The sequence below is a fragment of the Prauserella oleivorans genome, assembly GCF_042685745.1.
Classification (GTDB): Bacteria; Actinomycetota; Actinomycetes; order Mycobacteriales; family Pseudonocardiaceae; genus Prauserella_A; species Prauserella_A oleivorans.
Map to the genome: position 1 here is coordinate 2,928,412 of NZ_JBHUNT010000001.1, position 57,671 is coordinate 2,986,082.

Consider the following 57,671-nt stretch of genomic DNA (forward strand, 5'->3'; position numbering starts at 1 on the left):
GCGGGGTAGCCCGCTCTACTTGACATCGAGGAGAGATCACCGTGGATCTGACCGGCAAGGTCGTGATCGTCACCGGCAGCGGGCAGGGTCTTGGACTCGCCTACGCCGCCGAGCTCGCCCGGCGCGGTGCCGCCGTCGTGGTGAACGACATCGACGAGCAGGTTGCCGCCTCGGCGGTGAAGACCATCGTCGCCGGCGGTGGCAAGGCCGTCGCCGAGGTCGTGCCCGTGGGAACCAGGGAGGCCGCGGAGTCGCTCGTCGCTCGTGCCGTGAGCGAGTTCGGCAGGCTGGACGTGCTGGTCAACAACGCGGGCATCCTGCGCGACACGACATTGTGGAAGATGACGGACGAGGACTTCGACGCCGTGATCACCACGCACCTGCGCGGAACGTTCACCTGCACGCGTGCCGCCGCGATCCGCATGCGCGAGCAGGGGGACGGCGGCCGCATCATCTGCGTGGGTTCGCCCACCGGCCAGGTCGGCAACTTCGGGCAGACCAACTACGCCGCGGCCAAAGCCGGCATCGTCGGCATGGTCCGCACGTGGGCCATGGAACTGGCTCGTGCCGGAATCCAGGTCAACGCCATCGTTCCGGTCGCGGCCACCGCGATGACCGAGACGGTGCCCTTCCTCAAGAAGTACGTCGACGCGCTGAGGGCCGGTGAGCAGCTGCCGCGGTTCGCCCGGCAGCAGCTGGGCTTCGGCAGCCCCGAGGACGTCGCCGGGCTGGTGGCTTTCCTCGCCTCTGACGCCGCGGCCGGGATCAGCGGCCAGGCGATCGGCATCGGAGGGGACCGGCTCGCGCTCTGGACGCATCCGGCCGAGGCCGTCGTGGAGTTCGCGGACGGCACCGGCTGGTCGGCCGAGGCGATCGCGGAAGTCTGGCCGCAGAAGTTCGCGAGCCACCACCAGACCGTCGGTCAGCAGTTGCCCGAGGAGGCGAAGTGAGCGGGCTCGACCTCGAGACACTCGTCGCCATCGACGTGCACACGCACGTGCACGCCGACGACCACGGCCATTTCACGATGGACGACGAGCTGCTCGACGCCGCCGACAAGTACTTCAAGGGCACGGCGCCGCAGCCGACGGTGGCCGACATCGCCGAGCACTACCGGGCGCAGAACATGGCCGCGGTCGTGTTCACCGTCGACACCGAGATGGCCACCGGTCATCGTCCGGTGTCCAATGAGGAGATCGCCGAGGCGGCCGCACAGCATTCCGACGTGCTCATCCCGTTCGCCTCGATCGACCCGGCCCGTGGCCTGTCCGGTGTCCGCGCCGCCCGCCGGCTCGTGGAGGAGTATGGCGTACGCGGGTTCAAGTTCCATCCGTCTCTTCAGGCTTTCGAGCCCAACGACCGCAGGATCTATCCGCTCTACGAGGAGATCCAGAGCCTCGGCGTTCCCGCGTTGTTCCACACCGGCCAGACCGGCATCGGCGCGGGCCTGCCGGGCGGGCGTGGAATCAAGCTGCGCTACTCCGACCCGATGCTGGTCGACGACGTCGCCGCGGACTTCCCGGAGCTTACGATCATCCTGGCGCATCCGTCGGTGCCCTGGGCCGACTCGTCGATCTCCATCGCCACACACAAGGCGAACGTCTACGTCGACCTGTCCGGCTGGTCGCCGAAGTACTTCCCGCCGCAGCTGGTCCGGGCCGCCAACACGCTGCTGAAGCACAAGGTGCTCTTCGGATCCGACTATCCGCTGATCACGCCGGAGCGGTGGCTGCGCGACTTCGAGGCGCTCGAGATCCGCGATGAGGTTCGGCCGCTGATCATGAAGGAGAACGCGATCCGGGCGCTGGGGCTGCGCCGTGCGTAACGCGGGGCTGGGGTCGTGGCCCGAACGGAGACTGACGATCTCGCCGCACCGGGATGCGCTCTGGTTCGAGGGAAAGACGACCTCGTACGCCGGTTTCGCCGAGCGGGTGCGCCGGACGGCGTCGGCGCTGGCCGGTCTCGGCGTGGTCCCGGGCGACCGCGTGGCATGGGTCAGCGGAAACCATCCGTCGGCGCTGGAAACCCTCTACGCGTGCGGGCAGCTCGGCGCGATCTGGGTGCCGGTCAACGGTCGGCTGACGGCACCCGAGGCCGAGTACGTGCTGACCGACGCCGGCGCGTCGATCGTCGTGCACGGACGTGACCACGGTGAACTCGCGGACGCGTTGCGCGACAAGGTGCCGGCGGTGCGGGCGTGGGTGGCCGTGGAGCCGCCCACGGTCGGCGGAACCGAATCGCTGCTGTACGAGCACTTGCTCGCCGAGGCCGCGCCGGAGCCCCGCGACCTTCCGGTCACACTCGACGATCCCTGCCTGATCATGTACACCTCCGGCACGACCGGGAAGCCCAAGGGCGCCGTGCTGACTCACGGCAACATGACCTGGAACGCGGTCAATCAGTTTCTCGGCCTGGACTTCGGTCAGGAGGAACGCACGCTCGCGCTCGCACCGCTGTTCCATATCGGAGGCCTCAACGGAACGGTGAATCCCACGCTGTTGCGTGGCGGGTGCGCGGTCCTCGTGCGGCGTTTCGACCCGGGGGAGGCGCTGCGGGTCATCGAGGAACAGCGCGTCAACTCGTTGTTCGCCGTGGCCACGATGCTCGACGAGATGGCCCGCGATCCCGGCTTCCGCACCCGTGACCTGTCGGCCTTGCGTGCCGTCTGTGCCGCCGGTGCTCCCGTGCCCCTGCCGACGTTGCGCACCTGGCTCGACCGCGGGGTGACGATGCAGCAGGCCTACGGGATGACCGAGGCCGCACCCGGCTGTACGGTGCTCGACTCGGCCGACGCGGAACGCAAGGCTGGTTCCGCGGGAAAGCCGTTGTTCTTCACCGACGTCCGCGTGGTGCGTCCGGACGGCACCGACGTCGACGTCGACGAGGTCGGTGAGGTCATCGTCCGGGGCCCCAACGTCATGGCCGGCTACTGGAACGACGCCGAGCGCACCGCCACGGTGATGATCGACGGCTGGTACCACACCGGCGACGCGGGCTCACTGGACGACGAGGGTTACCTCTACATCCGGGACCGCTACAAGGACATGATCATCTCCGGTGGGGAGAACGTGTATCCCGCCGAGGTCGAGTCGGCGCTGCTGGAACTGCCGGGCGTCCTCGAAGCCGCTGTCATCGGCGTCCCGGACGAGAAGTGGGGCGAAGTCGGCCTCGCTCTCGTCGTCGCCGAGTCCGATGCGGACCTCGATGCGGACGGCGTGCGAGCCCGGCTACGGGAGAAGCTCGCCGGCTTCAAGGTTCCCCAGCACGTCGAGTTCGTGCCCGGCCTGCCCAAGACGGCTACCGGAAAGATCCGCAAGCCCGAGCTGCGGGCCAGATATCAGGAGGACAAGCGATGACCACCACGACCACCGTCGCCGAACTGCCGAAGTATGTGGGCAGGGAACTCGGCACCAGCGATTGGCTGGAGGTACCGCAGGAGCGGGTGGCCACCTTCGCCGACGCGACCGACGACCACCAGTGGATCCATGTCGATGTCGAACGCGCCACGAAGGAAAGCCCGTTCGGTGGCCCGATCGCACACGGGTATCTCACCCTGTCGCTGCTCATTCCGCTGTGGTCGCAGGTACTGACCGTCACCGACGCGACCATGGCCGTCAACTACGGCCTCAACAAGGTCCGCTTTCCCGCCCCGGTGCCCTCCGGGTCGAAGATCCGGCTCACCGCCTGCCTGGCAAATGTCGAGGAGATCAAGGGCGGTTACCAGCTGACCGTGAACGCCGTCATCGAGCGGGAGGGTGGCGACAAGCCGGTCTGCATCGCCGAACCCGTGTTCCGGTTCTACGCCTGAGCCGGCGGGTGACCCGGCCCGCCACGGGCCGGGTCACCCGCCGGCGGAGTCCCATCGACGCAGCACGGCCTCGAATCCCCCTCGAATCGTGTAGTGACGCGGTGGCGGCATATCGGGGTGTGCGTGCGGAGCCACCAGTTGCGCGCAACGAAGCTCGGCCAACGGGCCCAGCCGGTCGTAGAGCTCCGCGAAAAGCTCGTATGCGCGCGCACGCGGCCAGTCGGCGGGCAGGACCTCGTGTGGCAGACCGGGGTCATGGCGATACAGGCCCCGCCACTGATCGGTGAGGTGAGCGCGGAGGACGAAGGCGTCCGCCGGAGTGACCAGCCCCTTGCGCGCTTGCTCGAGCGCGGGACGGTAGGTCGTGATGAAGTCCTCGTACTCGTCCCGGACCTCACCGGTGGGCCAGGTCTTCACGACGTCGAGAATGCCGGCCGTCACGGGATGGACGACGGCACCGTGCACGACGACCGCTGACACATCCAGTTCGGACACAAGCTCGACAGCGGCCTGTTGTTGCGTCGATGGAGCGATCCAGACCGACTCGGCGAGCATGCCGAAACCGAGCGCGCGCAGCCGATGGCGCAGGGCTCTCCGCTGGACGGCCTGATCAGGCGGCGCGGTGATCGAGACCAGCACCCAACTGCCGTCCCACTCCTCCCCGGACTCGGCGGGCCCGCCGAAGCTCATCATCCTCGGCAAGCCACGTACGCCGCTGGCGACGACTGCCTCGGCCAGGTGGTAATGGCTTTCCCGGCCGCGCCGCACACGCACCAGAACACCTCGTTGTACCAGCCTGTTGATCGCCGCCCGCGCGCTGTGGACGGTGCTGCCGCACTCCTGCAGCAGGGCGACGAGGGCTGCCGAGGGAATCGGCTCCACCAGGCCTGTCCAGAAGTCGCCGAGCAAGCTGACGAGCAGGTGCTGTGGGTTGGGACCGGCTTGCCGGCGCGGCAGGTCCGGGGAGGGGCGGCGTTCCACGTCTGTGCTCACGGCGGCTCAGTGTGCCGGGGTGACCCGCAGCGGCACCGCCTGCGCGCCCACCTCCGGCATGCGGGTGGTCTCGATGGGGCCGTCGAGCTCCAGGTCGCTCGTCTGGGTGAGCAGTTGCTCCAGGCCGATACGCAGGCTCAGCCGGGCCAGCGACATGCCCACGCATCGGTGTCGCCCGCGGCCGAAACCGAGGTGGCGCATGATGTTGGGCCGATCGAGGATGAACCGGTCGGGCTCGGGGAAGACGCGCTCGTCGCGGTTGGCGGAGGCGTAGACCAGGGTGATCGGTTCGCCGGGGGCGATGGTGCGGCCGTGCAGCGTAACCGGTCGCGAGACCGTGCGCGCGAACCCGCGGTACGGCGTGTAGAGCCGCACGAACTCCTCGACCGCGGCAGGTAGGAGAGACAGGTCCTGCCGGAGTCGGTTCTGCAGTTCCCGGTCGCGCGCGAGGTGCACGCAGATGCCGCCGAAAAGGATCGGAGGTGCCACCATGCCCACGACCAGGGACTGGCGCAGCGCGCCGACGACGAGCTCGTCCCGAAGGGGTTTTCCTTCGAAGGTCTCGGCGAGCAGTGAGCTTGCCGGGTCCTCTTCCGGATCGCGCGGGTTCTGCCTGCGATCCGCGACCAGTGCCCGGGCCACGTCGTAGAGCCGTTCGCTTCTGGCCGTCACCACCTCGGCGTCCTGGCGTCGCCATGCGTCCACCCATTCCGATGCGTGCTCGGCGAGCACCGGCACCTGATCCGGGTCGAGATTGAGCCACTCCGCCGCGGTGTAGGCGGGATAGACGGTGCCGAACGTACGGCAGATGTCGCCGCCCTGCCGCACATAACCCACCATCTCGCGCCGGGCATGCTCGGTCAGCGCCGGTTCGAGCCGCCGCAGGCGTTCCCGGTGCAACGTGCGGTCCAGGGCGCGGCGAAACGGCGCGTGGTGCGGGGCGTCGAAGTTCAGCGGAGGGCGGCGGATGCCCCGCGGATCGCTGGGCACCACGGCCTTGACCGACGAGATGTACAGCTCGGCGTTCTTGGCGGCTTGCTCGACGTCGTCGAAGCGAGTCAGCGCCCAGAATCCGCCGTACTCGCTGGAGCGGGCGACCGGGCACTCCGCGCGGAGCCGTCGATAGGTCTCGTGCGGGCTGTCGAAGGTCTCGGGCGCCCGTGCGTCGAAGTCGTCGGTGCCGGTGTCTCCGGTCTGGTTCTCCTGTGCCATGGCGATCACCATACCGCGACATTTTCATGAACGAACCGTCCAATTTCTGTCGTATGGACGCCTCGAGCGCGGTACCTGGAGAGGCTTGGTCTTCACCATAGGCAACGTTGTGCTTGACGGGCGTCATACGCATGGTGTTATCGTCGGCCGCAACCGACGGCAGAGTGGCCGGGAGATGGGACACCACGTATGTGGAAACGCAGACATCGCGCCCTGACTGTGGTCGCGCTTGCGCTGGCGCTGGGAGCAACCGCGTGTGCCGGCGCCGAGGGCGAGACGGCGTCCGACCGGGAGGCCCGGATCGTGCTCGGCGTGGACGCCGTTCGGGGGCTCGATCCGGCTCGCCTGTTCAACCTGACCCCCTCCGGCGATGCGAACCGGATGGCGGCGATCTACGGCCTGTTGTTCTGGATGGACTCCGCGACTGGTGAGGTGAGGCCTCAGCTCGGGGCGTCACTGCGGCACAACGGTGTCGGCGACGAGTGGGTGATGAGGCTACGGCCGGACGTGCGGTTCACCGATGGCACGCCGTTGAACGCCGAGGCGGTGAAGTTCAACTACGAGCGCATCAAGGACCCGGCCACGGCCTCGCCCCTCGCGGACCTGCTCGACGGCGTCACCGTGCGCACCACCGGTGAGTACGAACTCACTCTCGAACTGGCGGAGCCGAACCTCGCGTTCGACAAGATCCTCGCCACGAACCTGACCTTCATCGCATCCCCGACCGCGATCCGCACCGATCCCGACTTCGCGCACAACCCGGTCGGTGCAGGGCCGTTCAAACTCGCGGAGTGGGTGGAGGACTACCGAATGACCCTGGTGCGCAACGACGACTATTTCCGCCAGGGCGAGCCTGCGCTGGACAAGATCACCTTCTTGACGCTGAAGGACCCGGTGCAGCGCATCAACATGGTCGCCACCGGCCAGGCCGACGCCGCGGTGCCCGGCTCGGAACTCTCGTTCATCGAGGCCGCACGCTCCGACGGACTGGACATCACCGCAGCGGACGCCGGCGGGGGCGTGATGTTGATGTTCAACACCACGCGTGCGCCTTTCGACGACGTCCGTGCGCGGCGCGCGGTGCAGCTCGCGCTCGATCTCGACGACATGGCCTCGGTGATCGATCCCGGCGCCCGCGCGAGTTCGAGCCTCTACGGGCCCGCGTCGCCGTACCACAGTGAGGACGGTCTGCCCGCAAGCGATGCCGAGCGGGCGCAGATGTTGTTCGACGAGCTGGCGGGCGAGGGTAAGCCGGTCGAGTTCACGGTGTCACTCGGGTCCAGTGGGTTCTTCGTACGGACCGGCGAGTACCTGCAGAGCAGATTGCAACAGTTCTCCGGTGTACGGGTCGAGATCGAAACCCTCGACAACGCGATGATCGACCAGAAGGTCTTCTCCCAGCGAGATTTCCAGTTGTCGGTGCAGATCGTGCATGTCAGCGACCCCGAGCCGAATCTGTCCAAACTGCTCTCCAGCGGAGGACAGACGAACTACCCCGGTTACTCCAACCCGGACTTGGATCGTGCGTTGCAGGCAGGCCGTACCGCGACGTCGGCCGAGGCGCGCAAGGAGGCCTACGCCACCGTGGAGCGGATCGTGGCCGAGGAGGTGCCGGTGCTGCTGGTGCGCAACCAGAAGCCCTACACCGTCCACTCCCCGAGTCTGCAGGGACTGACCCTGCAGGGCGACGGTTCGCTGCTCTATGACCGGCTGCGGGTGACGCGATGAGCCGCGTGCTGACCTCGTTGTCCCGCCGTGCCGCGCACCTGCTGGCGGTGCTGTTGCTGGTCACCATGGCCGGTACGGTCCTGGTCAACTTGATGCCAGGGGACCCGGCGATCACCATCCTCGGACCCACCGCCACGCCCGAGCAGATCGCGGCGTTCAATGCCGCGCACGGCTATGACCAGTCGCTTCCCGTGCAGTACCTGCAGTGGCTGGGCGGGGCGCTGACCGGCGATCTTGGCACCTCCGTGCACAGCGACAAGCCTGTTGTGGACGCGTTGCTGGAACGTCTGCCCGTGACGCTCGAGCTGACCGTGCTCGCGCTGTTGTTGTCGCTGGCTGCGGCTGTGCCGATGGCCGTGGTAGCGGCCTCCCGGGAGAACAGCGTGTTCGACCGGGTGTTGTCCAAGGCGGCGTCGGGGCTGCTCTCGATTCCCACCTTCGTGCTCGGGGTCGTGCTGGTGTACGTCCTGGGCGTCGCCTCAGGCCTGCTCCCGGTGGCCGGATGGGCACCGTTGTCGGCCGGGCTGGGGGAGAACCTCCGTTACGTCGTGCTGCCCGTGCTCGCGCTGGCGCTGGCCGAGTTCCCCTCCTTCTACCGCCTGGTACGCAGTGACGTCGTCAGCACGTTGCAGACCGACTTCGTCCGCACCGCGACGGTGCGGGGGCTGCCTCGCTGGTACATCCTCGTGCGGCATGTGCTGCGGCCCTCGTCGTTGTCGCTGGTGACCGTGGGCGCGGTGACCTTCGGCAGGTTGCTGGCCGGTTCCATCGTGGTGGAGAGCCTGTTCGGCCTTCCCGGCCTGGGCAACCTCGCACTGCAGTCGGTGCCGGGCAAGGACATTCCGATGATCCAAGGCATCGTCGTGCTCGTCGCATTGGCCTACGTGCTGATCAACGCCGTGGTCGACACGTCCTACGCCATTCTCGACCCAAGGATGCGGACATGACAGCTATCGCCGAGGCTCCCGCCGCCGCCGAGTCCGGGCTGGACCGGGCCACGCGGGCCGCCCGTCGCGGCCGGATCGCCTACCTCCTGTCCGTCGGCTGGATCGGCCTGCTGCTGCTCCTGGCCGCCGCGGCCGACGTCGTCAGCCCGGCCGACCCCGGTGCACCCGCCGGACCACCCCGCCTACCTGCGTTCGCCGACCTCGGCCACCTGCTGGGCACCGACAGCATCGGTCGCGACGTGCTCTCGCGGCTGGTCCACGGGATCCGCATCTCGCTGGTGGTCGGGCTGGGTGCCACGGCCATCGCGGTGGTGCTCGGTGTGCTGTGCGGGTTGCTCGCGGCCTACTTCCGCGGCTGGGTCGAGACTGTGGTCAACCTGCTGACCGACACGATGCTCTCCTTCCCCCCGCTGCTCGTCCTGCTCGCACTGGCGGCGGTGCTCACCCCAGGTGTGCCGACCCTGCTCCTGAGCCTGGGGCTGCTGTTCACGCCGACGTTCGCGCGACTGACCCGTGCCGCGGCGATGGCACAGATGCAGCGGGATTACATCGCAGCCGCGCGGTCGCTGGGGGCAAGCCGGAGCCGGATCATCTTCCGGGAGCTGCTGCCCAACAGCCTTCGGCCCGTGATCTCCTATTCGGTGGTCGTGGTCGCACTGGTGATCGTCATCGAAGGCTCCTTGAGTTTCCTCGGGGTCGGCGTCCCGCCACCGGCGCCGAGCTGGGGAGCGATGATCGCGTCGGCCAAGGATCAGCTCCACCTCGCGCCCTATCTGATGGCCCCACCGGCGCTGATGATCGTCTGCACTGTTCTGGCCTTCAACACGATCGGCGACCACCTGCGCCGGCGGATTTCCGGGGGTTCCGCATGAGCGACCGCTCCACACCTGTGCTCGAGGTCCGCGACGCGCGGTGTGCCATTCCCACGTCGCGCGGCGATGTCATCGCACTCGGCGGAGTCGACCTCTCGCTCGCCCGCGGCGAGGTGCTCGGGCTTGTCGGAGAGTCCGGTTCGGGCAAGTCGACGCTGGCGAAGTTCGTCATCGGAGCCACACCTGCAAGCGCACGAACCTCGGGCGAGGTCTTGCTGAACGGCACCGAGCTCACCGCACTTCCTCCCGAACGCGCTCGGAAGCTGCGCGGGCGCTATATCGGCACCGTGTTCCAGGACCCGATGATGGCCCTCAACCCCGTGGTGCCGATCGGCCGGCAGATCAGCGAGGCCCCACGGTTCGTCCTCGGGCTCTCCGCCCGCGAACGCCGGGACCTGGCCGTCGAGCTGCTGGAGCAGGTCGGCATCCCGGAGCCGGCGAGCAGACTCAAGCACTATCCGCATCAGTTCTCCGGCGGCATGCGCCAGCGCATCACCATTGCCATGGCACTTGCCTGCTCCCCGGACGTGCTGATTGCCGACGAGGCCACCACGGCCCTCGATGTGACCGTGCAGCGGCAGATCCTCGATCTGCTGGACAAGCTGGTCGAGGAACGCTCGCTCGCGACCATCCTCGTGAGCCACGACCTGGCGGTGATCGCGGGGCGGACGCACACCACCGCGGTGATGTACGCCGGGCGGATCGTGGAGTACGGGCCGACAGCGGAGGTATTCGAGTCGCCGCGGCACCCCTATACGCGGTCGCTGCTCGCCGCCGTGCCGAGGACGGATGCCCCGCCGCACACGCGCCTGCGCACCATTCCTGGAGCCGCCGCCGACCTCACCGCCCTCGGGGCGGGCTGCTCGTTCGCGCCTCGCTGCGAGCTCGCCACCCCGGTGTGTCGTCAGGACTTTCCGCAACCGCGTGGAGACGCGCATTGGGCACGCTGTATCCACTCCGGCGAACGGGCGGCATGATGACACTTCTCGAGGTCGACAGGCTGGTCAAGCGCTACAAGGTTCCGGGCGGCGTGGTCAATGCCGTCAGCGACGTCTCCTTCACCCTGGACGAGGGCGCGACGCTGTCACTGGTCGGCGAGTCCGGCTGTGGCAAATCCACCACCGGGCGCGCGCTCCTGGGCATTCCCGGCCCCGACGGTGGTTCGATCCGCCTCGACGGTGTCGACCTTGCGCGTGCCCGCCCCAGCGAGGTCGCCGAAGCACGCCGGAAGATCCAGATGATCTTCCAGGACGCGCGCGCGTCACTCAATCCCCGGCGCCGCGTCAAGGACCTGGTCGCCGAGGGCCTGGTGATCGCGGGCATGGCGCGGGAGGAGATCCACCGTCGGGTCGACGAGGTGCTCGTCGCGGTGGGGCTGGACCCGGATCAGGTCGGGGACCGCCGGGCCGACGAGTTCTCCGGCGGACAGTGTCAGCGCGTCGCGATCGCCCGCGCCATGGTCATGCGGCCGAAGATCCTGGTCTGCGACGAGCCCGTGGCGTCCCTGGACGTCTCGGTGCAGGCACAGGTCGTGAACCTGCTCGAGGACATGAAGCAGGAATACGGGCTGTCGCTGCTGTTCATCTCGCACGACCTCGCAGTGGTGCGGTCCATCAGCGATCACGTCGCCGTGATGTACCTGGGCCGGATCGTCGAGATCGGCGACGCGGAACGGGTCTACACCCGGCCCTTGCACCCGTACACCCGGGCACTGCTGGATTCCGTCCCGGTACCGGATCCGCAGCGTCCCTCCCGGGGCAAGGCTCTGGGGGGTGAACTGCCGTCGCCGATGAACCCGCCCACCGGGTGTCCATTCAGGACCCGATGCCCACTCGCGCACGAGCGCTGCGCGAGCGAGACACCGCGGCTGCGGCAGGTGGCGGACGGTCAGCGCGTCGCCTGCCACGTCGCCGCCGACGGGACGGCCGCGTGACAGGTACCACGAGGGAGCTCGCGGAGTGGGTGTCGGCGACGTGTTTCGACGAGCTACCCGACGACGTGCTCGCCCGCACCCGGACCCACCTGCTCGACACACTTGCCGCCGTCGTGGTGGGGCACAGCCGGCCCTGGACCCGTCGGGTGCTCGCCTACGCCGAGGAGCAGTCGCCGCCGGGCAACAGCATGGTGCTGCCCGCCGGGCCACGACTTCGCCCCGAATGGGCCGCCCTTGTCAACGGCACGGCGGCGCACGGGTTCGAGATCGACGACTACGCGTTACCCGGACTGTCACACCCCGGTTGCGCCGTGGTCCCGGCAGCGCTCGCGGTGGCCCAGGACCTGCACGCCGTAGGCCGCCGCCTGCTGACGGCCCTGGCGATCGGCTACGAGATCACGGTCCGGTTCGGACGCGCCACCACGCCATCGTTGACGTCCGACCGCGGGTTCCACGTCACCAGCGTGCTCGGCGTTCTCGGCGCCACGGCAGCCGCGGCCAGTCTGTCCGGCCTGGACGCCGCAACCACCCAGTCGGCTCTCGGGCTGGCCGCTTCCATGGCCGGCGGCACGACCGAGTTCACCCGAACGGGCGGAGACGTCAAGCGCCTGCACGGCGGGTTCGCCGCCGCGGCGGGGGTGCGAGCGGCCGCGCTCGCCGGCGCGGGACTCACCGGGCCGAGGGCGGCCATCGAGGGAGAGCGCGGTTTTCTGGCCGGCTTCGTCGAGCACGCAGCTCCCGAGGAGCTCACCCGCGGGCTGGGGCGCCAATGGATGTTGCACGATCTCGGCATCAAACGCTGGTGCGTGTGCGCCGGGCTGCAGGCACCACTTGCCGTGCTGGGCGAGCTGATCGAGCGGCACCGCTTCGGCCCGGCCGACATCGACGAGATCCGGGTCGGCCTGGACGGGCCGACCCTGGCACACGTCGGGCGGCTCGGTCCCCGGCCCGCCGACCTGACCGAGGCGCAGCTCAGCCTGCACCATGCACTGGCGACGAAGCTGGTGCTCGGTGGCAACGATCCGGTGCACTACGCCGCCTTCGAGCGTGGCCGGGAACCGGAGGCGGTGGCGGAGGTCGGTCAACGGGTGACCGGCTACCTGGACGCGGGCGCCGACGCCGTCTTTCCGCGGCGCGTGCTGGCGACCGTGACGGTTCACCTGTCGGACGGCAGGGAGCTCACGGCCACCGGCGAGGCCCCGGGATCACCGCGAAAGCCGATGAGCGCGGCCCAGGTCAGGGCCAAATTCGACCGGCTGACCCGCCCGGTCCTCGGTGAGCGCGCGGACGCCCTGCTCGACCTCGTTCCCGTGGACAACGACCTGAAGGAAGTGCCAGGACAATGATCACTTTCGCCGCCGTGGGGGACGTCGGTCCGGAACGCGAGGACGCCGACTCGCTGTTCGCGAACGTGGCCGAGGAGATCGGCACGGCCGACCTCGCCTTCCTGCAGCTGGAGATGACGCTGACCGAACGCGGGCAACGGGTCCCGCAGACCCGGCACACGTCGAAGACGAGCCCGAAGGCTGCGCACGCATTCCGCAGGGCGGGGTTCCACCTGGCGTCCTGGGCGAGCAATCACGCGCTCGATTGGGGCTTCGAGGGGTTCCGCGACACGATCAAGGCTCTCGAGTCGGCCGGGCTTACCCCGCTCGGCGTCGGGGAGAACCTGGCGGAAGCCCGCCGACCGCGCATCACGGAGGTCGATGACGTGCGGGTGGCGGTGCTGGCCTACTGCAGCATCCTGCCCGCCGACTATTGGGCGACCGGTAACCGTCCAGGCGTCGTTCCGCTGCGCGCGTTCACGGTGTTCGAACCGATGGAGCCGGACCAGCCCGGTACCCCGCACCACATGCGGACCTTCCCACATCCCGACGACCTGGCGGGATTGCTCGACGACATCCGTGCGGCGCGTGAGGAAGCGGACGTGGTGCTGGTGTCGGCGCACTGGGGCATTCATTTCACGCACGCGCAGATCGCCGACTACCAACGCGCGGTCGCCCATGCCGCCATCGACGCGGGCGCCGACCTGGTGTTCGGCCACCACGCGCACATCCTCAAGGGCATCGAGGTGTACCGGGGCAAGGCTATCTTCTACAGCCTCGGCAACTTCGCGATCGAGCTGCCGATGGACGCCGAGCATGCAAGCCGCCCGACGTTCCGCCACCTGCTGTCCCTGCATCCCGGCTGGGAACCGGACATCGGCGGCATGTACAACTTTCCACCCGACTCCCGCAAGTCGATGGTGCTGCGGTGCGAGCTCGATCGCTCGGGTGTGCGTCGGGTGGGCTTCCGTCCCGTCCACATCGACCGCATGGCGGTGCCGGAAATGCTGGAGCCGGACGATCCGCGCTTCGCCGAGGTGGTCGAGTACGTCACGCGCATCAGTGCCGAAGAAGGGCTTTCCGTGCGACTCACGGTGGAGGACAATCTCGTGACCGTCGCCTGACCGTGGCGTCGTGGAGCGCTCGCATATCGTGGTCGGCATGCCCGCGCACACCACGACGCAGACTCAGCGCCTGCTGCGCACCCTGTTCGGGGACTACTGGCTGGCCGAGAACGCGTGCGCGCCGGCGGGCGCGGTGGCGGAGATGCTCGGCGAGTACGGGGTGTCCGTCGCGGCTGCGCGTGCCGCGCTGCGGCGGTCCGCGCAGAAGGGCATGCTGACCGCGAGCAAGTCGGGCAGGTCGACCCGGTACGGCCTCACCGAGCACGGCCGGTCCACGCTCGTAGAGGTGTGGGAGCGGATCGTGGGATTCGGGGCTACCGGTGAGGCGTGGGAGGGGCGGTGGACCTGTGTCGCCTTCTCGGTGCCGGAACAGCAGCGGGACCTGCGTCATCGCTTGCGCAGCCGGTTGCGGTGGCTCGGCTTCGCGCCGCTCTACGACGGCGTCTGGGTGTGCCCCGGTGTGCGGGACCAGCAGGCTCGGTCGGTGCTCGCGGAAACCCGGATCGGTGCGGCGACGGTGTTCGTCGGGCAGGAGGCCGGCAGCGGCGTCGACTTCGGTCGTGCCCTCGACGCGTGGGATCTGGACGCGGTACGTGTCGAGTGCGAGCGGTTCGTGGAGGAGACCGCGGAGCTCGATCGCCGGGTGCGGGCCGGTCTGGTCGCGCCGGTGGAGGCGCTGCGGTCGCGCACACAGCTGATGGTTCGGTGGGTCAGCCTGGTCAACGACGTGCCCGATCTTCCGCCCGAGTTGCTACCCGGTGACTGGCCGGCGTGGGAGGCCAGGCGCCTCTGGGCTGCGGTGTACGACGGCTTGCGGGTACCGGCGCTCTACCGGGTCCGCCAGATCGTCGCCGAGTACGCGCCCGAGCTCGTGGATCAGGTGGAGGCTCGCTCGGTCGAGGGGCCCGCCTAGGTGTACTCGATACCTGTTCGGTCACGGGTGAGCGCACCGAGTGCGACATGGTGCGACCGTTCGGCGACCGAGCTCCATCCGCCGACGTCCCGGGTGTTGCTAGGTCTCTCGATCAAGACGTTCCGGCACTCGATTTGAGCCCGAGTGTCGCTTTCGCGACGCCGCGCGCCGAAGGTCTGCCAGAGTGAACAGCTCGCCTTGTTGTGCGTCGGCTTGGGTATGCGGCAGCCCATCGGTACAGCGGCGGCAGGTCACCTCGTCGTCGGTGGGTTCCAGTACGCGGTGATCCCACCCGCCGATCGGGGCGCCGCACGCCGGCAGCCACTGTTCGGTGACCAGATGAACCGTCCCGCTGGGCGCGCGGCCATGCGCACCGGGATGCGCCGCCGCCCATGCTTCCGGTGGCACCACCGAGCGTCGTGCCCTGGGCGAGGCGTGGTGTACCTGCCGCTGCAGCGCTCGCGGTTCACCCCGAGAACGCGCGGATCGCGGAGGCAGAGCGAACAGTCCTGCGGGCGCAGAGTCGTCGACATCCACAACTCCCAGAGTGCCGCGCGCCGAGCCGTACGCGTGGCGCGGCACGGCCACTACCACGCGACCGGAGCAGACAGCTCACCCGGTTGGAGCCACGTGTGCGCTCGCCAGAGCCCGGGTATCCCAGCGAGCTGGCTGCTGGCGTTCGCGGACGCGGCCGGATCGCGAGATGTGATTGTCGAGCTTGAGCCGGTGCCACCGAGCATCCACCGGCGGTGGACGCGCTATGCGGCATGAAGCACCGGGTCGTTTGCCGGGTGCCGGCGGAACAGCTGCGCAGGCCGTGCCGCCGGTGACCAGAACACTCAGCGTTCGGGCGTTCGGGGGATTCAGCTGCTTGCTCCTGCCACGTTGCTGTGCCGCCGACGTCCAAGCCAGTGGTCTGGCCCGGCCCGCTGCTGGATTTCTCCTGAGCCTGCTGTCCGAGGCAGGCCCGCCGGAAGGACTCCTCCCGAACTACGGTCGACAACCGCACGTCGCTGCCCGCTCCGCTCCGGGAACGGGTTGCGACGGAACGTTGGGGTTACTGCTTGCGCCATTCGCCGCAGCTGTGGGTGGTGAAGTCCTGGCCATCGGACAGGGTGACCGTTGGATTTCCGCCGCCGGGCAGGTCGTTCTCGACGATGTCGTATCCGTTCGACCCTGAGGCGGTGATCTCCCAATAGCACATGTCGGATACGCCCTGCGCCCGATACGTGCCCGGGTCGATGTCGACACCGACCGTCCACACGCCATCGGTGATGATGTTCGCGGCGATGATCTGTTCCTGCTCTGTGACCGCCGTTTCGCGCTCGACGAGCGAGGCTTCCCGGTTGTCGAGTTCGGCTTCGCGGCCGTTCAGTTCCGCTTCGCGGTCCTGATTGGCCAATACCCCGGCTTCGTAGGCGTCCAAATCTTCCTGTGGGATCTTTCCCGGAACTTCCCGGGTGACGATCTCGGGTTCGACCATCCACTCGTGGGCCGTGTATCCCATCGCTGCCCCACCGGCGAGGCAGGCGATCGCGATGATCGATGGCAGCCACGATCCGCGGCGGCGCGACTCGCGAGTGGTGTCGTTGTTGTCGACCGGCGAGAGGTCGTCGCTGGTCCAGGTGTCTGTCATGGTGGTTCCTCCCCGTTGCAGGGCTCTTCGTGTTGATTTGGGAACCCGTAACGGGGCGGGACGGAGTGATGCGGTGTCGTGATCTGCGGGAGGTGGGACACTCGCGGTCCTTCACGTCGTCGGCGACGGGGATCGGCGAGCAACCGCGCCAGTCGGTACATGGCTGACGGCGTCATCGAGGCGCCGGGGGGAGAACCGGGCTACCGCAACTCGGGGTGGACCGTCGAGGGCATCGAGTTCGACGAGGCCGCCTACGAGATCAAGGGTCGCGAGCAGGAGGAGGCCTCGGCCATGCTGCTGGGCCGCGTCAGCTACGAGGCGTTCTCGCGGGTGTGGCCGGACATGACCGACGAGTTCCCCGGCTACAACGTGATGCCCAAGTACGTCGTGTCCACCACGCTGCGGGACGACGACCTGGTGTCCAACTGGGGCCAGACGACGATCCTGCGGTCCCTCGACGACGTCGCCGCGCTCAAGGACACCGAGGGCGGGCCGATCATCATCCACGGCAGCGCGAGGTTGAACCGCAACCTGTCCGACGCGGGCCTGATCGACCGCTACCACCTGCTGCTGTTCCCAGTGCTGCTCGGCGCGGGCAAGCGGCTGTTCAGCGACACCGACAAGGACAAGCAGAAGCTCAAGCTGGTGGAGAGCGAGTCCTACGCCAACGGAATCCAGAAGCTCGTCCACGACGTCGTCCACTGGTGAGGTCTGACGTTGTGACCCGGGTCGACAGAACCCACGCTGCTCGGTGCCGGGGATGAGATCAGGCCGGTCAGGTGGATCGCCGGAAGATGTCCGCGAGAGCATTCCGGTCGACCGGACGTGGCGTGACGGCGAGTTGCCGGGTCTGCTTCAGTGTTCCGTCCACGAGCACCTCGGTGTCGTCCTCGGCGTAGCCGAAGGCGTGCAACCCGCTCGGCATCCCGATGTCGCTCATCAATTCGCTGAGGATGTTCGGCAGCGCCTCCGGACCGTCGGTGGTGGTGAACGTGCGGCCGGACAGCAGTTCCGCGGCGCGGAGGTGGCGTGCCGGATCCGCGGGATAGGTCCAGCGGAACACCGCGGGCGCCGTGACCGACACCGCCTGTCCGTGGGGCACCATCGGCATCGCGGGGTACCCCGCCGCGCGGTACTCCCTGACAGCGCCCGCGACCGGATAGGACGCGGCGTGCGGGAGGTGGGTGCCGGCGTTGCCGAAGCCGGTGCCCGCATATGTCGAGGCCAGGGCCATGGCGGTGCGGGCGCGGAGGTCGCGTCCGTTGAAAACGGCGGCGCGGAGGTTGGCGCCGACGAGCCGGAGCGCGGTTTCGCACCAGATGTCGCTGATCGGGTTCGCGCCGCAGAACGCGGGCCGGCGCTGCGGGTCGTCCGGTGCACGCTTGGCGTCGAACGGTACGGAGGTGTAACTCTCGAGCGCGTGGCACAACACGTCCATCCCGCTGGCCGCAGTGACTTCCGGGGGCAGGCTCAGGGTCGTGCGCGGGTCGATGACGGCGAGCGAGGGGCGCAGGCGGGGATGGCTCACCCCGGCCTTGAGCCGTAACCCCAGCAGGTCCACGACGCAGATCGTCGTGGACTCCGATCCCGTGCCCGCGGTCGTCGGTACTGCGATCAGAGGTTTGAGCGGGAGCCACGGCGCTTTGCCCGCGCCGATCGGCGGCGTCACGAAGTCGAGCAGTTCGCCCGGGTGCGTCGTCAGCAGGTTGACTGCTTTGGCGGTGTCAATCGTGGAACCGCCACCGACCGCGACGAAGCAGTCCCAGGCTCGGCTGCGCCCGGCCTCGGCGGCGGTGGCGATACTCCGGTCGGTCGGCTCGATCGCGACACCGTCGAACACCTCTGCCTTGATGCCGGCCTTCAGCAGGAGGTCGTGAACGAGGTCCGGGACGCCGTGTTCCCGGACGCCCGGGTCGGTGATGACAAGACACGAGGACACACCCATCGCAGCCGCGTCCGTGCCGATCTCGTTCAGTGCTCCCGTTCCGAACTTCAGCGGGGGAGCGGCCCAGGTGAACACGCTCTCGTTGGCCTGGAATGCGGGCATGGTCGGTGGCGTCATTGCTCGGTACCTCCGTCTTCCAGCGGTTATTCCAGATATTGACATGTTCTTCCAACGTAGCTAGCTTGGGTGACCAACGCCACAGCCGAGCGTCATCGAGGTCCGGTAACGCCGTGGAGGTCTCGTGCAACTGACTGCAGAAGAAGAAGCCCTGGCGGCCGGTTCGGTTGGCCCCGCAGTCAAATGGGCGATGGACTATCAGCTCGCCGTCGGACGTTTCTTCGGTGCGCAGCGGTTCGTGCAGGTACGCAGCGCGCACGCCCACTGTGACGGCGAGGCGCTCGGCGAACCAGGTGTCCGCTTTCTCGAGGACCTTGCCGATCAGGGCGCCCGCACCCGGATCCCACTCACGCTGGACCCGCGCTCCACCGACTTCTCCTGTGCGCTCGAGATCGGCCAAGACGAATCTATTGTGGACATCGAGCGACGGATTCTGGCGGCGATGGTACGAATGGGCGCGATGCCGACGAACACGTGCATCAACTACCAGACGGTCGACGTTCCGCACGGTGGCGAGCACCTAGCGTGGGGTGACACCGGAACGGTCATTTACGCCAACGCTGTCGCCGGATCCCGGAGCAACTTCGAGGGAGGGCCGGCCGCGGTCGCCGCCGCGCTGACCGGACGAGTGCCCGAGTACGGCTTCCACCTCGACGAGTGCAGGAGGGGCACCGTGCTCGTTGAGCTGGCCGAGGAACCGCGGAACGCCTCCGACTGGGGCGCGCTGGGCTGCCTGGTGGGGCGCCGGTTCCCCGGTTACTGGGAGGTTCCGGTGATCGACGGCGGGCAGCGCAATCCTGGACCGGACGAGGTCAAGCAGCTGGGTGCGGCACTGGCCAGCTACGGCTCCCACGCGATGTTCCATCTGGTCGGCGTGACCCCGGAGGCGCGCACGAGGGCAGACGCGTTCGGGGGCAACGAGCCGTGGGCATCCATGCGGATCGACCGCGCCGCGCTGGAGAGCGCGTATCTCAGTTTTCCCGCAGGTGGTGCGGCACCGGATATCGTCGTGTTCGGGACGCCCCAGCTGTCCACGTTCGAACTCGCGGAGCTGGCGGCTCTGTTCGAAGGACGCACCGCCCGCTGCCCGGTGTTCGCGACCACGAGCGCGGCGGTGCTGCGCTCCGCCGAGGAGTACGGCTACGCCGAGACGCTGCGGGCCGCCGGCGTCCGGCTCCTCAGCGGCGTGTGCTTCTACCTGATGACAGCGCGGGATCTGGCGCGGCGCAACAACCTGCGCACGATCGTCACCAACTCCGCCAAGCTCGCCAACATCGTCGGCGGATACGGCTACACACCCGTGTTCCGGACGACCGAGGCGTGTGTGGACGCTGCTGTCAACGCCCGGATCGTGGGGTGAGAACCGTGCAACAACTCGTCGGGCCGATCGGATTCGGAGAGGTGGTCGAAGCGCGTGCCTTGGTGTCCACCGACGCGTTCAGCGCCCGCTACGACCTCGATCACACCACCGGCGTGATCAGTAGAAGATCGCACGATTTGTTCGGCGAGTCGGTCGCGGGCAGAGTGCTCGTGGTGCCGACCGCGAAAGGGGGCACTGCCACGGGCTGGCGGCTGCTCGACCTCCGTAGCCGCGGCTTGGCGCCGGCCGCGTTGCTGCTGCGGACGACGAACCCGGTCCTGGTGCAGGGAGCCGTGTTCGCCGGAATACCGATCATGCACCGGCTCGATGTGGACCCGGTGAGGACCATCCGCACCGGGCAGCTGGTGCGCGTGGTGCCGTACGAGGGCCGGGTGGAGGCCCTCGACGATTGACCGAAGCCCGCCCGGACCACGGCGGGACGACGCTGACTAGTCAATGAGGACGGAGTCGCGCGACCATGAACGTGCAGATCCTCGCGTTGCTGATTCTCGTATCCATGTTTGTCCTGGCTTCATTCCTGTCGATCAACCTGGGGATCCTCGCACTCGTGGCCGCCTTCGTCGTAGGCGTCGGCTTCGGCGGCCTGGACGCGGATGCCGTCATCGGCAACTTCCCGGGAGACCTGTTCGTCCTGATCGTCGGTGTGACCTATCTCTTCGCGCTCGCGCAGGAGAACGGAACACTGCAGCGCATCATCGACGTGTCGATGCGGATGGTCGGACACCGGGTCGCGGCAATACCGTGGCTGATGTTCTTCCTCGCCGCGTTCGTCGCGGCCGCTGGTGCCCTGAGTGCCGCGGCGGTGGCCATCGTCGCCCCGGTCGCCCTGCGCTTCGCCGCGCAGCACAAGGTGAACCCGCTGCTCATGGGCTTGATGGTGGTGCAGGGCGCGACGGCTGGTTCCTTCTCGCCGCTGAGCCCCTTCGGCGCCATCACGAACGGTCTGTTGGAAGGCCGTGATCTGCCGAGCGATCCGATGGGTCTGTTCGTCAACAGTCTGCTGTTCAACGTCGTCGCGGCCTGCGTGGTGTTCGCCGTGTTCGGTGGCGTGTCCTTGGTGCGGCGCCGGCAGCGGGAGCAGGTGACCGCGCCGACCGGGGAGCCGGCGTTGATGGGGCCCGGCCGGGGGCCCGGTGCCATGGCGCGGCCGCCGGCCGATCTCGTCGGCACGGACGACGACAGCGACGCCGGCGCGCCCGAGGAGGCCTGCGGTGACGATCGGCCGAGGTCGCGGACGAGCGACGCGGTGCATCAGGTCGCCACTCTCGTCGCCATCGTCGGCCTTGTCCTCAGCACGATGCTGTTCGGCTTGGACGTCGGGTTCGTCGCGCTCACCCTTGCGGTCGCGCTCACGCTGCTGTCCCCGAACCGCTACGGCGAGTGCGTCAAGCTCATCCCTTGGTCGGCCGTGCTTCTCGTGTGCGGCGTGCTGACCTATGTCGGTGTGCTCTCGGAGATCGGCACGATCGACTACCTCAGCGAGTTGTTGACGTCCACCGGCAGCCCGCTGCTGACCGCACTGGCCGCGTGCTACATCGGCGGGGTCATCTCCGCCTTTGCCTCGACGGCCGGCGTGCTCGGTGCCTCGATTCCGCTCGCTGTGCCCGTGCTGGAGGACGGCATGCTGCCGATGCTCGGAACCATCAGCGCGATCGGTGTCGCGTCCAGCGTGGTCGACGTCAGCCCGCTGTCCACCAACGGCGCACTGCTCGTCGCTAACCAGAAGAGCATGGAGCCGCGACTGTTCTTCCGCCGCCTGCTGCTGTGGTCGGTGGTCGTGATCGCGCTGGCACCGCTGCTCAGCTGGCTGCTGTTCGTCGTCCTGCTGTGACGATCGGCCCGTCCCAGTGACGAGTGGAGGAGGCGTCCGTGGCCGAACTGGCCTTCGCGGAGGTCGGCGAGATCCTTCAGCCCGCGCACCGTATCGAGAGTTGTGAGGTGACCGTCGAGTGGAATGGCCCGCGCATCAACCTCCGGCGCGGCACGCCACCGGACGCGCCTCCCGAGGCGCCGGCCGGACGTGGCCTCCCACTGGGTCTGCGTGCGGGCGCCGATGGTCGGCACGTTCTACGGCTCGGGGGCAAGCCGGGCGAGCCGCCGAGCCGCCGTTCGTCGAGGTGGCGGCATCGTGAACATGTTCGTCCCCTCCGCGGGCCGATCGTCACCGAGGCGGCTGAGCGGATCGGGGCTGATCCCGCGGCAACGGCCATGGGGGTCGCGTGGGGTGACGCCTGGACACACATGGTGCAGCCGCTCCAGGCGATTCCGATGCTCGCGATCGCCGGCCTCGGTGTCCGGCAGATCATGGGGTACACGGCAGTGGCGCTGGTGGTGAGCGGTGTCGTGATCGGGGCCGGGCTGCTGGTGCTGTAGCCGGGTCGCACCGACCACGCAGCCACGTTCGAAGGCTGTGCGAGCTTGCCGAGGGGCATGTCGGCGATTAGCTCGGCAAGCCGTTGCGGAGGCACGTTGCGGCCCATGGCCGTGTCCACCAACGCGGGACACCCGGATACGTCGGCAGGCAGCTCGCGGGTCAGCTGGCGCGTCATGGCCACCGCGCAACCCTTGGCCGCCGCGTAGGCGACGCTCGACGTACGGCTGTTCGAGCGCCGGCGGTCGACGCCATGTTCACCACGGCCGCGTCGGGGGAAGCGGCCAGCTACGGTAGGGCCGCGTGCGTGCAGTGGAACACGCCGTCGAGGTCGACCGTCATCGTGTGCCGCCAGCGTTCGGCAGTCACCTCCGCAAACCGCGTGGCCGCCGCGATATCCGCGTTGTTCACGAGGACGTCCATTCCCCGAGTTCGCCGGCGAGCTTCCTGATCGCGGCAGCGGCCGGCGAGATCGGGGAGCGTTCCGGGCGGCGGGTTGACGAGGTCACCGCCAGTCGGGGGTGCCTTCGTGCACGGCCTGGTCGCCACGGACCGCGTGCCCGGCGGTCGGCATGATGTCCCGGCGGTAGGTTTCCGGCAGGAACGAGGCGCACACCAGGCTGATGACGGCGACGACGACGAGGTAGGCGACGAAGTACCACGGGCTGCCCCCGCCCGCGGCGATGAGCACGCTGCCGATGAGCGGCGTCAGACCGCTCGCGACGATCCCCGAGAACTGGTACACGGAGCCCACGCCCGTGTAGCGAACGCGTGTGTCGAACAATTCGGACCAGAACGCGGCGAGCGGAGCGTAGACCGCCGTGTAGACCACCCCCAGAGAGAGTACGATCCCCAGCCATACCAGCGCCGTATCTTCGGTCCGCACCAGCAGGAAGGTAGGTCCGGCGAGCAGCGCGGTCAGCACCACTCCGGCCGTGTAAACGGGTTTCCGCCCCCACCGGTCGGACAGACCGCCGTAGATCGGGATGAAGATGATCCCCACGGCCGAGGCGAGTGCCACGCCGGTGAGACCGACCGACTGCGGCAGCCCGAGATCGTTGGCGACGTACGAGACGATGAGCACGCCGAACGCGTTGAACGCGAGCCCTTCGATCCAGCGCGTTCCCATGCCCAGGAGGAACTCCTTCGGCTGGGTCCTGAGCATCGTGGCGAACGGTACCTTCACCGCTTCCTGGCGTTCCCGGACGGTGGCGAACGCCGGGGTTTCCAGCACCTGCAGGCGGATGTAGAGCCCGACGGCAACCAGCGCGAGGCTCGCGACGAAGGCGATCCGCCAACCCCAGGTCAGGAAGGCCTCTTCCGGCAGGAGGGACAGCAGCGCGAAGGCGCCCGACGCCATCAGCAGGCCTGCGGGAACGCCGGCCTGCGGCCAGCTGCCGAAGAATCCGCGGCGGTCCCGTGGTGCGTACTCCACCGCCATCAGCACCGCGCCACCGTATTCGCCGCCGACGCCGATGCCCTGGACGAGCCGCATCAGCACCAACAGCACCGGAGCGGCCACGCCGATCGTGTCGTAGGTCGGGAGCAACCCGATCGCTGTCGTGCCCACACCCATGATGATCAGCGTGGCGATCAGCATCTTCTTCCGGCCGACGCGGTCGCCGAAATGCCCGAACACCACGCTGCCCAGCGGCCTGGCCAGGAAACCGGCCGCGAAGGTGGCGAACGAGACGATGGTTCCCGTTGTGGGGTCGAGGTTGGTGAAGAAGAGCTTGTTGAACACCAGCCCCGCCGCGGTGCCGTAGAGAAAGAAGTCGTACCACTCGATGGCCGCGCCGATCGACGAGGCCAGGGCGACCTTGCCAACCGAAGGCCGATCGTCCACAGTGCTCGGTGAGTCAGCCACGGCTTCTACCTCCACTACGTTGTGGGGCCACGCTCCGATGTGGAATCGAGAGACTGTACTCCGCTGATGAGAGCCATGACCTCGATGTCGTGACTGCTGCATCCGCGGGACAGGTCGTTTAACGGGGCCCGAAGGCCCTGCAGGATCGGGCCGAGCGCGGTTGCGCCGCCCAGGCGTTCCGCGATCTTGTAGCCGATATTGCCCGCGTCGAGGTTCGGGAACACCAGCACGTTGGCGCGCCCGGCGACGGCCGAATCGGGCGCCTTCGTCCGCGCCACCGCGGCCACCAGGGCGGCGTCCAGTTGCAGCTCACCGTCCACGGGTACGCCTGGGAGGCGCTCGCGCACGAGGGCCGTCGCCGTGCGCACCTTGTCGACCGACGGATGCCGCGCACTGCCTTGCGTACTGAAGGAAAGCATGGCGACGACGGGGTGCCGGGAGGTGAGTGTGCGGTAGTTCTCCGCTGCCGCCACCGCGACGTCGGCGAGCTGCTCGGCATCCGGGTCCGGGAGAACCGCACAGTCGGCGAACGCCAGTACCCGGCCGTCGGTGAGGGCCATGAGGAAGACGCTGCTGATGTGCCGGACTCCGGGTGCGGGCCCGATCAACCTGAGCGCGGCGCGCAGCACGTCGGCCGTGGGGCGCGCGGCCCCCGCGACACAGGCGTCGAACAGGTCGGCCCGCACGGCGGCCGCCGCGCTGTAGAGAGGGTCGCAGCGGGCGGCTCGGTAACATGACGCCGGCCGGTGCGCGAACGCCGCCCGCATTCTCCGCGCCACCGCGGCCTCCCTGGCGAGCTGACGCGGATCCACGACGAGCGACGGCGGAATGGGACCGCCGCTCGCCGTGTGGACGCGTTCCGGCCTGCCGAGGAGCCGGACCTCGGGGCCACCCTGCTCGTGCAGCCGGGTTGCCGCGCCGATCGCGCGCGGATCCTCCCCGTCGGCGAGTAGGACCCGGGCCGGCCGCCGGGTGAGCCGTTCCCGCCAGTGGGCGACGAGCTCGGCGGTGGGCGGCCCGCCGGCCGGCCACGCGGGGGCGGGTACCGGCCCCACCGCCGTGTCGCTCATCGTGCCTCCTTCCCGGGCGAGTCCGGTCAGGCGTTCGCGGAGAGGTGCGCGTACTTGTCCAGGTGGCGCTGTGGGTAGCGCATGGCGTCCCGGCGGAAGGGGTCGCCCAGCTCGAGGGGGTCGGCGTGGACCTGGACCACCGTGGGGCGGCCTGAGTCGAGGGCTTCCTTGATCGCGGGCTGGATGTCGTCCTCGGTGCTCGCGGTGATCCCGTTGGCGCCCATCGCACGCGCGATCTCGGCGAAGTCGGGATTGTCCAAGTTGGATCCGACATACCGGTCGCCGAACCAGATCACCTGGTTCTTCTTCTCCGCGCCCCATTGCTTGTTGTTCCACACCACGGAGACGACGGGGATGTCCTCGCGGACCGCGGTCATCACCTCGGCCAGACTCATTCCCCACGCACCGTCACCGACATAGGACAGCACGGGCCGGTCGGGTGCCGCCAACTTGGCGCCCAGCGCGGTCGGGTAGGCGTAGCCGCAGTTGCCGAAGGTCATCGCGGCGAGGAAGCTGCGGGGCGTCTCGAAATGCAGGTACGAGTTGGAGACCGAGCAGATGTTGCCGATGTCGGTCGACACGATTGCATCCTGCGGCAGGACGTCGCGGATCAACGACAGCGCCCGGCGAGGGCTGATCGGCTCCCCGCTGCGGGAGCTCCAGGTCTCGAGCTCGTCGGCCCAGGCCGCCTTCTCGTCGGCGATCCGCGCGAGCCGGTGCGAGTCCGGGCGCCGATCGGCCTGCTCGGCTTTGAGCAGCCGGATGAGCTCCGCGGCCGAGGATTTCGCGTCCCCGCAGATGCCCAGCTCGATCTTCTTGGTCAGCCCGAGCCTGCGGTGGTCGGCGTCGATCTGGATGATCTTCGCGTCGGAGGGCCAGTAGTCGAGGCCGTGCTGGGGGAGCGTGCCGAACGGGTTCAGGCGGCAGCCGAGGGCCAGCACCACATCGGCTTCGGAGATCAGGCGCATGGCCGCTTTGGAGCCCTGGTAGCCCAGTGGACCGACGGCTAGCCGGTGGCTGTACGGGAACGAATCGTTGTGCAGGTAGGAGTTCGCCACAGGCGCGGTGAGGTACTCGGCGAGGGCGGCGACCTCCTCGACTCCGTCCGCGGCGACGACGCCGCCGCCCGCGATGATCACCGGCTTGCGGGCGTTGGCCAGCAGCGCGGCGGCCGCTCGGAGCCGCTCGGCGTCACCGGGCCCGCGCCGTAGCTCCGCCGACGGGTAGATGTCGTACTCGGCCGTGCCGTAGAAGTAGTCGCGGGGGATGTCGACCTGCACGGGCCCGTTCTCCGCCTTCGCGACGTAGAACGCCCTGCGCAGCAACTCCGACATCCGATCGGGGCGGTTCACCTGTACTTGCCATTTGGTGATCTTCGAGAAGATCGGGAGCTGGTCGGTCTCCTGGAACCCACCGAGGCCGACGCCCGCGGAGCCGGCCGAGGGTGTGATCACGACCATCGGCGTGTGCGCCCAGTACGCGGCGGTGACGGCCGTGACGAAGTTGGTGATGCCCGGCCCGTTCTGGGCGACAACGGCCGTCGGCCTGCCGGTGACGCGGGCGTACCCGTCCGCCATATGGGCGGCGTTCTGCTCGTGCGCAACCGGCAGGAACCGGATGCCGGCGTCCGGGAAGAGGTCCAGCGCGTCCATATAGGCCGAGCCCACGATGCCCGGCACCAGGGTGACGCCTTCGGCCACCAGCTGCTCGACGAACGCTTCGCTCGCCGACATCGTCGTCGGGCCGCTGTACTCAGGCACCATTGCCTCCCAGGGTATTCCAATATATGACACGATATTCCACACACGACGCTAGAGGAGTGGAAAACGGGTGTCAACGATCCGGGGTAAGCTTCTTCCAATATGTGATAGGAGGTGCCATGTCGGCTGAGGGCAATGGGGGGCCGCGCAACGCCGGGCCCATCGTCGGCGCGCAGACGATTTCGCGTGCTTTCGCCGTACTGAGGCTGTTCCAGCAGCGCCGCGGCGACCTCGGGGTCGGCACGATCGCCAAGGAGCTCGGCCTCAACCTCAGTACGACGCACCGCATCGTGCGAGCGCTGGTCAGTGAGGGCTACCTCGCCCAGAACGAGGACAACGAGCGCTATTACCTGGGTACCGGGGCGCTGCTGCTCGGCCAGGCCGCGCACCGTAACTTCGGGTTGGACGTCGTATACCCGGTGCTGCAGCAGGTGTCGGCCAACACGGGAGAGTCGGTCAATCTCGGTGTGCTGTCCGGGGATGCCGCCGTCGTGGTCGAACGGATCGAATCGCCCGCGCCGCTGCGGTTCACCCAGCCGCCGGGCACGCGCGTTCCCCTGCACGCCTCCGCGATGGGCAAGGTGCTGCTGGCGTTCAATCCCGAGGCAGAGCAGCTGGCGTTGCGAGGCGTCAAGAAGCTGGAACGGTTCACGCCCAACACCATCGTCTCGCCGAAGGATCTCCGCGCGGAACTCGAGCGGATCCGGGTCCGCGGGTGGAGCATCGACAACGAGGACTCGAACCTCGGGGTGCGCTGCGTCGGTGCGCCGATCTGCGACGGGAGCGGAATCGCCAGGGCGGCCATCGCTATCCAAGCGCCCGCCGTCCGGGTTCCCGACGAGCGGCTCGAGGATCTCGGCCCCGAGGCAGTCCGGGCTGCCAAGGAGATCTCGACCCTCCTGCCGCCGGGGCACAGCTTCTGAGGGCCCGTTTCCCTCTATGGAGTGACTCAGCACACAATTCCGCCGGTGGTCAGGGGCGTTGACGCGCCCGGGCGGGCCTCGTAGGTTGTGGGATTACCTACCACATTGTGAAATACCGTGGGAGGTCGACGCCGGGTTGCCGGCCAGGTGTGTGCTCAGCCAGTCGCAGCGTCGCGACGACGCGCGGCCACGTCAGAAGGGACGCGGGCCATGGATACACAGGACACCTCCGCCGCAGAGACCGTCGCCGCACTCGTGGCCAGGGCCAGAGCGGCGCAGGCGGTGTTCGAGGACTTCGACCAGCAACGGGTGGACGACGTGGTGGCGGGCGCCGCGTGGGCCATCTACCGGCCGGACCGCGCGCGTGAGCTCGCGGAGATCGCCGTCCGCGACACCGGACTTGGCAACGCCGAGGACAAGGTCGCGAAGAACCAGCGCAAGACCCTCGGCACACTGCGGGACCTCACCGGAGTCAAATCGGTCGGGGTGATCCGGGAGGATCCTGCGACGGGAATCACCGAGTACGCCAAGCCGGTCGGCGTGGTGGCTGCAGTGTGCCCCTCGACGAACCCCGCCGCCACCCCGGCCAACAAGACCATGATGGCGCTCAAGGGTCGCAACGCCGTCATCCTCTCGCCGTCCCCGAAAGGGGCGTCCACATGCCGGCTGCTCGTCGAGTACATCCATGCCGAGCTCGACAAGGTCGGCGCGCCGCGCGACCTGGTGCAGTATGTGGCCGAGCCGAGCAAGGCATTGACCAACGAACTGATGAGTCAGGCCGACCTCGTCGTCGTCACGGGATCGCAGCGCAACGTCCGGCAGGCTTACCGCAGTGGTACTCCGGCGATCGGGGTGGGTGCGGGAAACGCCCCGGTGATCGTCGACGCCGACGCCGACATCGCCGACGCGGCCGAGAAGATCCGGCGGAGCAAGACGTTCGACTACGCCACGAGCTGCTCGTCGGAGAACTCCGTACACATCCACGACACCGTCTACGACGCCACGCTCCGGGCGCTCGAGGACCAGGGCGGGTACCTGCTGACCAGTGAGGAGAAGGAGCGCCTGGCCGGCGTGATGTGGCCGAACGGCAAGCTCAGCCCGGCCGTGACCGCACAGCCGCCCGGCAAGCTCGCGGCACTCGCCGGTCTGGACTCGCCGGCCGCCCGGTCGGCGAGCTTCTTCATGGTGCAGGAGGAGGGGGTCGGTCCCGAGTACCCGTTCAGTGGCGAGAAGCTGTCGGTGGTGCTCACCGTCTACCGGTTCGGGCGGCTCGACGACGCGCTCCAGCGGATCCAGCAGCTGCTCGACTACCAGGGCGCGGGACATTCCTGCGGGATCCACACCCGCAGCGAGGAGCACGCCCGGATGGTCGCCGAGCGGCTGCGGGTGGCGCGCGTGCTGGTCAACCAGGCCCACTGCTTCGGTACCGGCGGAGGCTTCGACAACGGTCTCGGCTTCACCCTCACGATGGGCGCCGGGACCTGGGCGGGCAACAGCATCAGCGACAACCTGTCCTACCGGCATTTCCTCAACATCACGCGGCTGGCCCGCGTCATCCCGCCCCGCATTCCCACCGAGGAACAACTGTGGGGCCGCTACCTCGAAACCTACGGGCGGTGACGGATGAAGCTACTGGAACACCAGGGCAAGCAGTTCCTCGCGCAGGCCGGTCTGCCCGTGCCGCGCGGACGTGTCGTCACGACACCCGACGGCGCACGGCAGGCCGCCGCGGCGCTGGCTACCCGCGTCGCGCTGAAGGCGCAGATTCCGGCGGGGAAGCGGGGCAAGTCCGGCGGGATCCGCTTCGCGGACACGCCAGAGCAGGCGCAGGCGGCCGCGGCGGACCTGCTGGGCCACGAGCTGGCCGGCACGGTCGTCGACACCCTGCTCGTCGAGGAGTGCGCCGACATCCGCACCGAGCTCTACGCGGCGGTGCTCAACGACCCCGCGAGCAAGGGCCCGCTGGTGCTGTTCTCGGCCGAGGGCGGGATGGACATCGAAGAGGTCGGCGCCCGCGACCCCGAGGCCATCCGCAGGCGAGCCGTGGACATCCGGTCCGGTCTCACCGAGGCCGCCGCACGCGGGCTCGTAGGCGGGTTGCCCCAGGACGTCCAGGACACGGTGACCGCCGCGCTGCTGGCGATGTACCGGCTGTATCGCGACATCGACGCCGAACTGGTCGAGATCAACCCCCTCGTGGTGACGTCGGCGGGCGAGGTCGTGGCGCTGGACAGCAAGATCACGATCGACCCTGGTGCGGTGAGCAGGCACGAGGAACTGCTCTCCGAGGTGCTCGCCCACGAGGACGAGGGCGGTACCGTGCTCGAACGCCGCGGGCGTGCGCTGGGCCTGCAGTTCCTCGAACTCGACGGCGAGATCGGGGTGCTGGCCAACGGCGCCGGGCTGACCATGACCACGCTCGACGCCATCAACCACTACGGTGGCAGGCCCGCGAACTTCCTGGAGATCGGCGGCGACGCCTACACGAAAGCGACGCCGGCGTTGCAGCTCGTCCTGGACAACCCGCGGGTGCGCAGCCTGGTGGTGAACTTCTGCGGTGCCTTCGCCCGCACCGACGTGATGACCGGCGGGGTGCTCTCGGCCATCGAGGAACTCTGCCCGGACGTGCCGATCTTCTTCTCGATCCACGGAACGGGCGAGGACAAGGCCATCCGCCTGGTGCGGGAACAGCTGGGCGTCGAACCCTACGACACGATGGACGACGCCGTGCGCGCGGCAATCGACGCGGCCGGTGCCGACGACACCCCGGCGCGGGGGAAGGTGGCGGGCTGATGCTGGTCTCCGAACACGACAACGTGATCGTGCAGGGCCTCACCGGACGACAGGGTTCGTTCTGGGCCGAGCGCATGGCCGAGTGCGGAACCCGGATCGTCGCCGGGGCGAGCCCGGGCAAGGGCGGCCGGACGGTCGGCGGTGTACCGGTGTACGACTCGGTCGCCGAGGCCGCGCGCAGCCACCGGCTCGACGTGTCGGTGCTGTTCGTCCCGCCGCTCGCCGTGCGCAAGGCCGCGAGCGACGCCGTGGCCGCCGGGGTGCGGAAGATCGTGCTGCTGACCGAGCACGTGCCCTATCAGGACGTCATGCACGTGCTGGCCGACGCCCGCGACGCGGGGGCGCAGGTGCTCGGGCCGAACACCGCGGGCCTGGTCGTACCCGGCGTCGCGTCGGTGGGCATCATGCCGGGCTTCGCGACCAACATCTTTCAGCCCGGCTCGATCGGGGTCATCTCGCGCAGTGGCAGTCTGGGCACGCTCGTGGCCCTCAATCTCGTGGCTGCCGGATACGGGCAGTCGGCGTTCATCGGCATCGGCGGAGACCCGATACTCGGCACCACGACGCTGGACGCGGTGCGGGAGCTCGATGCCGACGACCGTACCGATGCGGTCGTGCTCGTCGGCGAGATCGGCGGTTCGATGGAGGAGGACGCCGCCGCCTACGTCGCCACGATGAACAAGCCCGTGGTCGCGTTCATCGCGGGCCGCTCCGCCCCGCCGGACCGACGGATGGGGCACGCCGGCGCGATCGTAAGCGCGGGCAAAGGCAGTGGAGCGTCGAAGGTGGACGCGCTGACGGCCGCGGGGGCGACCGTTGTCGACCTGCCGAGCGGCATCGGAGCCGCGCTGCGGGCCGCCGGGGTGTCGCCGGGCCGCACAGCTGCCGCCTGAGGGGTGCCCGTTCCCGGACCGGCCCGCGTCATTCCAGCGGGCTGGTCCGGGGCGTGAGGATCAGGTCGGTCAGCCGACGCGACTGCGGTGGGATGCCCCGCACGTCGACGTCGAGGTCCGCGTCGCGGGCCCGGTCCACCGCTGAGCGTAGAGCCAGCGCTCCGGTGGTGTCGATCCGGCCGAGACGGGTCAGGTCGAGCACCAGCCGTGCTGCGTCAGGATGTTTGGCCAGCACGTCGAGGAGCAGGTCGTCGAGTCGCTGAGCCGTCCCGAACCACAGCACGCCGCGCGGCGCGATCGTGACGACACCCTGCCGCACCGCGATGTCGACATCGAGTTGCAGCAAGCGCCACAGGAACACGAGGATCGACAGCCCGATCCCGAGCAGCACGGCCAGATCGAGCCGTGGCGCCAGCACCAGCGTGGCGAGGAACGTCGCCCACGCGATGGCCGCCTGCGGCGGCGAGATCCGCCACAGCCGCACCAGCGGCCGGAAGCGCAGCAGACCGGTGACGGCCAGGATGACGATCGCTCCCAGCACGGCGAGAGGAAGTGGCTCGAGCACCGCGGCGAACGGAAGGAACGCCAGCACGGTCGCACCGGTGATCGCGCCCGACGATCGCGTCCTCGCCCCGGACATCCGGTTCACCGAACTGCGGGAGAACGATCCGCCGCAGGGCATGCCACCGACCGCGGCCGCGGCGAGGTTGGCCACACCCTGGCTGAGGAACTCTCGGTTCGAGTCCCAGTGGGTCCCGTCCTCGGCCGCGAATCGCCGCGCGATCGATGCCGCCTCGCTGAACCCGACGAGCGCGATGATCGCGCCGGGCAAGAGCAGTTCGGGCAGCCGGTGCCAGGGGATGCCGTCGAGGGTGAAGGGCGGGAGACCGGCGGGGATGTGGTCGACGACGGCGCCGGGGTAGCCGCCGAGCATCGTGAGTCCGATGCCCGCCACCGCGGCCAGGAGCACCCCCGGAACGAGCGGGTGGATCCGGCGCGCGCCGACGATCACCAGCGCGGTGGCGGCCGCGACGGCGAGCGCGGGCAGGCTCCACTGGCCGGGGTGCAGCAGTGTCCACCCCGCCGCGACGATCTCGTTGCCCGCGCCGGGCGGTGCCGCGCCCAGCGCTTTCGGTAGCTGGGAGGCCGCGATGAGCACGGCCGCGGCGGGTACGAAACCGAGCAGCATGGGCTGCGACATCAGGTACGCCAGCCAGCCGCCTCGCAGCAGGCCGAGGCCGACGCGGACCACGCCGACGACGAGGGCGAGTGCGAGGCCGAGCCCGACATACTCGGGGCTTCCTGGGGTGGCGAGCGAACCGAGCGCTCCCGCCGTCAAGAGCGCGGTGATCGCGACCGGGCCGGTCTGCAGGTACGGCGACGACGCGAACAGCGCCGCCAGCACGGGCGGCAGGGCGCCCGCGTAGAGCCCCGCGACGGGCGGCATCCCGGCCAGCTCGGCGTAGGCCAACGACTGGGGAATGCCGACCATGGCCACGCTCACTCCGGCGACCGCGTCGTACATCAGCGTCCGCGCCGTAGCGCGCCGCGTTCCGCCCACGGGCGTCACCGCCTCAACCGACGACCGACAGCGGCAGCGCGACCCCCGCGAGGCTGCGCCGCACCGCCGGCAGCCGGGTGGCGAGAGCCGACAGCGCCAGCGCGGACGGAGTCTGCGGCGCGCCTGCGACAACGGGGACACCGTCGTCACAAGCCTGTCGCAGCGCCGGGTCGAGTGGGATGCCGGAGAGCAGTTCGGTGCCGAGTTCATCGGCCAGGCGCCTGCCGCCACCTGTTCCGAACAGCGCGCTCGGCGTGCCACAGTCACCGCACACGACGGTGGACATGTTCTCGACGATGCCGGCCACGGGCATTCCCATGTCCCGCGCCATCCGTCCTACCCGGGACGCGACGGTTTGCGCCGTCGGCTGTGGCGTCGTGACGGCGAGCAGGGCGGCGCGGGGCACGAGTTCCAGCAGCGACAGCGTCACATCGCCGGTGCCGGGCGGCAGGTCCAGCAGGAGTACGTCGAGCTCCCCCCAGTGCACATCGGACAGAAACTGCTCGAGCGCCTTGTGCAGCATGGGACCACGCCAGACCACGGGCTCGCCGTCACCGACGAGGAAACCCACCGACATCAGCCGGACCCCGTAGGCCTCGATCGGCAGCATGAGGCCCTTCACTGCGACGGGACTGCGCCGGACTCCGAACAGCTGGGGTACCGAATAGCCCCACACGTCCGCGTCGAGCAGGCCGACCCGCTTGCCCTGGCGGGCGAGGGCGACCGCGAGGTTCGCCGCGACGGAGGACTTGCCGACGCCGCCCTTGCCGCTGGCCACGGCGTAGACGAGGGTGCCGGAGTCCAGGGGCCCAGGCTGCGCTCGGCGCAGGCGCTGGGCCAGAGCGAGGCGGTCGTGCTCGGACAGCGTCGTGAACGTCACCTCGACGCCGGTGACGCCGTCGACCGCTGCCGCGCTCGCGGTCACATCGGCCCGCAGGCGATCCCGGAGCGGACACGCGGGTGTTGTGAGTGCCACCTCGATGTGTGCCGTCCCCTTGCGGTCGGTGCTGACCGAGCGCAGCATGCCGAGCTCTGCGATGCTCCGGCGGATCTCGGGGTCTTCGACGGCGGCGACGGCTGCCCGGAGCGTGGATTCGTCGATCGCCGCACGGGCACGCCGGGTCAGCATTCCCGCACCCGGTATGCGCGCCGGGTCGGGGCGAGCGGCCGCATCATGAACTCGGGCCGGCGCTGGCCGCCGGGTCCCACGTCGGCACGGGCCTTCGCCAGCCACTCCCGGTACACCTCCGCGGACCGCCGGGTGTCGACGTAGACGTCGCCGTAACGGTCGTCGGGGTGCGCGTGCTCGAGCCGGACCTTCTGCAACCAGCAGTGCATCCCGGAATCCGGGTCGGGGTGCACGGGGAACGCGAGGTTCTGATGTACGCCGGGGTCGGTCCAGTCGATGCGACCCGAGTCCGGGTCGGCCGAGTCGAACGGCCCGATGCCCCCGCGGTGACGCAGCAGCCACGTGTGTTCACCGTCCGGGTGCGAGAGCTCGACCATGCCCGTGGTCCACCGGCTGCCTTCCCCGGGATGCAACCGCCAGCGGCCCATGTGGTGGGACAGCGCGCATACGCCGGGCCGGATGCCCTCGGTGACCCACACCCGTGCGACGAAGTAGCCGATCTCGGTGTTCACGCGCACGAGGTCGTCGGTGACGACACCGTGCCGTGCGGCGTCGAGCGAGTTGAGCCACAGCGGGTGCGAGTTCGAGATCTCGTTGAGGTACTTGGCATTGCCGGAGCGGGTGTGGATGAGCGTGGGCAGCCGGAACGTCGGCACGAGGACGACCTCTCCGGCATCGAGATCGACCTCGCCACGTGCGACATGTGACCGGATGTAGCCGGGGGTGGCGTGCTCGCGCCTGCCCCAATCGCGCATCGCGGTGGAATAGACCTCCAGCTTTCGCGAGGGGGTCGGCCAGCCCACGGTCGCCGTCCCGTCCTCGTGGAGCACCCCGACGGCGCCCGCCTCGCCGACCACCGGGGGCACCGCGTCGAGTGTGACCGGAGTGCGCAGGACGCCGTCCGGCCCTGCGGTCGCGTTCTCCAGCTGTTCCTGAGCAGGAGGGCGTTCGTCGACGCGGTACACCTCGTCATCGAGGGAGGCCACGCCGTAGCGCCGCATGTACTCCAGGGGCTCCATGCCTTCGTCGGCCGCCTTCTTCGGCAGCCCCGGCACCCGGTTCTCGAAGATCCACCGGTAGTACTCGTCGACCGTTATCTTCTCGCCCGGGCGGTACGGGGACTCGAAATATTGCTGGATGCCCAGTTCGCCGTCCGGGTCGATCCGCCACGACAGCTCGAACCAGAACTCGTTCTCCTCCCAGACCTCGCCGGGATTGACGTCGCGCGTGTCGGTGTAAGGCAGTCCGAGGCGGTCCATCGCCACGCGTCGGACCGGCTGGCGGAAACCCAGCCAGCGCCCTGCGTGGGTTTCGTAGGAATGCGTGTCGTGCCGCTCGCTTGCGTGCCCCATCGGCAGGACGTAGTCGGCGAACTCCGCGGTCTCTGACCACGTCGGCGTGAGCGCTACATGAAGACCGATCTTGTCCTCGTCCGTCATGGCCTGGATCCAGGTGAACCCGTCGGGGTTGGTCCACACCGGGTTGTAGACCCGGGAGAAGTAGACCTCCAGCCGTCCGCGACCCTCGGCGAGGAAGTGGGGGAGCAGGAAGGACATCTCGTTGGTGGACAAGGGATACTCACGCGGCCAGATGAGCTCGTTCCAGCGCTCGTGGGGCTGCGGCATGTTCGGCCCGTGCGGGATGAACTTGTGCCATCCGTTCGGGCTGGTGCCGCCTCGGCGACCGATGCTGCCCGTCAGCGCCAGGACGAACCACAACGCCCGGGCCACCTGCCAGCCGCCGAGGTTGCCCGCGCACGCCGCACGCCAGACGTGCGCCGACAGCCTGCCGTCGCAGTCGGCGACCAGCTCGGCGAGCTCGGCGATGCGGTCCGCCGGAATCTGCGCTTCCTCCGCCGCGAAGGCGAACGTGTAGCCGGCGTAGTCCTCGGTGATGCGGTCGAGGAAGGTCTCGAAGTCGGACGGCGCGCCGGGATGGCACTCGGCCAGGTAGGTCTGCCAGTTGAACCACCTGCGGACGTACTCCTTGTCGATGCGCCGGGTGCGCAGCAGGTACGACGCCACCGCCAGCAGGATCGCCGCCTCACTGCCGGGCCACGGCGTCAGCCACAGGTCGGCGTGCGAGGCGGTGTTGGACATGCGCGGATCCAGCACCGCCAGCTTGGCGCCGGACTGTTTGCCCTCCATGATCCGCTGGGCGTGCGGATTGAAGTAGTGCCCGGTCTCCAGGTGGCTCGACAGTAAGAGGATGACCTTGGCGTTCGCGTGGTCGGCCGAGGGCCGGTCGTACCCCGTCCACAGTGACATTCCGAAGCGGGCGCCCGAGGAGCAGATGTTGGTGTGCGTGTTGTGCCCGTCGACGCCCCACGCGGTGAGGAACCGTTCGGCGAAACCGTCCTCGCCCGGCCGGCCGACGTGGTACATGATCTCGTTGTGCCGGTCGTCGGCGATGGCCTTGCGGATGCGGGCCGCGATGTCGTCGAGTGCGGTGTCCCAGCTAACCTGTTCCCAGCCTCCGCCGCCCCGTTCCCCGGTGCGCCGCAGTGGGTACAGGATCCGTTCGGGGTCGTTGATCTGGTTGATCGTCGCGGGCCCCTTGGCGCAGTTGCGGCCGCGCGAGCCCGGGTGGGCCGGGTTGCCTTCGAGCTTCTTGACGGACAGATCGTCCTTGTCCACATAGGCCAGAAGCCCGCACGCGCTCTCACAGTTGAAGCACGTCGTCGGCACGAGGAGGTAGGTGTGGGGAACCTTGCGCGGGTGCGCCTTCGCGTCGTACTCCACGTGGTTGTCCCAGTCGGAAACCGGGGGGAAGTTGCACAGGTGCTCGTGACTGCGTGCTCCTGGCAGTGCCGGGTCGATCCCGCCCATGGTGTGGCTCCTTTCGGGCAAGGCTCTTCAGGACAACGGAACGTCCTGTCCTGCGCGGACGAATACGCTTTCGTAGGCGAGCAGGGCGGCCTGGACGAGCACACCGCCGAATGCGGCGATCACCAGCGGACCACCTGCCCAGGACACCGTCCCCAGAGCCCCTCCGAGGACCGCGAGCCCGAGGCCTCCGGCCCAGAACAGCCGCGCATAGCGGCCGGCGGTCGCCATGTGTGCCGCGGCGGCGGCGTGGGCGCTGCTGTGCCGGCCGAGGTACTCGAAGAGCACCATCACCACGTGCGTGGCAGTGCCGAGCACCAGGGCGGCCAGTATGGCGCTGCGGGCCTCCGCGCCGGCTCCCGCCGCCATGGCCGCGAGGGACAGCACGCCGCCGCCCACCATGAACGCCTGCGCGACGAGCTGCCAGAACAGCAGCGGCGACTGCCACAGGTCCCGACCCTCGGCCTGCCCGAACAGGAACGCCGTATAGCCGGCCGTCATGGCCGCGGCCGGCAGTGCCGGCACGGCGAGACCGGTCAGCACGGCGTCCGCCGTCGGCCCGTCCAGGACACCGGACGTGGCCAGCACGCCGACGGCAAGCCAGGCCGTGAACAATGTCGCGCCCGCGGCGAGCACGATCGCGCCCCAGAACATCCAGGAGCGTGGGTTGGGCTTGAGCAGGATGTACAGGAAACGCTCGGGCCGTTTGAGGTCCCACACCAGTAGTGCTCCGGTGATAGCGACACCGGCGACGCCCAGCGCCGGGGCCACGACGTCGCCGGTCACGCCGAGATCGATGCCGAGCAGGTGGGCGAGTGCCGCGATCAGCATCGCGCCGGCGGCGAACGCCTTGGTCCACAGATAGGTCGTGACGCGCCAGCCCCACGGGCGTGGGTGAGCGGTGTTGAGGGTCGTCCGCGCCTTGGTCACCGGATCGGTACGCAGGTCCCGGGAGGCGCTGCGGCGGTGCTCGTCGGGGCGGGCCCACAGGTAGGTGTCGCCCGTCGGTGCCGCCAGCGGGTCGAGCACCGCCCGGTCGGCGCCGAGGTAGAACACGTTGGGCCTGGTGTTCTGCTCTGGTGCTCGCACCTGTACCGGGTTCTCGTTGACGAGTTTCGCGATGCCGCTGTCGGGATCGTCGAGGTCACCGACCCAGATCGAATGGGTCGGGCAAACCACGACACACGCCGGCTCCAGGTCCTCGTCGATGCGGTGGGCGCAGAAATTGCACTTGGCGGCCGTGTGCGTGTCCTCATCGATGTAGATGGCGTCGTAGGGGCACCCCTGCATGCACGCCTTGCACCCGATGCACCGCTCGTTGTCGAAGTCGACGATGCCGTCGTCGCGCTTGAACAGCGCCTGCGTGGGGCAGATCGTGACGCACGGCGCGTCGCTGCAGTGGTTGCAGCGCATGACGCCGAAATCTCGAGTGGTCGCGGGAAATTCGCCGGACTCGACGTACTTGACCCAGGTCCGGAACTGTCCAACCGGGACTTCGTGCTCGGTCTTGCACGCTACTGTGCAGGCATGGCAGCCGATGCACGTGCGCTGGTCGATCGCGAAGCCGTAGCGCATGGCACCTCCGATTAACGACGCACCGTGACGCTAACCCCGTCCGCGCCACGCGGGTACCGGCGTCGAATCTGGGTACCCCCAAGTCTCGTTTTGGACTACGGTGAGGTGGTGCCGCTACCACCGAGGGTGCCGGAGATCGGTGCGCTGGACCTGTTGCTCAGCGTCGCGCGCCTCGGCAGCCTGGGCAAAGCCGCCCGCGAGCACGGTATTACGCAGCCGGCGGCTGCCTCGCGGATCCGGAATATGGAGCGGCTCCTGGGGCTACCGCTCATCGTGCGTTCAGCGACGGGATCCCGGCTGACGGACGAGGGAGCCGTTATCGCCGACTGGGCGGGGCGGGTCGTCGACGCCGCGGCCGAGCTGGACGCGGGAGTCGCGGCCCTGCGAGACCAGCAGGCGAGCCGGGTTCAGTTGGCGTGCAGCATGACCATCGCCGAGTATCTGCTGCCTGGCTGGCTCGCCGAACTGCGCAGACGGCTGCCCGCGGCGACCATCGGCCTGCAGGTCGTCAATTCGGCCAAGGTCGTCGAGCTGCTGCTGCGAGGGGAAGCCGACCTCGGCTTCGTGGAGGGAGTCGAGCCTCTCGAAGGGCTCGACTCGTTTGTGGTGGCGCAAGACGAGCTGCGACTCGTCGTCCATCCCGACCACCCGTGGGCCCGGCGTCGCAAGCCGGTGCGCGCGGGCGAACTCGCAGCGACCCCATTGATCACCAGGGAGTCCGGTTCGGGTACCCGCTATGTCCTCGACCACGAGCTGGAACGGCTCGGCTACCTGGAACGGCCCGAGCCGATCATGGAGCTCTCGTCGACGACCGCGATCAAGGCCGCCGTCGAGGCCGACATCGGGCCTGCCGTGCTCAGCTCCCTGGCGCTGGCGGAGGACATCGCGCACGGCAAGGTGGTGGTCGTTCCGACCGCTGGTCTGGACTTGCGACGGCGGCTGCGGCTGGTGCTCCGTTCCGGTGAGCGCCTGTCGCCGGTCCTGCGGGACGTCGTCGCCGCGACTGGCGCGCAGATCTGAGCGACACGTCAGGACCTCACCCACCCAGACACCGACGGCGGCCCCGCGAATCGCGGAGCCGCCGTCGGGAACGTCGGGAGACGTCAGTCCCGCACCTTCGACGGGTGCGTGGCCAGGGGCGTGACCTTGATGTCCATGTACGGGAACAGCGGCAGACCCGAGAGCAGGTCGTGCAGCTCGTCGTTGGACTCCACGTCGAAGATCGAGATGTTGGAGTACTCACCCACGATGCGCCACAGGTGCGGCCACTTCCCCTCGCGCTGCAGCTTCTGGCTGTAGGCCTTCTCGCGCGCGACGATGTCGGCGCGGACCTCCGGGTCGAGGTCGGTGGGGAGGTGCACATCCATCCGGACGTGGAACAGCATGGGTGAGTCTCCTTCTCGTTCTCGCGTGTCAGGACCGCTCGGGGTCGAGCACGAAGCTGTACGACACCGTCTCCGTGCCGTCACCGGCCGGCTTCGGGTCGAGGATCAGCTCCGGCTTCACGGCCGAGGCGATGTCGTCGTCATTGTGCTCGTCGCCCGGGAAGTAGAGCTGAGCGGTCAGCAGCTCGTGGCCCGGTGCCGACACCTTGACGTGCAGGTGCGCCGGGCGCCAGGCGTGCCAGCCGGCCGCGGCGATCAGCTTGCCGCACGCGCCGTCGGTCGGGATCTGGTAGGGCGCGGGCTTGATGGTGTGGATCTCGAACGACCCGTCCTCCTCGACGGAGAAGGTGCCGCGCAGGTTCCATTCCGGGATGCCCGGCGCGAACTGCGAGTACAGGCCGTCGGCGTCGGCGTGCCACAGCTCGACCTTCGCGTCCTTGAGCGGCGTGCCGTCGACCGAGGTGACCGTGCCGGTCCAGACCAGCGGCGTGCCGGACTCGTTCTCCCGCATCGGCACCGAACCCCGCGAGCCCCGCTCCGGCGCGTTCGGCACGTAGTAGGGGCCCTCGATGGTGCCCTTGTTGCCCTTCCGGTGCTCGGTCGCGACCTCCTCGACGACGTGCTCGACCCACACGTCGAGGAACAGCGGCCACTCGCCGTCCTCGCCGACCTGGATCAGCCACGCCTTGAGCGCGTTGTACTCGTCGTAGGTGACCTTGTGCTTGCGGATGGTCTCGTGCACGGCCGAGAGCACCTCGCGGGCCAGCAGGTCGACGCGCTCCTTCGGCGTGTCCGCGACGTTGGCGAACTTGTCCGCCTTGAACCGCTGGGTGGCGCTCGCACCCGACTCGGCGGCCGCGGGTGCGTGGTGGGTGGCGGTCATGGGATCCTCCTTGATTCCTTGCTTTCCAGGGGAGTTCAGGTGTCCTGGCGGTAGTGGGCGAGCTTGTCCGGGTCGATCTCGACCCCGAGCCCGGCGCCGGGACGGATGGTCAGCTCACCGTCGTGGATCTCCAGCGGTTCGGTGAGCAGGTCGTCGGTCATGTCGAGGAAGTTCGACAGCTCGCCCGCCCGGCGTGAGGTGAGCCGGTAGGACGCGCCGAACACGACAGTGCAGATGGAGCCGAGCTGGCCGTCGACCTGGTTGCCCATCACGACCTCCAGGCCCAGCCCCTCCGCCAGGTGGTGCACCCGCTGGGAGTGGGTGAAGCCGGTCCGCGCGATCTTGATGCTGATCGCGGTGGCCGAGCCGGCGAGGACCTCGCGGGTCACGTCGGCGGGGGTCACCGCCGACTCGTCGGCGATGAAGGGCACGTCCAGCTGGGAGACCAGCCAGCGCCGCCCGAGCACGTCGTCGGCCGGGCACAGTTCCTCGGCGAACAGCAGACCGAGGTCGGCCATCTCCTTCATGGCGGCCGCCGACTCCGACGCCGTCCAGCCGCGGTTGCCGTCGACGTAGAGCTCGATGTCGTCGCCCAGCCCTTCGCGTAGGGCCCGCACGACGGCGGTGTCCAGGCTGACCGGCCGGCGCCCCACCTTCACCTTGAACGTCGTGATGCCGTGCTGCTCCCGCATCCGCTGGGCCTCGGCGACCATCGCCGCGGGCTCGTCGAAGCCGAGCATGTGCGACACGCGCATCCGGTCGGTGTACCCGCCCAGCAGCTCGGAGACCTGCACGTTCAGCGTGCGGCCGAGCGCGTCCCAGACGGCCATGTCGATCGCGGCCTTGGCCGCTGGGTTGCCCACGGTGCGGGCCAGCCGGGCCGCCATGGTCTCGCGTTCCAGCAGGCTCAGGCCCACCACCTGCGGGGCGAAGATCTTGTCGATCACCTCGATGATCCCGGCCTGCGTCTCGCCGTAGGTGAACGGCCGTGGCGGCGCCTCGGCGACCCCGATGATCCCGTCGTCGGTGTGCACGCGCACGAGCACGTGCTCGGCCACGTGGACCTCGCCGGAGGCGAACTTGAGCGGCTTGCGATACGGGATGGCGAACGGGATCGCCTCCACGCGCGTGATCTTCATGAGCTGACCTCGGATGCTTGTGCTTGCGGGGCGAGGGCGGCCTCGAGGACGTCGAGGACCGCCCGGACGAGCGGAGAGTCGTTGTCCCGGCGCCAGGCGAGGGCAAGCTCGACGGTGCCGGCGTCGGCGAGGTCGCGGAACACGACTCCCGCCAGTGGCAGCGCGCGGGCCGACGCGGGCAGCACCGCGATGCCGAGCCCGCCGGCGACCAGCGCCAGCTGGACGGCGGTGCCTGCCGCCTCGTGCTCGCGGTGCGGGCTGAACCCGGCGGCCTCGCAGCTGCGCAGGACGGCGTCGTTGACCACGGAGTCCTTGCTGGCGTAGCTCACGAAGCTCTCGGTGCGCAGATCGGCCATCGACACCACGGGCTCGACCGCGAGCCGGTGGTCGGCGGGGACGGCGAGGATCAGCGGCTCGACCTCCAGGGTGTGCAGGTCGATGTCGTCGCCCCGCGCGGGCGGGCGGAGCACGCCCAGGTCCAGGTCGCCGGTGCGCAGGCTCTCGCACTGGGCCGGGGTGAGCAGGTCCGCGCGGACCTCCACGGCGACCCCGGGCAGCTCCTGCTTCACCGCGCGGGCGATGCGGGGCAGGTGCGAGTACGCCGACGTGCCGGTGAAGCCGACCCGCACCAGGCCGAGCCTGCCCTCGGCGATGCGGCGGACGCCGCGGACGCTGTCCTCGACGGTGTCGAGCACCCGGTGGGCCTCGCCGAGCAGGAACTCCCCGGCCGGGGTGAGCCGGACCTGCCGGGTGGTGCGGGTGAACAGGGGAGCTCCGAGCTCGGCCTCCAGCTGCCGGATCGCGTGCGAGAGGGCGGGCTGCGCCATGTGCAGGCGCTCGGCCGCCTTCCCGAAGTGGCAGGTGTCGGCCACCGCCGTGAAGTAGCGCAGGTGACGTAGCTCCATGGCCGGGCCTCCCTCCTGCTCCTCGTCGATTGATTCACCGTAGATACGGATATTGAGTCAAGACAAGGAGCAGATTTGGCTTGATTGATAGACGGCATCGATTAATACCACCCTGGGTCAGGACTAGGTAATCGCCTGGTGTAGCCGTCGCCGCCGGTTGTCATGGTCGGGAGAACACGCAGAGCCGATCAGTGCTGATGAGGCCGTTGGAGGTTTCAATGACCGAGACCCTGGACCACCTGTCGGCCGTCCTCGCCGACGCCGTCATCGAGGACCGCGACGCCGGGATCTACCGGGCGAATCGCCGGATCTTCACCGACGAGGAGATCTTCGAACTCGAGATGAAGTACATCTTCGAGGGCAACTGGATCTACCTCGCACACGAGAGCCAGATCCCGAACCCGGGCGACTACTTCACCACCTACATGGGGCGCCAGCCGGTGGTGATCACGCGCGACAAGGACGGCGAGCTGCACTGCCTCATCAACGCCTGCGCGCACCGGGGCGCGATGGTCTGCCGCCGCAAGACCGACAACAGGATGACGCTGACGTGCCCGTTCCACGGCTGGACCTTCCGCAATGACGGCAAGCTCCTCAAGGTCAAGGACCCCGAGGGCGCCGGCTACCCGGCCTCGTTCAACACCGACGGCTCCCACGACATGACCAAGGTGGCCCGCTTCGACAGCTACCGCGGGTTCCTGTTCGGCAGCCTCAACGCCGATGTGCTGCCGCTGGAGGAGCACCTCGGCGACACCACCAAGATCATCGACATGCTGGTCGACCAGTCCCCGGAGGGGCTGGAGGTGCTGCGTGGCGCCTCCACCTACACCTACGACGGCAACTGGAAGGTGCAGGCCGAGAACGGCGCCGACGGCTACCACGTCACCGCGACCCACTGGAACTACGCCGCCACCACCGCCCGCCGCAACACCGGCGAGTCCAAGAACGAGACCAAGACCCTCGACGCGGGCAGCTGGGGCAAGTCCGGCGGCGGCTACTGGTCCTTCCCGCACGGCCACCTGTGCCTGTGGACGTGGGCGGGCAACCCCCAGGACCGTCCACTCTGGAACAGCATGGAGAAGCTGAAGAAGGAGTACGGCGACGCCAAGGGCGAGTTCATGGTCAAGGGGTCCCGCAACCTGTGCCTGTACCCCAACGTCTACCTGATGGACCAGTTCTCCACGCAGATCCGGCACTTCCGGCCCATCGCGCCGGACAAGACCGAGGTGACGATCTACTGCATCGCACCGAAGGGCGAGAGCCCCGAGGCGCGGGCCTGGCGGATCCGCCAGTACGAGGACTTCTTCAACGCCTCCGGCATGGCCACACCCGACGACCTGGAGGAGTTCCGCTCCTGCCAGCTCACCTTCCGCGCGAGCGCCGCGCCGTGGAACGACATGAGCCGCGGCGCCGAGCACTGGCTCGACGGTCCGGACGAGGTCGCCCAGGCACTCGGCATGAAGGACGTGATCTCCGCCGGGCAGCGCAACGAGGACGAGGGCCTGTACCCGGTCCAGCACGGCTACTGGCGCGAGACACTGCGCGCCGCGCTCGCCAAGGAGCGCGCCCAGTCGTCGACGTCCGAGTCCACCACCGCCTGAGGAGCCACCCGATGACCACCGTTCCCACCGAGCAGAAGACCATCACCCAGACCGACATCGAGCAGTTCCTCTACCGCGAGGCGCGCTACCTCGACGACCGCGAGTTCGAGAAGTGGCTCGACTGCTACGCCGACGACGTCGTGTTCTGGATGCCTTCCTGGGGCGACGACGACCTGCTGACGGAGAACCCGCAGACCGACATCTCGCTCATCTACTACCCGAACAAGGGCGGGCTGGAGGACCGGGTGTTCCGCATCCGGACCGAGCGCTCCAGCGCGACGTCCATCCCGGAGCCGCGCACCAGCCACAACATCACCAACGTGGAGCTGATCGAGCGCCGAGGTGACATCGTGGACGTGCGGTTCAACTGGCACACCATGTACTTCCGGTACAAGACCGTGGACCCGTATTACGGGACGTCGTTCTACACGATCGACTTCTCCGGTGAGTCACCGCTCATCCGGCGCAAGACCGTGATCCTCAAGAACGACTACATCCACCACGTCGTCGACATCTACCACATCTGAAACCGTCTGTGGTTTCTTGCGAAGCGGCGCGGGCCGCGGCGCCGGTTGCTCGCGTGGCGTAAGCGGCCCGCCGCTTCGAAAGACTCACAAAACCAGGAGTCACCATGGCTTTCCAGGTCGCACTGTCCTTTGAGGACGGTGTCACCCGCTTCATCACGTGCGAGCCGGACCAGACGGTGGCCGACGCGTCCTACCGGCAGCGCATCAACATCCCGCTGGACTGCCGCGACGGCGCGTGCGGCACGTGCAAGGCGTTCTGCGAGTCCGGTTCCTACGACGGCGGCACCTACATCGACGACGCCCTCACCCCCGATGAGGCCTCGCGCGGCTACGTGCTGCCCTGCAGCATGAAGCCGAAGTCCGACCTCGTGCTGCAGATCGCCAGCACCTCGGCGGTCGCCAAGACCCAGGCGGCGACCTACCCGGCCACGATCACGGCGCTGGAACGGCTGTCCCCGACCACCGTCGCGCTGACGCTGCAGACGCCGGAGCGCGACAAGCTGGCGTTCCTGCCCGGCCAGTACGTCAACATCGAGGTTCCCGGCACCGGTCAGACACGCTCGTACTCGTTCAGCAACGCCCCGGACGACAAGGAACTGACGTTCCTGGTCAAGATCACGCCGGGCGGCGTCATGTCGGACTACCTGACCGAGCGCGCGAAGCCGGGGGACGAGCTGAGCTTCACCGGCCCGAACGGCAGCTTCTTCCTGCGCGAGGCCGACCGGCCGGTGCTGCTGCTGGCCGGGGGCACCGGGCTCGCGCCGATCCTGTCGATCGTGCGGACCATGCGCGCCGCCGGGTCCACGCGGCCCGCGCACCTCATCTACGGCGTCACCACCGACGACGACCTCGTCGAGATGGACACCCTCGCCGAGCTTGCCGCCCAGGTCGAGGGGCTGACGTGGGACTACTGCGTCGCCGACCCGGACAGCACGGCCCCGAACAAGGGGTATGTGACCAGCCTGATCCGCGACGAACACCTGCACGGCGGCGACGTGGCGGTGTACCTGTGCGGCCCGCCGCCCATGGTCGAGGCCGTGCGCAAGCACTTCGCCGACGTCGGGATCGAGCCGACCGGGTTCTACTACGAGAAGTTCGCGCTCTCCAGCGCCGCGGCCGAGCCCGCCGCGGTGGAGACGAAGGCCGAGCCCGAACCCGATGCCGCTCCCGTCGCACCGCCGCCGGCCCCCGCCGCCGAACCGGCCGCGACCACGACGCCCGCGGCCGCCCCGGAACTCCCGGCCGTCCCCGCCACTCCGGCTGCCCTGTCCCCTCAGCCGGCGGCGGCGGGGGCGAGCCGGGCCCTGGCCGGGCAGACCGTCTTCCCGCCGGCCGAGCACACCCCGCTGGGGGGCGGCACCGCCCGCCCCGCAGCGGAGGAGGCGGCGACGGCCCGCGCCATCGCCGGACAGGTCATCTGGCCGGCGGGCGGTGGCACCGGTGCGCTCGACCCGGGCGAGCCGCTGCGTCCCGCTCCGGCGGCGCGGTCCATCGCCGGGCAGGAGATGCTGCCCGCCCGGGACGACATCGCGCCCCTCGTGTCGCCCGCGCCGGCCGGGTACGAGATCGGCGAGGAACACCCGTCGGTGCACGAGTCCGACGCCATGTTCGAGGCACGGCAGGCGCTCGAGCTGGGCGCCGTGGAGCTCACCATCGGCAGGCTCACCTCGCAGCAGCTGGCCGGATACCGGCTCCTGGCCGAGGCCGCCGTGCCCTATGTGGACGGTGACCGGTTCGTCGACGCGGCCGCGTACACCGAGGCCAACGCGGCCTTCCATGACTACCTGTTCACCCTCACCGGCAACGAGCACCTGCTCCAGGCCTACCGCGCGCTCGGCGTGAAGGGCCACATGGAGGAGACGCTGCGGGACGCCACCTGGTGCCACCCGCGGTGCACCCAGGACCACCTGGACATCGTGGCCGCGTTCGAGGCGGGTGACCGGCAGCAGGCCCGCCGCCTCGTCGCCGAACACGCCGAGCGGTCGAAGATCACCATGCGACGGGCGATGGACGACGCGAAGGCCGCGCGGCGGCCCGCGTTCGTCAGTCCCGGCCGGTTCGACGGCAAGGTCGTCGTGGTCACCGGTGCCGCGCAGGGGATCGGTGAGCGCGTGGCCCGCCGGGTCAGCGCCGAGGGTGGCACGGTGGTGCTCGCCGACCGTGCCGACCTGGTCACCGGCGTGGCCGACGAGCTGACCGGCGAGGCGCTGCCCGTGCTCGCCGACCTCGAGACCTTCGAGGGCGCCCAGGCGGTGGCCGAGGCGACACTCGCCCGGTACGGCCGGATCGACGTGCTCATCAACAACGTGGGCGGGGCGATCTGGTTCAAGCCGTTCACCGAGTTCACCCCGGAGCAGATCGACGCCGAGATCCGCCGGTCGCTCATGACGACGCTGTACTCGTGCCGCGCCGCACTGCCGTCGATGGTGGCGCAGGGGCGTGGCGTGATCGTCAACGTGTCGTCGGCCGCGACGCGCGGGATCCACCGGATCCCGTACTCGGCGGCCAAGGGCGGGATCAACGCCATCACGGCCTCGCTGGCGTTCGAGTACGCCGACGCGGGCATCCGGGTGGTCGCGACCGCGCCGGGTGGCACCGAGGCGCCGCCGCGGCGGATCAGCCGGGGCGGGTCGGCGCTGGAGACCGAGCAGGAGAAGGCCTGGTTCCAGGCGCACATCGACCAGACCGTGTCCTCGTCGCTGATGAAGCGCTACGGCACGCTCGACGAGCAGGCCGCCGCGATCACGTTCCTGGCCTCCGACGAGGCCTCCTACATCACCGGCACCGTGCTGCCGGTGGCGGGCGGCGACCTCGGCTGACCCGCCTCCCCTCCTCGTGCGGTCTCGCCGAGGCCGCCGTTTGGTCCCCACAACCTCATACGGGAGTCCTGATGACCGACACCGACGCAACGAAGCGCCGGCGCACCGTGTCCTGGGTGGTCGCCCTGTCGACGATCGCCCTCGTCTTCGACGGCTACGACCTGGTGGTCTACGGAACCGTCCTGCCCACCCTGCTCGACGATCCGACCCAGCTCGGCCCGATCACCCCCGGCCAGGCCGGCGCTCTGGGGAGCTACGCCCTGATCGGCGTGCTCGTCGGCGCCCTGGCCGCGGGCAGCCTGGGCGACTGGATCGGCCGCCGCAGGATCATGCTCATCAACCTGGCGTGGTTCTCGATCGGGATGGGAGCCACGGCACTGACCCAGAACGTCACGGCGTTCGGCATCGGCCGGTTCGTCACCGGCATCGGGGTCGGCGCACTCGTGGCGACCGTCGGGGCGCTCGTGGCGGAGTTCGCCCCGCCCGGACAGCGCAACCGGCTGAACGCGGTCGTGTACAGCGGGGTGCCCGCCGGCGGGGTGCTCGCCTCCGTGCTGGCGCTCGTGCTGACCGACGCCGTGGGCTGGCGCGGTCTGTTCTGGGTCGGCGCACTGCCGATCGTGCTGGTGCTGCCGCTGGCGATCGCCAAGCTGCCCGAGTCGGCGAAGTGGCTCGCCGCCCGGGGCCGCCTGGAGCAGGCGCGGGCGCTCTCCGAGCGCACCGGGGTGCCGCTGGTCGTCGAGCCCGCGGTGACCGGCCGGGTCGGTTTCCCCGCGCTGGCCACCCGTGCGCTGGCTTGGCCGACGGCGTTGCTCGGCCTGATGAGCTTCGCCGGGCTGTTGCTGACCTACGGGCTCAACACGTGGCTGCCGAAGATCATGGAGGACAACGGCTACGGCGAGAGCTACTCGCTGGCCTTCCTGCTGGTGCTCAACCTCGGCGCGATCATCGGCGGCATGCTCGCGTCGCTGTGGGCCGACCGGGCCGGGGCGAAACGGGTCGTGGTCACCACCTTCGTCCTGGCCGCCGTCACGCTCGCCCTGTTGCCGCTGGACCTGCCACTCGGCGCGTTGCTGCTCGCGGTCGCCGTCGCCGGGGTCGGCACCATCGGCACCCAGGTGCTGGTCTACGGGCTCGTGTCCAACTACTACCCGACCCGGGCGCGGGCCGCGGGGGTGGCGTGGTGCGCGGGCTTCGGCCGGCTCGGCGGGATCGTCGGCCCGGTCATCGGCGGGTTCCTGGTCGGCGCCGGGCTCGGCGGGACGACCGCTTTCTACATCTTCGCCGGCATCGCGCTGGTCGCGGCGCTCGTCACCGGCCTGGTGCCGCGCCCGGAGCATGCCGACGCGGAGGTTCCCCTCACCGGCGCCGCGCCCCAGCCCGCCTAGAGTGACCGTGTGGTCCACCGCCGCCCGCAGCTGATCGCCCGCGCCGCGGCGCTCACCGTCCTGGAGAGCGCCGCGGCGCGGGCCGTGGTGGATGGTCCGGGCTTCGCGCTGGTCACCGGCCCGTCCGGGGTGGGCAGGACCGCACTGGCCGACGAGCTCGCGGCCCGGCATGACGGACCGGTGCTGCGGGCGGCAGGCGCCGACTGGGAGACCGGGCGTGCCTTCGGGGTCGTGGAGCAACTGGCGCCCGGCGGGGACCTCACCGCGGCCCTCGGGCCCGGCACCACACTGGCCATTGTGGACGACGCGCAGTGGGCCGACCCGGAGTCCTTGCAGGCGCTGGTGTCGACGGTCCGGCATCACCACGACGCCCGGTTGCTCGTCGTGGCCACTTGCGTGAGCGGGGACTCCCGCGTCCCCGCGGTGACGCTCGAGTTGCTGCACCGCGTCGCGACCACGACGGTGTTGCTGGACCCGCTCGCCGCCCCGGAGGTGGGCGAACTGGCCGCGGCGCACGGCATCCTGCTGCACCCGTCGATGGCGGAACGGCTCTGGCGGCACACCGGCGGCATCCCGCGCCACGTCGTGCAGCTGCTCACCGAGGTGCCGCGGTCGACGTGGGCCCGGTTCGACCCCGACCTGCCCGCACCCGCCGCGGTCGCCGCGCGGGTGCGCGAGAGCCTGGCGGCCTGCTCGCCGGACGCTCGCCGGCTCGTCGAGGCGATCGCCGTCCTCGGCCCCGGTACGGCGGTCCGCGATGCCGCGTCGCTGGCCGGGGTCGACGGTGACGTGCTCCCGCTGCTCGACGAGGCGTGTGCCGCGGGGCTGGTCCGATTCGCCCCGCACGGCCTGACCGAGGCCGGACCGCCGGACCCGATGGTGCGCGCCGCCGTGCTCGCCGCCATGGGACCGGCCGCCGCGGCCGACGCCCACCGGCGGGCGGCCGAGCTCATCGACGACCCGGTGCGCCGGATGCATCTGCTCGTCGCCGCCTCGCCGGTGCCGGACGCGGCGGTCGCGGACCGCCTCGACGAGCTGGCCACCGAGCGCTCCGCCGAAGGTGCCTGGGGTGTCGCGGCTTCCCTGCTGTCGGACGCCAGCCGCCTCACCGATGACCGGCTGCTACGGGAAAGCCGCCTCACCCGCGCTGTGGACGCCCTGATCGGCGCCGGTGACGCGTTCGCGGCCGCCGCGCTGATCCCGGAGGTGGAAAGCCTGCGGGAGACACCGTTGCGCAACGCCGTGCTGGGGTACCTGGCGATCGTGCGGGGCCGGGCCTCGGAGGCCGAGATGCGGCTCGGCCGGGCCTGGGACCTCGTCAACAGTGAGCGGGACCCGGACGTCGCCGCGCTCATCTGCCAGCGCTACGTGCTGCACTCGCTGTCCCGCTGCCGCGCCGAGGAGCTGGTGGACTGGGCGGAGCGAGCGATCTCGCTGGTGCCCGCGGACCGGCCGGCCGCGGTGGAGTCGGCCGCGATCCGGGGACTCGGCCTGGCCGGCATCGGCCGTGCGGACGAGGCACTCGCCGGGTACGCCGAACTCGCCGAGCGGGTACAGCACGGCGCCCAGGCCCAGCGGATCCTCATGGGCCGCGGCTGGCTGAGCCTGATGGTCGATGCCCTCGACGACGCACGGGTGGATCTGGAGAGCTCGGTGTCCACCAGGTTCCTCGGCGGGTCCGCCCGCATCGCGCTGTGGGCACGTGGCTGGTTGGCGAGGGCACAGTTCATGACGGGGGAGTGGGACGAGGCCCTGCGCACTGTCGCGGAGGCGGAGCCGCTGCTGGACCGGTCCGGGATCGTGCTCGCCGGACCGCTACTGGCGTGGACCGCGGTGGCCGTGCACGCCCTGCGTGGCGACTGGGAGCGCGCCGAGGAGGCGTTGCGGCGCGCCGACGCCGGACCGCAGGACTACGAGATCATGCGCGTGCCCTCGTGCCTGGCGCGCGCCCAGCTCGCGGAGGCGCGAGCCGACTCCGCCGGGGTGCTGCGGGCGCTGCGGCCGCTGACGATGCCCTGGGCGGGTGGCAGCGTCGACGAGCCGGGGCAGTGGCCATGGGCGGACATGTACGCCCACGCACTGATCCTCGAGGGCAGGACGGCGGAGGCCGATGCCTTCCTCACGCGGCACGAACGCCGTGCCGAGCAGCGGAACCGGATGTCGGCGCGGGCCCGGCTGGGCGCGGCGCGCGGACGCCTGCTGGGGACCCAGGGCGACATGGCCGGGGCGAGGGCCGCGTTCGACGAGGCGCTGGAGATCCTGGAGAACCTTCCGCTGCGTTACGACCGGGCGCGGGTGAGCTTCGCCTACGGGCAGATCCTGCGCCGGGCAGGCAAGCGCCGCGAGGCGGACACGCTGTTCACCACGGCGCGCGACGCCTTCGCCGCGCTCGGCGCCCGGACCTACGTCGAGCGCTGCGACCGCGAGCTCAAGGCAGGGGGCGTGCACGTGCAGCGCGGCGCCGGGTACGACCGGCTGACTCCACAGGAAGAGGCGGTGTCCCAGCTGGTCGCTCGTGGACTGTCCAATCGGGAGGTCGCCGCGGAGATGTTCCTGTCGCCGAAGACCGTGCAGTACCACCTGACGCGCATCTACTCCAAGCTCGGTATCCGGTCCCGCGCCGAGCTGGCCGTGTGGTACCGGTCTTGAACCACTGCGTGGCCGACCCCGGTGTCCACAGGGGACGCACGACTTGTTTCCGACGGTGCCGTCACGTGCGCGTAGCCGACGTCGGCAGGACAGCGGGCTCCGTGGCGGGGTTCGCGGTCTCGCTCACCGGCGGTCGGGGGAGGTCGGGTAGTGGTTCCCTGACCAAAGGCGCGTATGCGGTCGCGGCCGGATGTTCAGTCGACGTCGACGCCGCGACGGAGGGTGGCCGGGCCCGACCCACCGGCAGCCTCCACGGGGTACCGGCGAGCCGGTGCCGGGTTTACCCTGAGCGCTCAGCCGCCCGAGACTACGGCTTCAGCCGAGGTAGTCCTTGATCCACGCTGGGGGTTGCCCGCTGTCGAGGACCTCGGGCCAGTCGGCGGGACGCTCGTCGCCGTAGGCGCGCACCCGCAGCGCCTTGCCGAGTACGTTCGCGTACTCGGTCACCTCGGTGTAGTACATATAGGACATGAGCCGATCGGCGAACCGCCAGCCGGTCGAGGTTCGCCGGTACGTGTCCTGATATCGCAGCGCGACGACCATCGGCTTGCCGTCGCGCACCACCTCGGCATGTGAGGCGAGCAGACCGCGCGCCACGTCGGGGTCGGCGTCATCGAAGGTCACCACGTGCCCGTGTGTGAAGTGGTTGGTGGGGCCGAGCGCGGCGAACCGGCCCTGGTAGGTCTCGACGATCTTGTCGATGCCCTCGGCCGCGAACACCCCGTCGGCCGACCGCAACGTCGCGTCCTCGCAGAATATCCGCCGGATCCCGTCGATGTCCCGTTCGTCCATGATGTATCCGTACATCACGCCCAGATCCTGAATCGCCGCACGATCCTCGATGCGTCCGATCCTGCGGGCTAGTGCAGTGTTGTCCGTCAACGTCGACCTCCTGTCGCTACAGCGGCGCGCCGCCCGGCGCGATATCCGAACACCAGCGCAGGACCGAGCGTGCCGCCCGCCCCGCCGTAGACCATCCCGGTGGGCCCGGCCATCGCATTGCCTGCCGCGTACAGCCCGGGAATGGTATTTCCGTCCACATCGATCACCGCGCCGTCGATGTCGGTCCGCGGCCCGCCCTTGGTGCCGAGCGTGCTGATGTGCAGCTCGACGGCGTAGAAGGGTGCGGTGTCCACCGGACCCAGCGTCGAGGCCGCGCCCGGATAGGCGCGCTTGTCACCGACGAAGCCGTCGTAGGCACTGTCGCCGCGCCCGAAATCGGCGTCCCTGCCCTGGGCGACCAGGTCGTTCCATCGCGCCACGGTCGCGGTCAACGCATCCGGGTCCACGCCGATCTTCCCGGCGAGTTCGGGGATCGAGTCGGCCCGGTGCGCCCACTCCGGAGCCTGCCCCGGCGGCAGCTGGAAACCGCCGTATTCGGCGACATGCCCGGCGTCGTAGACGAGCCAGCACGGCTGGTTGACGTAGTCGAAGCTCGCCGGGTCGAGTTGGTGGAACGAACCGCCGAGCGCGTTGTAGTTGGCTGCTTCATTCGTGAACCGCACGCCCTTGCGGTTCACCATGATCGACCGGGGCACGGTGCGCTCACGGAGGACGAGGTACACCGCCTGCTCGCCGTAGTTCTCCTGTCCCGGCAGCACGCAGACCGGCACCCACCAGGCCTCGCGCATGTTGCCCAGGCGCGCGCCGACCTTCATGGCCATCCGCAGCCCGTCGCCGGTGTTGGTGGGCACGGTCGCCGGGTAGACCATCGGCCCGCGCAGGAAATCGCGCGCCAGGTCGGCGTCCCATTCGAAGCCGCCCGTGGCGATCACCACGCCCCGCCGCGCACGCACCTCCCGGCCGCCGTCGAACCGTACGCCGGTCACCCGGTCGCCCTCGCGTACCAGTTCGACGGCTCGGGCCCCGCGCTCCGGTTCGATGCCGTGGTCGAGACAGCCTGTCAGCAGCGCACCGATCATGGCACGCCCCAGCCCCTCGAGCCGCTGGTCCTCGCGCCTGCGCTGTTCCTCCGCGGCGATGAAGCCGGTGCCTCCGCCGATCGGTGTCTCGCGCACCATCATCGGCCGGGTGTGCCCGACCAGCCGATCGGCCCACTCACCCAGCCGGCCGAATGGGAAGAGCCGTGGCTCGACGGACCGTCCTCCCGCGGGCTTTCCGCCGGGGTGCTCGGGGTGGTAGTCGGGATAGCCGGGCACGAGGCTGAGCCCGAGGGGTGTCCGCGTCTCCAGCCAGGTGGTGAGCTCGTCGACGCTGTCCACGAAGACCTCGGCCATGCCGGGAAGAATCATGTCCCGGGACAACGACCCCAGGTACGCCAGCGCCTCCTCGCGCGAGTCCGCGACGCCGGCTTCCCGGGCGTAGCGGTTGTTCGGCAGCCACGCCACCCCGCTGGACAGGCAGGTCGTGCCGCCGATCAGCGACGCCTTCTCGAACACGCCGACGTGAGCTCCCGCGTCGGCGGCCGACAATGCGGCCATCAGCCCCGCCGCGCCGCTGCCCAGCACCACGACATCGAACTCGTCCATGAGCTCTCCCGTCCTCGATCGAGGATAACCATACTAATGGATTTTCCGGCCTGCAATGCCGCTGAACGAGCGCAGCGGGCCTCCCCGGCCGTAAGATCGCCGGAATCACCAGGGCCGGACGAGACCGGGAGGTGGACGGTGTTCACGGTGCACCGCGCGGAGCGCGCCGACACCCTGGTCGACGCGCTCGCCGAGGTGCTGCGCGCCCCTCCGGGGGAGGCGTTCGCGCCGGACGTCATCGCGGTGCCCGCGAAGGGTGTCGAGCGCTGGCTCACGCAGCGCCTCGGGAGCTCACTCGGGATCGCGGCGAACATCGCGTTCCCCCATCCCGACCGGCTCGTCGCCGATACCCTGGCCGCTGCCCAGGGCCTCGCCCCCGAGGACGACCCGTGGACACCGGCACGCCTGGTGTGGACGGTGCTGGACGTCATCGACGCCTCGCTCGCCGAACCGTGGTGCGCCCCGCTGGCGCACCACCTGGGCGCGGACGAGCCCGAAGGCTCGCACCGCCGCGGCCGCCGGTACAGCACCGCCGAGGCCCTGGCCCGTCTGTTCACCGGCTACGGCGACAACCGCCCCGCCATGCTCACCGACTGGGCAACCGGTGCCGACTCCGACGGCGCCGGTGCCGCCGTGGCCGACGACCTCACGTGGCAACCCGAGCTGTGGCGCCGGGTGCGGGACCGGATCGGCGCCGCGAGCCCGGCCGAACGCCTGGGCGAAGCCTGCCGGCGCCTGGCCACCGACCCCGGGCTGGTGGACCTGCCCGAGCGGGTATCGCTGTTCGGGGCCACCCGGCTCACCCACGCGCACCTGGAGGTGCTCGACGCACTCGCCGTGCACCGGGACGTCCACCTGTGGCTGACCCACCCCAGCCCGGTGATGTGGGACGCGCTCGCCGATCGTGCCGCACCGCGGCGGCGCGCCGACGACGACAGCGCTCTCCGGCTGAACAACCCGCTGCTGGCTGGGCTCTCCCGGGACGTCCGTGAGCTGCAGCACCGGCTGCGCGGCCGCACCAGCATGCACCATCCGGGGCCACGGCCGGGCGTGGGCACGCTCGCCGCCGTGCACGCCGACATCGCGGCGGAACGGGCGCCCGGAACGGCGGGCCGGGTCGCCCACGACGCAAGCATCGCCATCCACGCCTGCCACGGACCGGCCCGGCAGGTGGAGGTGCTGCGAGAAGCGCTGCTCGGCATGCTCGACGCGGACGAGACCCTGCAGCCGCGCGACATCATCGTGATGTGCCCGGACGTCGACAGCTTCGCCCCGCTGATCACGGCGGCGTTCGGCCGGCCGGACGACGGCGAGCACCCCGGACACCGGCTGCGGGTACGGCTGGCCGACCGCGGCCTGGCACACACCAACCCCTTGCTGGATCTCGCGGCCACCCTGCTGCGGCTGGCCGACGCGCGAGTGACGGCCGGGGAGGTGCTGGATCTCGCCGCGAGCGGGCCCGTCGCCCGCCGGTTCGGCTTCAGCGGCGAGGCCCTGGAGACACTGCGGGCGTGGACCGGCGCGGCGGGCGCTCGCTGGGGGCTGGGGCCCCGGCAACGCGCCGCCCACGGACTCCGCGAGGTCCGGCAGAACACCTTCGCCACGGCGCTGGACCGGCTGCTGCTCGGAGTGGCCGCCGACGAGAGCACTCCGGACTGGCTGGGCCTGGCGGTGCCGCTGGACGACGTGGACTCCAGCGACGTGGAACTGGCCGGCCGGTTCGCCGAATTCGTGGACCGGCTCGGCGAGGTCCTGGAGTCCCTCGCCGGGGACCAGGAAGCGACGGCGTGGACGGAAGCGCTCGGCAGCGCCCTCGACCTCCTCGCCGAGGTCCCGCCGGACGAGGCGTGGCAACGGATCCAGGCGAACCGGGAGCTGGCCGAGGCCACCGAGCACGCGGGCGGGACGCGGCTGCGGCTGGCCGACGTCCGTTCGATGCTGGCGCGGCGGCTGGCCGCCCGTCCCACCCGCGCCAACTTCCGCACGGGCGAGCTCACCGTGTGCACGCTGGTGCCGATGCGGTCGGTACCCCACCGTGTGGTCGCGCTGATCGGCCTGGACGACGACACGTTTCCCCGCCGCGGCGGCGTCGACGGCGACGACCTTCTGGCCAGGGATCCGTGTGTCGGGGAACGCGACCCGCGCAGCGAGGATCGGCAACTCCTGCTCGATGCGGTCATGTCGGCCACCGACCGGCTCCTGGTCTGCTACACGGGAGCGGACCCGGTCACCGGCGCGACGCGTCCGCCCGCGGCGCCACTGGCTGAGCTCATCGATGCCGTCGAGGCGACCGTGACCGAACCCGACTCGGTGGTGACCCGGCAGCCGCTCCAGCCGTTCGACGCCGCGAACTTCGCCGCGCCCGACCCGTTCAGCTTCGACCGGCACGCGTACGCGGCGGCGCGGGCTGCCCGGCACCCGGCACCCCCGACCAGGTTCCTTCGCGCGCCGCTGCCCGCGCGCGAGAAGACCGACCTCGAGCTGGACGACCTGGTGGCGATGCTGGCCAATCCGGCGCGTGCGTTCCTGCGGCAGCGCCTGGGCGTCACGTTGCCCGGTCCCGCCGACGAGGTCGACGACGCGCTGCCGCTCGCCCTCGACGGGCTCACCCGCTGGGAGATCGGCACGCGCATGCTTTCCGCCGCCGTGGCCGGTGCTGCCGTGCCGGACCTCTGCCAGGCCGAACTGCGCCGGGGAACGCTGCCCGCGGGCCGGCTCGGCCTGCACGCCGTTCGCGCCATCGGCGACGGCGTGCAGGTGGTCCTCAACGCGGCGGCGCCGTATCTCGCGGAGCCCGCTGGGACGGTCGACGTGTCGGTCGATCTCGCCGACGGTCGCCGGCTCACGGGGACCGTCGCCGGTGTGCGCGGCCGGGTGCTGCTCCAGGCGTCGTACTCGGCGCTGTCGGCGCGGCAGCGTCTCTCCGCGTGGATGCGGTTGCTCGCGGTCGCCGCCACGACCGGTGACAACGCCTGGCAAGCCGTCACGATCGGCCCGGCCAAGGCGCAGGCGCCCACCGCGCGGGGATCGATCCTCGTGGTGCCCGCGGACCCGCGCGCGGTGCTCGAGCAGCTGGCCGACGTGTACGAGCGGGGACTGGCCGACCCGCTTCCGTTGAGCCCGAAAGCCGCCGAACGGTATGCGAGCCGGCGACTGGCCGGAATGGACGAACACGAGGCCCGCCA

The 57,671-nt window shown here is 69.8% G+C and carries 45 protein-coding genes and 1 pseudogene (1 of these 46 running past the window's edge); 28 read left to right on the forward strand and 18 right to left on the reverse strand.

Features of this window, described 5'->3' with window-relative positions:
* The first annotated feature begins 41 nt into the window (after positions 1-41).
* Genes ACFSZT_RS14375 through ACFSZT_RS14390 form a run of 4 tightly spaced genes read left to right on the forward strand, consistent with a single transcriptional unit; the run spans position 42 to position 3,808 of the window.
* Positions 42-950: an SDR family NAD(P)-dependent oxidoreductase gene (locus ACFSZT_RS14375; protein ID WP_377392072.1), complete on the forward strand. Its 909-nt coding sequence runs from the start codon at positions 42-44 to the stop codon at positions 948-950.
* Positions 947-1,825, forward strand: a complete 879-nt coding sequence (locus tag ACFSZT_RS14380) for an amidohydrolase family protein (RefSeq protein ID WP_377392069.1) — start codon at positions 947-949, stop codon at positions 1,823-1,825. The genes ACFSZT_RS14375 and ACFSZT_RS14380 overlap by 4 nt, the downstream gene beginning before the upstream one ends.
* The gene (locus ACFSZT_RS14385; protein ID WP_377392066.1) at positions 1,818-3,356 is read left to right on the forward strand and encodes an acyl-CoA synthetase; all 1,539 of its coding nucleotides are present in this window, start codon (positions 1,818-1,820) and stop codon (positions 3,354-3,356) included. The genes ACFSZT_RS14380 and ACFSZT_RS14385 overlap by 8 nt, the downstream gene beginning before the upstream one ends.
* Complete coding sequence (locus ACFSZT_RS14390; protein ID WP_377392063.1) at positions 3,353-3,808, forward strand: MaoC family dehydratase; 456 nt, start codon at positions 3,353-3,355, stop codon at positions 3,806-3,808. Before ACFSZT_RS14385 ends, ACFSZT_RS14390 begins: the two co-directional genes overlap by 4 nt.
* 33 nt (positions 3,809-3,841) lie before the next feature.
* On the opposite strand, the gene ACFSZT_RS14395 is transcribed toward ACFSZT_RS14390, so the two are convergent.
* On the reverse strand, positions 3,842-4,801 hold the full coding sequence (locus ACFSZT_RS14395) for a PaaX family transcriptional regulator (RefSeq protein ID WP_377392060.1): 960 nt from the start codon (positions 4,799-4,801) through the stop codon (positions 3,842-3,844).
* Positions 4,802-4,807: 6 nt separating this feature from the next.
* Positions 4,808-6,013: a cytochrome P450 gene (locus ACFSZT_RS14400; protein WP_377392057.1), complete on the reverse strand. Its 1,206-nt coding sequence runs from the start codon at positions 6,011-6,013 to the stop codon at positions 4,808-4,810.
* Between the two features lie 189 nt (positions 6,014-6,202).
* Between ACFSZT_RS14400 and ACFSZT_RS14405 the strand changes: the two genes are divergently transcribed.
* The 8 genes from ACFSZT_RS14405 to ACFSZT_RS14440 are packed head-to-tail and all read left to right on the forward strand — an operon-like array spanning position 6,203 to position 14,855.
* On the forward strand, positions 6,203-7,741 hold the full coding sequence (locus ACFSZT_RS14405; RefSeq protein ID WP_377392054.1) for an ABC transporter substrate-binding protein: 1,539 nt from the start codon (positions 6,203-6,205) through the stop codon (positions 7,739-7,741).
* On the forward strand, positions 7,738-8,688 hold the full coding sequence (locus tag ACFSZT_RS14410) for an ABC transporter permease (protein ID WP_377392051.1): 951 nt from the start codon (positions 7,738-7,740) through the stop codon (positions 8,686-8,688). Before ACFSZT_RS14405 ends, ACFSZT_RS14410 begins: the two co-directional genes overlap by 4 nt.
* The gene (locus tag ACFSZT_RS14415) at positions 8,685-9,560 is read left to right on the forward strand and encodes an ABC transporter permease (protein WP_377392048.1); all 876 of its coding nucleotides are present in this window, start codon (positions 8,685-8,687) and stop codon (positions 9,558-9,560) included. Before ACFSZT_RS14410 ends, ACFSZT_RS14415 begins: the two co-directional genes overlap by 4 nt.
* Positions 9,557-10,537 carry an ABC transporter ATP-binding protein gene (locus ACFSZT_RS14420; protein WP_377392045.1) on the forward strand — a complete coding sequence of 327 codons (981 nt, stop codon included), beginning with the start codon at positions 9,557-9,559 and terminating at the stop codon, positions 10,535-10,537. Before ACFSZT_RS14415 ends, ACFSZT_RS14420 begins: the two co-directional genes overlap by 4 nt.
* A complete protein-coding gene (locus ACFSZT_RS14425; RefSeq protein ID WP_377392042.1) occupies positions 10,534-11,493 on the forward strand; it encodes an ABC transporter ATP-binding protein in 960 nt (319 codons plus the stop codon). Before ACFSZT_RS14420 ends, ACFSZT_RS14425 begins: the two co-directional genes overlap by 4 nt.
* Entirely contained in the window at positions 11,490-12,839 is a 1,350-nt protein-coding gene (locus ACFSZT_RS14430) for an MmgE/PrpD family protein (protein ID WP_377392039.1), read from the forward strand. Before ACFSZT_RS14425 ends, ACFSZT_RS14430 begins: the two co-directional genes overlap by 4 nt.
* Positions 12,836-13,942 (forward strand): CapA family protein, encoded by a 1,107-nt coding sequence (locus tag ACFSZT_RS14435; protein WP_377392037.1) that lies wholly within the window; start codon positions 12,836-12,838, stop codon positions 13,940-13,942. The genes ACFSZT_RS14430 and ACFSZT_RS14435 overlap by 4 nt, the downstream gene beginning before the upstream one ends.
* 10 nt (positions 13,943-13,952) lie before the next feature.
* Entirely contained in the window at positions 13,953-14,855 is a 903-nt protein-coding gene (locus tag ACFSZT_RS14440; RefSeq protein ID WP_377392034.1) for a PaaX family transcriptional regulator, read from the forward strand.
* A 1,057-nt stretch (positions 14,856-15,912) separates the two neighbouring features.
* On the opposite strand, the gene ACFSZT_RS14445 is transcribed toward ACFSZT_RS14440, so the two are convergent.
* Complete coding sequence (locus ACFSZT_RS14445) at positions 15,913-16,491, reverse strand: hypothetical protein (protein ID WP_377392031.1); 579 nt, start codon at positions 16,489-16,491, stop codon at positions 15,913-15,915.
* Between the two features lie 159 nt (positions 16,492-16,650).
* Here ACFSZT_RS14445 and ACFSZT_RS14450 point away from each other — a divergent pair, with 159 nt between their 5' ends.
* On the forward strand, positions 16,651-17,199 hold the full coding sequence (locus ACFSZT_RS14450; RefSeq protein ID WP_377478259.1) for a dihydrofolate reductase family protein: 549 nt from the start codon (positions 16,651-16,653) through the stop codon (positions 17,197-17,199).
* A gap of 67 nt (positions 17,200-17,266) precedes the next feature.
* On the opposite strand, the gene ACFSZT_RS14455 is transcribed toward ACFSZT_RS14450, so the two are convergent.
* Positions 17,267-18,553 carry a hydroxyacid-oxoacid transhydrogenase gene (locus ACFSZT_RS14455; RefSeq protein ID WP_377392659.1) on the reverse strand — a complete coding sequence of 429 codons (1,287 nt, stop codon included), beginning with the start codon at positions 18,551-18,553 and terminating at the stop codon, positions 17,267-17,269.
* Positions 18,554-18,677: 124 nt separating this feature from the next.
* On the opposite strand from ACFSZT_RS14455, the gene ACFSZT_RS14460 reads away from it, so the two are divergent.
* The 4 genes from ACFSZT_RS14460 to ACFSZT_RS14475 all read left to right on the forward strand — a co-directional run bounded on the left by ACFSZT_RS14460 (position 18,678) and on the right by ACFSZT_RS14475 (position 22,307).
* Positions 18,678-19,913 carry an aconitase X gene (locus ACFSZT_RS14460; RefSeq protein ID WP_377392656.1) on the forward strand — a complete coding sequence of 412 codons (1,236 nt, stop codon included), beginning with the start codon at positions 18,678-18,680 and terminating at the stop codon, positions 19,911-19,913.
* Between the two features lie 5 nt (positions 19,914-19,918).
* Entirely contained in the window at positions 19,919-20,326 is a 408-nt protein-coding gene (locus ACFSZT_RS14465) for an aconitase X swivel domain-containing protein (RefSeq protein WP_377392653.1), read from the forward strand.
* Between the two features lie 65 nt (positions 20,327-20,391).
* Positions 20,392-21,765, forward strand: coding sequence for an SLC13 family permease (locus tag ACFSZT_RS14470; RefSeq protein WP_377392650.1), 1,374 nt, complete (start codon positions 20,392-20,394; stop codon positions 21,763-21,765).
* Positions 21,766-21,803: 38 nt separating this feature from the next.
* On the forward strand, positions 21,804-22,307 hold the full coding sequence (locus ACFSZT_RS14475) for a TIGR00366 family protein (RefSeq protein ID WP_377392647.1): 504 nt from the start codon (positions 21,804-21,806) through the stop codon (positions 22,305-22,307).
* Between the two features lie 286 nt (positions 22,308-22,593).
* Here the strand turns inward: ACFSZT_RS14475 and ACFSZT_RS14480 are convergent, their stop codons facing one another.
* The 4 genes from ACFSZT_RS14480 to xsc are packed head-to-tail and all read right to left on the reverse strand — an operon-like array spanning position 22,594 to position 27,005.
* The gene (locus ACFSZT_RS14480; RefSeq protein WP_377392644.1) at positions 22,594-22,854 is read right to left on the reverse strand and encodes an SDR family NAD(P)-dependent oxidoreductase; all 261 of its coding nucleotides are present in this window, start codon (positions 22,852-22,854) and stop codon (positions 22,594-22,596) included.
* Entirely contained in the window at positions 22,811-24,172 is a 1,362-nt protein-coding gene (locus ACFSZT_RS14485) for an MFS transporter (RefSeq protein WP_377392641.1), read from the reverse strand. Before ACFSZT_RS14485 ends, ACFSZT_RS14480 begins: the two co-directional genes overlap by 44 nt.
* A 14-nt stretch (positions 24,173-24,186) precedes the next feature.
* The gene (locus tag ACFSZT_RS14490) at positions 24,187-25,242 is read right to left on the reverse strand and encodes a phosphotransacetylase (protein WP_377392639.1); all 1,056 of its coding nucleotides are present in this window, start codon (positions 25,240-25,242) and stop codon (positions 24,187-24,189) included.
* Positions 25,243-25,268: 26 nt separating this feature from the next.
* Positions 25,269-27,005, reverse strand: a complete 1,737-nt coding sequence (gene xsc / locus ACFSZT_RS14495) for a sulfoacetaldehyde acetyltransferase (protein ID WP_377392637.1) — start codon at positions 27,003-27,005, stop codon at positions 25,269-25,271.
* Between the two features lie 116 nt (positions 27,006-27,121).
* On the opposite strand from xsc, the gene ACFSZT_RS14500 reads away from it, so the two are divergent.
* From ACFSZT_RS14500 to ACFSZT_RS14515, 4 genes are all read left to right on the forward strand, one after another.
* Positions 27,122-27,925: an IclR family transcriptional regulator gene (locus ACFSZT_RS14500; protein WP_377392635.1), complete on the forward strand. Its 804-nt coding sequence runs from the start codon at positions 27,122-27,124 to the stop codon at positions 27,923-27,925.
* 210 nt (positions 27,926-28,135) lie between these two features.
* Positions 28,136-29,545, forward strand: a complete 1,410-nt coding sequence (gene sauS, locus ACFSZT_RS14505; protein WP_377392633.1) for an acylating sulfoacetaldehyde dehydrogenase — start codon at positions 28,136-28,138, stop codon at positions 29,543-29,545.
* Positions 29,546-29,548: 3 nt separating this feature from the next.
* Entirely contained in the window at positions 29,549-30,718 is a 1,170-nt protein-coding gene (locus ACFSZT_RS14510) for a succinate--CoA ligase subunit beta (RefSeq protein ID WP_377392630.1), read from the forward strand.
* Positions 30,718-31,611: a succinate--CoA ligase subunit alpha gene (locus ACFSZT_RS14515; RefSeq protein ID WP_377392627.1), complete on the forward strand. Its 894-nt coding sequence runs from the start codon at positions 30,718-30,720 to the stop codon at positions 31,609-31,611. The genes ACFSZT_RS14510 and ACFSZT_RS14515 overlap by 1 nt, the downstream gene beginning before the upstream one ends.
* 28 nt (positions 31,612-31,639) lie before the next feature.
* Here ACFSZT_RS14515 and ACFSZT_RS14520 read toward each other — a convergent pair whose 3' ends face one another.
* The 4 genes from ACFSZT_RS14520 to ACFSZT_RS14535 are packed head-to-tail and all read right to left on the reverse strand — an operon-like array spanning position 31,640 to position 38,701.
* On the reverse strand, positions 31,640-33,172 hold the full coding sequence (locus tag ACFSZT_RS14520) for a SulP family inorganic anion transporter (protein ID WP_377392624.1): 1,533 nt from the start codon (positions 33,170-33,172) through the stop codon (positions 31,640-31,642).
* 13 nt (positions 33,173-33,185) lie between these two features.
* Positions 33,186-34,301, reverse strand: a complete 1,116-nt coding sequence (locus ACFSZT_RS14525; protein WP_377392621.1) for an Mrp/NBP35 family ATP-binding protein — start codon at positions 34,299-34,301, stop codon at positions 33,186-33,188.
* The gene (locus tag ACFSZT_RS14530; protein ID WP_377392618.1) at positions 34,295-37,129 is read right to left on the reverse strand and encodes a molybdopterin-dependent oxidoreductase; all 2,835 of its coding nucleotides are present in this window, start codon (positions 37,127-37,129) and stop codon (positions 34,295-34,297) included. Before ACFSZT_RS14530 ends, ACFSZT_RS14525 begins: the two co-directional genes overlap by 7 nt.
* 27 nt (positions 37,130-37,156) lie before the next feature.
* The gene (locus ACFSZT_RS14535; RefSeq protein ID WP_377392615.1) at positions 37,157-38,701 is read right to left on the reverse strand and encodes a 4Fe-4S dicluster domain-containing protein; all 1,545 of its coding nucleotides are present in this window, start codon (positions 38,699-38,701) and stop codon (positions 37,157-37,159) included.
* 108 nt (positions 38,702-38,809) lie between these two features.
* Between ACFSZT_RS14535 and ACFSZT_RS14540 the strand changes: the two genes are divergently transcribed.
* The gene (locus ACFSZT_RS14540) at positions 38,810-39,721 is read left to right on the forward strand and encodes a LysR family transcriptional regulator (protein ID WP_377392612.1); all 912 of its coding nucleotides are present in this window, start codon (positions 38,810-38,812) and stop codon (positions 39,719-39,721) included.
* 83 nt (positions 39,722-39,804) lie between these two features.
* On the opposite strand, the gene catC is transcribed toward ACFSZT_RS14540, so the two are convergent.
* Genes catC through ACFSZT_RS14560 form a run of 4 tightly spaced genes read right to left on the reverse strand, consistent with a single transcriptional unit; the run spans position 39,805 to position 43,013 of the window.
* Complete coding sequence (gene catC / locus ACFSZT_RS14545; RefSeq protein ID WP_377392609.1) at positions 39,805-40,086, reverse strand: muconolactone Delta-isomerase; 282 nt, start codon at positions 40,084-40,086, stop codon at positions 39,805-39,807.
* A 28-nt stretch (positions 40,087-40,114) separates the two neighbouring features.
* Positions 40,115-40,969 carry a catechol 1,2-dioxygenase gene (gene catA / locus ACFSZT_RS14550; protein WP_377392606.1) on the reverse strand — a complete coding sequence of 285 codons (855 nt, stop codon included), beginning with the start codon at positions 40,967-40,969 and terminating at the stop codon, positions 40,115-40,117.
* Between the two features lie 35 nt (positions 40,970-41,004).
* Positions 41,005-42,108, reverse strand: a complete 1,104-nt coding sequence (locus ACFSZT_RS14555) for a mandelate racemase/muconate lactonizing enzyme family protein (protein ID WP_377392603.1) — start codon at positions 42,106-42,108, stop codon at positions 41,005-41,007.
* Complete coding sequence (locus ACFSZT_RS14560) at positions 42,105-43,013, reverse strand: LysR substrate-binding domain-containing protein (protein ID WP_377392601.1); 909 nt, start codon at positions 43,011-43,013, stop codon at positions 42,105-42,107. The genes ACFSZT_RS14555 and ACFSZT_RS14560 overlap by 4 nt, the downstream gene beginning before the upstream one ends.
* Positions 43,014-43,231: 218 nt before the next feature.
* Between ACFSZT_RS14560 and benA the strand changes: the two genes are divergently transcribed.
* The 5 genes from benA (at position 43,232) to ACFSZT_RS14585 (ending at position 51,997) form a co-directional block, all read left to right on the forward strand.
* Positions 43,232-44,614, forward strand: coding sequence for a benzoate 1,2-dioxygenase large subunit (benA, locus tag ACFSZT_RS14565; protein WP_377392598.1), 1,383 nt, complete (start codon positions 43,232-43,234; stop codon positions 44,612-44,614).
* Between the two features lie 11 nt (positions 44,615-44,625).
* Positions 44,626-45,141 (forward strand): benzoate 1,2-dioxygenase small subunit, encoded by a 516-nt coding sequence (gene benB / locus ACFSZT_RS14570; RefSeq protein ID WP_377392595.1) that lies wholly within the window; start codon positions 44,626-44,628, stop codon positions 45,139-45,141.
* A gap of 104 nt (positions 45,142-45,245) precedes the next feature.
* Positions 45,246-47,960, forward strand: a complete 2,715-nt coding sequence (gene benC / locus ACFSZT_RS14575; RefSeq protein ID WP_377392592.1) for a benzoate 1,2-dioxygenase electron transfer component BenC — start codon at positions 45,246-45,248, stop codon at positions 47,958-47,960.
* Between the two features lie 71 nt (positions 47,961-48,031).
* Positions 48,032-49,348: an MFS transporter gene (locus ACFSZT_RS14580; protein ID WP_377392589.1), complete on the forward strand. Its 1,317-nt coding sequence runs from the start codon at positions 48,032-48,034 to the stop codon at positions 49,346-49,348.
* A 9-nt stretch (positions 49,349-49,357) separates the two neighbouring features.
* Positions 49,358-51,997: a helix-turn-helix transcriptional regulator gene (locus tag ACFSZT_RS14585; RefSeq protein WP_377392587.1), complete on the forward strand. Its 2,640-nt coding sequence runs from the start codon at positions 49,358-49,360 to the stop codon at positions 51,995-51,997.
* Positions 51,998-52,312: 315 nt separating this feature from the next.
* Here the strand turns inward: ACFSZT_RS14585 and ACFSZT_RS14590 are convergent, their stop codons facing one another.
* Both ACFSZT_RS14590 and ACFSZT_RS14595 read right to left on the reverse strand, forming a co-directional pair.
* Positions 52,313-52,879: a nuclear transport factor 2 family protein gene (locus ACFSZT_RS14590; RefSeq protein ID WP_377392584.1), complete on the reverse strand. Its 567-nt coding sequence runs from the start codon at positions 52,877-52,879 to the stop codon at positions 52,313-52,315.
* Positions 52,876-54,486, reverse strand: a complete 1,611-nt coding sequence (locus ACFSZT_RS14595; RefSeq protein WP_377392581.1) for an FAD-dependent oxidoreductase — start codon at positions 54,484-54,486, stop codon at positions 52,876-52,878. Before ACFSZT_RS14595 ends, ACFSZT_RS14590 begins: the two co-directional genes overlap by 4 nt.
* Positions 54,487-54,522: 36 nt before the next feature.
* On the opposite strand from ACFSZT_RS14595, the pseudogene recC reads away from it, so the two are divergent.
* Positions 54,523-57,671, forward strand: a pseudogene (gene recC, locus ACFSZT_RS14600) (exodeoxyribonuclease V subunit gamma) (its annotated part continues 37 nt past the right edge of the window); the annotation flags it as partial.

What these genes read in the sequence shown, in the direction of transcription:
- ACFSZT_RS14390 (WP_377392063.1), top strand. Translation starts at nt 3,353, where the DNA reads ATGACCACCACGACCACCGTCGCCGAACTGCCGAAGTATGTGGGCAGG.
- ACFSZT_RS14400 (WP_377392057.1), bottom strand. Translation starts at nt 6,013, where the DNA reads ATGGCACAGGAGAACCAGACCGGAGACACCGGCACCGACGACTTCGAC.
- ACFSZT_RS14405 (WP_377392054.1), top strand. Translation starts at nt 6,203, where the DNA reads ATGTGGAAACGCAGACATCGCGCCCTGACTGTGGTCGCGCTTGCGCTG.
- ACFSZT_RS14410 (WP_377392051.1), top strand. Translation starts at nt 7,738, where the DNA reads ATGAGCCGCGTGCTGACCTCGTTGTCCCGCCGTGCCGCGCACCTGCTG.
- ACFSZT_RS14415 (WP_377392048.1), top strand. Translation starts at nt 8,685, where the DNA reads ATGACAGCTATCGCCGAGGCTCCCGCCGCCGCCGAGTCCGGGCTGGAC.
- ACFSZT_RS14420 (WP_377392045.1), top strand. Translation starts at nt 9,557, where the DNA reads ATGAGCGACCGCTCCACACCTGTGCTCGAGGTCCGCGACGCGCGGTGT.
- ACFSZT_RS14425 (WP_377392042.1), top strand. Translation starts at nt 10,534, where the DNA reads ATGATGACACTTCTCGAGGTCGACAGGCTGGTCAAGCGCTACAAGGTT.
- ACFSZT_RS14435 (WP_377392037.1), top strand. Translation starts at nt 12,836, where the DNA reads ATGATCACTTTCGCCGCCGTGGGGGACGTCGGTCCGGAACGCGAGGAC.
- ACFSZT_RS14445 (WP_377392031.1), bottom strand. Translation starts at nt 16,491, where the DNA reads ATGACAGACACCTGGACCAGCGACGACCTCTCGCCGGTCGACAACAAC.
- ACFSZT_RS14450 (WP_377478259.1), top strand. Translation starts at nt 16,651, where the DNA reads ATGGCTGACGGCGTCATCGAGGCGCCGGGGGGAGAACCGGGCTACCGC.
- ACFSZT_RS14455 (WP_377392659.1), bottom strand. Translation starts at nt 18,553, where the DNA reads ATGACGCCACCGACCATGCCCGCATTCCAGGCCAACGAGAGCGTGTTC.
- ACFSZT_RS14470 (WP_377392650.1), top strand. Translation starts at nt 20,392, where the DNA reads ATGAACGTGCAGATCCTCGCGTTGCTGATTCTCGTATCCATGTTTGTC.
- ACFSZT_RS14490 (WP_377392639.1), bottom strand. Translation starts at nt 25,242, where the DNA reads ATGAGCGACACGGCGGTGGGGCCGGTACCCGCCCCCGCGTGGCCGGCC.
- xsc (WP_377392637.1), bottom strand. Translation starts at nt 27,005, where the DNA reads ATGGTGCCTGAGTACAGCGGCCCGACGACGATGTCGGCGAGCGAAGCG.
- ACFSZT_RS14500 (WP_377392635.1), top strand. Translation starts at nt 27,122, where the DNA reads ATGTCGGCTGAGGGCAATGGGGGGCCGCGCAACGCCGGGCCCATCGTC.
- sauS (WP_377392633.1), top strand. Translation starts at nt 28,136, where the DNA reads ATGGATACACAGGACACCTCCGCCGCAGAGACCGTCGCCGCACTCGTG.
- ACFSZT_RS14510 (WP_377392630.1), top strand. Translation starts at nt 29,549, where the DNA reads ATGAAGCTACTGGAACACCAGGGCAAGCAGTTCCTCGCGCAGGCCGGT.
- ACFSZT_RS14515 (WP_377392627.1), top strand. Translation starts at nt 30,718, where the DNA reads ATGCTGGTCTCCGAACACGACAACGTGATCGTGCAGGGCCTCACCGGA.
- ACFSZT_RS14525 (WP_377392621.1), bottom strand. Translation starts at nt 34,301, where the DNA reads ATGCTGACCCGGCGTGCCCGTGCGGCGATCGACGAATCCACGCTCCGG.
- ACFSZT_RS14530 (WP_377392618.1), bottom strand. Translation starts at nt 37,129, where the DNA reads ATGGGCGGGATCGACCCGGCACTGCCAGGAGCACGCAGTCACGAGCAC.
- ACFSZT_RS14535 (WP_377392615.1), bottom strand. Translation starts at nt 38,701, where the DNA reads ATGCGCTACGGCTTCGCGATCGACCAGCGCACGTGCATCGGCTGCCAT.
- catC (WP_377392609.1), bottom strand. Translation starts at nt 40,086, where the DNA reads ATGCTGTTCCACGTCCGGATGGATGTGCACCTCCCCACCGACCTCGAC.
- catA (WP_377392606.1), bottom strand. Translation starts at nt 40,969, where the DNA reads ATGACCGCCACCCACCACGCACCCGCGGCCGCCGAGTCGGGTGCGAGC.
- ACFSZT_RS14555 (WP_377392603.1), bottom strand. Translation starts at nt 42,108, where the DNA reads ATGAAGATCACGCGCGTGGAGGCGATCCCGTTCGCCATCCCGTATCGC.
- ACFSZT_RS14560 (WP_377392601.1), bottom strand. Translation starts at nt 43,013, where the DNA reads ATGGAGCTACGTCACCTGCGCTACTTCACGGCGGTGGCCGACACCTGC.
- benA (WP_377392598.1), top strand. Translation starts at nt 43,232, where the DNA reads ATGACCGAGACCCTGGACCACCTGTCGGCCGTCCTCGCCGACGCCGTC.
- benB (WP_377392595.1), top strand. Translation starts at nt 44,626, where the DNA reads ATGACCACCGTTCCCACCGAGCAGAAGACCATCACCCAGACCGACATC.
- benC (WP_377392592.1), top strand. Translation starts at nt 45,246, where the DNA reads ATGGCTTTCCAGGTCGCACTGTCCTTTGAGGACGGTGTCACCCGCTTC.
- ACFSZT_RS14580 (WP_377392589.1), top strand. Translation starts at nt 48,032, where the DNA reads ATGACCGACACCGACGCAACGAAGCGCCGGCGCACCGTGTCCTGGGTG.
- ACFSZT_RS14595 (WP_377392581.1), bottom strand. Translation starts at nt 54,486, where the DNA reads ATGGACGAGTTCGATGTCGTGGTGCTGGGCAGCGGCGCGGCGGGGCTG.